Origin of the sequence: Actinoplanes sp. M2I2, assembly GCF_023544445.1 — a bacterium.
In the GTDB taxonomy this organism is placed as follows: Bacteria; Actinomycetota; Actinomycetes; order Mycobacteriales; family Micromonosporaceae; genus Actinoplanes.
In genome coordinates this window covers 281,385-338,379 of the sequence record NZ_JALPVJ010000010.1, presented here as the reverse complement: position 1 = coordinate 338,379, position 56,995 = coordinate 281,385, and the positions used below count along the sequence as shown (strand labels likewise).

The following is a 56,995-nucleotide window of genomic DNA, read 5'->3' as shown; positions in this document are numbered from 1 at the left end:
GTCTCGGGTTCGGCCGCAGCCGGATCGGACTTCTAAGGCAGGATGCGTCTCGGGTTCGGGCCGTAGGCCGTTCGGAATTCGGTGATGGGCCGACGCGCCGCCGACGATCAGACGCTGGAGCAGGACGTGTCGAGGGTCGGGCCGCAGCCGCGTCGGATTCCTGGAACAGAGGGCGTCGCGGGCCGGTCGGAATTCGGTGATGGTCTGGCGCTCCGCCGACGATCACATGCTGGAACAGGACGCGCCGAAGGCCGGTCGGACTTCTGGGGCACGGTAAGCGTTCCGGTCTGGTGGAGGTCAGCTCACGTCGGCGGTGGTGGTGGCGGTCTCGGCGCGGATGGCCGCCACCCGCCGTTCGCGCGGGGGTCCGGCCAGCAGGTGCAGGGCCGCGGCGACAGCCCCCAGGACGCCGATGACGAGCCAGTGCGCGTTCCCCAGGTATTGCAACCCAGCTCCGCCCAGCGAGGGCGCCAGGAACGACGCGGCCGGGAAGGTCAGGAAGAACACCGCCTGGTAGCGGCCGCGCAGAGCCAGCGGCGCCAGTTCGGAGTTGATCTCGGCGTTCGGCGGTGCGGCGAGCATGCTGCCGATGGTCCAGATCGCCGCGGCGGCCAGGTAGAGGGCGACGTGGTCGGCCACCGCCAGCAGGGCGAAGCCCACGCCGTCGACCAGCAGGGCCAGCGCCAGCACGCGGGCCTTGCGGTGGCCGTCGATCAGGCGGGGCACGAAGAGCTGCCCGAGCACGATCAGGGCGCCGCCCAGGGCGACCACCGAGCCGTACGCGGCCGGGCTCAACCCGTCCGCGTCCATCGCCAGCGGGACGATCGTGCTGGACTGCGTGTAGATCAGGGCCTGGATCAGGGTGAGGCCGACGAAGACCAGGAAGATCCGGTCGGTCAGCACGGTGCCGAGTCCGCCGCGGGTCGCGCCCCGGGACACCGGGTGCCGCAGGGTCTCCGGGACCTTCCACGCGATCAGCAGGCCGGTGATCAGCGTGCAGGCCGCGTCGATCAGGAACAGGCCCTGGTAGCTCCACTGGGCCAGCAGACCGGCCAGCAGCGAGGCTCCGGCCAGGCCGAGGTTGAGCGCCCAGAACTGGAGGTTGAAGGCGCGTGACCGTTTGTCGGCCGGTGTCACGTCGATGATCGCGGCGACGAAGGCGGGGGCGGACATCGACTGGGCCACGCCGAGCAGGGCGCACAGCACGGCGATCAGCACGAGGTCGGTGGTGAAGGCCAGAACGGCCAGCGCGGCGACGGTGGCGAAGTGCGACACCAGCAGGGTGCGGCGGCGGCCCCAGCGGTCGGTGAGGACGCCGCCGGCCAGGGTTCCGGCCAGACCGCCGATCCCGTACGTGCCGACGATGAGCCCGGCCTGGGCGGTGCCGGCCTCGCGCTGGGAAGTCAGGTACAGCGACAGGAAGAGCACCGCGAAACCGCCGACCCGGTTGATCAGCAGGCCGGTCCAGAGGTACCAGTATGTGGCGGAGAGCCCGCCGGCCGTGTCCCGAAGCCATGCCCGCACGGGCCGCTCCCCCTATTGGGTAACCGTCTTAACAGATGCCGACGTTACCTCGTGGGCAACTTCGCCGGGCTGTCGGCCACGGGTTCGGTGACCGCGGGGACAGGGACCTCGGCGGGCTCGGTGGAGGCGACCGTCGGGGCGATCTGCTCGATCCGCCGTTGCCGGCTAGGCCCGGAGACCAGGTGGCCGACAGCGACCAGCGCGCAGACGGCGAAACACCCGATCCACAGGACCGAGTCGCCGAAGTGTTCCTGGGTGAAGCCGCCGGCGATCGGGGCCAGGGCCGTTCCGGCCGACCATGACAGGGAGTTGAGGCCCTGGTAGCGGCCGCGCATGGCCGCGGGGGACAGGGCCGCCACCGTGGTCGCGTAGCTCGGCGACTGGATCATCTCGCCGAGCGTCCAGATCACCACGCTGAGCGCGAAGAACCAGGACGCGTCGGCGAAGGCGTTGAGCCCGAAGCCCACCCCGATGACCAGTGAGCCGAGAGCCAGCACCCGGGACGGCTCGCGCCCGCCGATCAGCTTGGGCACGAACAACTGCCCCAGGACGATGAGCACGCCGTTGACCGCGATCACCCAGCCGTACGTCGCCGCGGACAAGCCGTCGGCGGTCATCGCGATCGGCAGCGTCGACATGTGCTGCATCATCACGACGATGCCGCCCAGCGAAACCAGCAGATACGTGACGAAGACCCGGTCGCGCAGCACGGTGATCAGACCGCCACCGGCACCACCGGTGCCGGCGGCCGGGCGGGCCGCCGTACGGGAAGGACGGGTCTCCCGCACGAGAGTCAGCAGGATCAGCGCGGTGATCAGCGTGGTGCCCGCGTCGACCACGAAGAGCAGCAGGTAGTCGACCTTGGCGGCGAGGCCGGCGCCGATCGCGGCCAGCGCGAAGCCCAGGTTGATGGCCCAGTAGTTGAGCGAGAACGCCCGGACACGGTCGCGTTCGGGCACGACGTCGACCATCATCGCCGAGAAGGCCGGTCGCACCGCCTCGCTGAAGAAGCCGAGCAGGAACGTGACCGTGATGATCTGGCTGTAGTGGTGCGCGAAGCCGAGCGTCAGCATCAGTGCGGCCGCGCCGAACTGGGCGGTCACCATCGTCGGCTTGCGACCCCAGCGGTCGGCCAGCACGCCGCCGACCGTGGTGCCGAGCGCGCCACCGACGCCGTAGAGGCCGATGACCAGGCCGGCCTGGCTCTGCGAGAAGTGCCGGTCACTGGTCAGGTAGATGGCCAGGAAGATCACCACGAACGAGCCGAGCCGGTTGATCAGCGTCCCGGTCCAGAGCAGCCAGAACTGCCGCGGCAGGCCACCGATGGCCTGGTCGAACCAACCCCGCACGTCGCCCCCGTAAGTAGTGGTAGAGCTTCATTCCCTTACAACTTAGGAGACGGCGCAAATCGGTTTCCACGTGGTGGTCCCCACGTGAGGGTCCCCGCCCGGCGAACAGGCGGCTGCGGCAGGATGGAGGTCATGACAGGGACTTTGGTGCTGCTGCGACACGGCAACAGCGAGTGGAACGCCAAGAACCTCTTCACCGGCTGGGTCGACGTCGACCTCGACGCCAAGGGTGAGGGCGAGGCCCGCCGCGGCGGTGAGCTGCTGAAGGAGAGCGGTGTGCTGCCGGACGTGGTGCACACCAGCGTCCTGCGCCGGGCGATCCGGACGAGCGAGATCGCGCTGCACATCGCCGACCGGCACTGGATTCCGGTGAAGCGGTCGTGGCGGCTCAACGAGCGTCACTACGGCGCCCTGCAGGGCAAGGACAAGAAGCAGACCCTCGAGACGTACGGCGAGGAGCAGTTCATGCTCTGGCGCCGTTCCTACGACGTGCCGCCGCCGCCCATCGAGCCCGGCTCGGAGTACGCGCAGTTCGACGACCCGCGGTACGCGCTGCTGCCGTCCGAGGCCAAGCCGGCCGCCGAGTGCCTCAAGGACGTGCTGGTCCGCGCCCTGCCCTACTGGTACGACGAGATCGTGCCGGACCTGCGCGCCGGCCGCACCACGCTGGTGGCCGCGCACGGCAACTCGCTGCGCGCGATCGTCAAGCACCTCGACCAGATCTCCGACGAGGCGATCGCCAAGCTCAACATCCCGACCGGCATTCCGCTGCGCTACGACCTCGACGACGACCTGCGCCCGCTCAAGCCGGGCGGCGAATACCTCGACCCGGCGGCGGCCAAGGAAGCCGCCGCAGCGGTGGCCAACCAGGGCCGATAGCACGGAAGCCGGGACGCCCCCGTGGCGTCCCGGCTCCCGGCCGGCCAGGCGAGCGTGCGCTCAGCTCTGGTCGCCCACCGGCTCTCCGGTGATCAGGTAAACCAGCTGCTCGCCGACGTTGACGGCGTGGTCGGCGTACCGCTCGTAGAAACGGCCCAGCAGCGCGCCGTCGATCGCGGTCTCCGCGCCGTACGGCCAATCGTCGTTCAGCATGATCTTGAAGAGCTCACGCTCCAGCTCGTCGATGTCGTCGTCCTGGTGCTCGAGCTTGGCCGCCAGCTCGGCGTCGGGCTTGGCCAGCAGCCCCGCGATGCTCTCGGCCATCCGGTCGGCCACGTCGGCCATCTGCTTGAAGACCGGCCGCAGCTCGGCGGGCACGGCCGGCGACGGGTGCCGCCGCTGCGCCGTCTTGGCCACGTGCTCGGCCAGGTCGCCCATCCGCTCGAGGTCGGCCGAGATGTGCAGGGCGGTGATGACCATCCGCAGGTCGGAGGCGACCGGCGCCTGGCGGGCGATCGTGTCGGCGACCTTGGCCTCGACCTGGCTGTAGAGGGCGTCGACCTCGTGGTCGCGCTCGATCACGGCCTGAGCTGACTTCAGGTCGGCGGTGAGCAGGGCGGTCGTAGCCTTGCGCAGCGCCTCCCGTACGGCCTCGGCCATCGTCACCATCAGGCGACTGACCTCGTTGAGGTCGGCCTGGAACTCCTCGCGCATGTTTTTCGTCCCGGGGTTCGGTGGGGCCGTCCCAGGTCAGGGCACGACCGTGATTTGCACTTCAAACTATGCGGGCCCGGCAGCGGTCGCGTGAACAGCGATGAACGACGCCGGGCGCAGTGGTGAACATTATTCGACGCGCGTCTGATTTGTCCGTCTCGTGGTAGTAGCCAGGTTAACAATGACCCTACGATCGCTGCGTGGACCTGGTGTACGGCATCCCTCTGATCCTCGTCGCGCTCGCTGTCGGCGCGCTCGCGGGAGTGCTGGTCGTCCGGGGTCGCAAGCCACCGGAGCAGCCGGCCGGTGACGGGCCGAAAAAGAGGGGACGCGCCATCGACACCGACGAGCAGCCGCACGGCAAGAACGGCATGAAGGGGCTGGGTCGCAAGAGCCTCGACTCGCTGCGCGTCGGCGTGGTGGTGCTCGACGCCGAGGACCACCCCGTGCTGGTCAACCCGGCTGCCCGGGCGATGGGCCTGCTGCGTTCGGGCGGGGCGCCGGGCACGATCGCCGCGCACCCCATTCTCCGTACGCTGGCCGGTCAGGTCCGCCGCACCGGAGTGCGCCGCGAGGTCGAGCTGGATCTGCCCCGGGGCCGGGCCGGCGCCGCCGCCGCCCCGCTGGGCCTGCACCTGCGCGCGGTCGCCCTCAACTCCTCGCACGTCGCGATCGAGGCCGCCGACGTCACCGAGTCGCACCGGCTGGCCCGGGTGCGGCGTGACTTCGTGGCGAACGTCAGCCATGAGCTCAAGACGCCCATCGGCGCACTCCAACTGCTGGCCGAGGCCCTGCTCGACGCGACCGAGCTGCAGGTGGCCGACGCCGACGAGGACCCGTCCGAAGACCTGCTGGCCGCCCGCCGGTTCGCCGAACGGATCCACCACGAGTCGGCGCGCATGGGCCGGCTGGTGAGCGAGCTGCTCGAGCTGACCCGCCTGCAGGGCGCCGAGCCGCTGCCCACCCCCGAGCCCGTCGCGGCCGACTGGGTGATCGCCGAGGTCATCGACCGCACCCGCACCACGGCGTCGGCCAAGAGCATCGAGGTCGTCTACAGCGGCCCCAAGGGCGCCATGGTCTACGGCAGCGACAGCCAGGTCGCCACCGCGGTGACCAACCTGGTCGAGAACGCGATCGCCTACTCCGGTGACGACACCAAGGTCGAGATCACCCTGCGGCAGGGGGACGACTGGGTCGAGATCGACGTGGCCGACCAGGGCATCGGCATCGCGCCGCACGACGTCGACCGCATCTTCGAGCGTTTCTACCGCGCCGACCAGGCCCGGTCGCGGTCGACCGGCGGCACGGGCCTGGGCCTGGCCATCGTCAAGCACATCGCGACCAACCACGGCGGCCGGGTCGACGTGACCAGCAGCCTGGGCGACGGTTCGACATTCACCCTGCGCCTACCGGCGCGTCCCCCCGAAGCCCCCTTGCCGTTACCGACGGCAATTGAGATCGAGTCCGGTGCGACCGGGCGTTAGCCCGGGCGACCGGAAGATGGAAGGAACCACATTGGCCCGCGTGCTCGTGGTCGAGGATGAGGAGTCGTTCTCCGACGCCCTGTCGTACATGCTGCGCAAGGAGGGCTTCGAGGTGTCGGTCGCCCCGACCGGGACCTCGGCGCTGACGCAGTTCGACCGGACCGGTGCCGACATCGTGCTGCTCGACCTCATGCTTCCCGAGATGTCCGGCACCGAGGTCTGCCGCCAGCTGCGGCAGCGCTCCGCCGTTCCGATCATCATGGTGACCGCCCGGGACAGCGAGATCGACAAGGTCGTCGGACTCGAGATCGGCGCCGACGACTATGTGACCAAGCCGTACTCGCCGCGGGAGCTGGTCGCCCGCATCCGCGCCGTGCTGCGCCGCCAGGGCACCGAGGCCGCCGAGGTCTCCACGCCGACGCTGGCCGCCGGTCCCGTGCGGATGGACGTCGAGCGCCACGTCGTCACGGTCGACGGCGCCGGCGTGCAGCTCCCGCTCAAGGAGTTCGAACTGCTCGAGCTGCTGCTGCGCAACGCCGGCCGGGTGCTCACCCGCGGTCAGCTGATCGACCGCGTCTGGGGCGCCGACTACGTCGGTGACACCAAGACCCTCGACGTGCACGTCAAGCGCCTGCGGTCCAAGGTGGAGCCGGAGCCGTCGGCACCGCGCTATATCGTCACGGTCCGGGGCCTGGGCTACAAGTTCGAGCCCTGAGCCGTACGGGTCACGAGTTCGGTGGCGCGGCGGGCTCACGTCCGCCGCGCTTCCTCGGCGCCGCGGCTGCCGCTGCGGCGGCGGTCGCCGGGTGCACCGCGACCAGACCCGACTTGACCCGGGCGTCGCACAGCTCGGCCAGTCTGGTGTAGGCGGCCTCGCCGATCAGCGCCGTCAGCTCGGGCCCGTACGAGACGTACATCGGGTCGCTGCCCACGTGGGCCTCGGGCGACGACGTGCACCACCAGTCGAGGTCGTGCCCGCCCGGACCCCAGCCGCGCCGGTCGAACTCGGTCAGCGTCGACTGGAGCAGCTTGGTCCCGTCCGGCCGCTTGATCCAGTCCTGCTCGCGCCGCACCGGCAGCTGCCAGCACACGTCGGGCTTGTACTTCAGCGGGTGGACGCCGTCGCGCAGCGCCTGGGCGTGCAGCGCGCACCCGCCCCCACCGGCGAAGTCGGCCTCGTTGAGGAAGACGCAGGGCCCGTCCTCGGACCGGGTCGCCGTGCGCCGGGCCGGCTTGGCGCCGTCGATGGTGTCCATGTCGGTGTAGTTCTTGAAGCCCCGCCGGTAGTGCTGCCACGTCTCCGGGGTCAGCTTCGCGGCGGCGGCCTTCACCCTGTTCTCGTCGTCGGCGTCGGTGAAGAACGCCCCGTGCGAGCAGCAGCCGTCCTGCGCGCGACCGGCGACGATGCCGTGGCAGGCCGAGCCGAAGACGCAGGTCCACCGGGACAGCAACCAGGTCAGGTCGGCTCGCACCAGATGCTTCTCGTCATCGGGATCAAGGAACTCGATCCACTCACGAGGGAAATCGAGGTCGACCTCGGCGGCGCGGGCGGCTGCCGCGGGGCCCAGGGTGATGCGGATCTGGTCACGGCGGCTCACCTGCGACAGCGTACGCGCGCGGCCCGCCGATGCCCGAGTCGACGCCCGGTATGACGGCATATACCCGGTCGAGGACGAGGCGTACGCGACAATCGGGTCTACGCTTGAGCACGTGAGTTCCCGTGTCCCCGTGCTTCTGTCCAGCTCGTCGGTCTTCCCCGAGCCGACGGCCGCCGCGTTCGAACTGGCCGCCACGACCGGTTACGACGGCATCGAGGTCATGGTGTGGACCGATGCCGTCAGCCAGGACGCCGGCGCGCTCAAAGGTCTGTCCGATCACTACGACATGCCGGTCCTCTCGGTGCACGCGCCCTGCCTGCTGGTCACCCAGCGGGTGTGGAGCCCCGACCCGTGGGAGAGGCTCAGCCGGGCCGCCCAACTGGCCGAGACGCTCGGCGCCCCCACGGTGGTGGTGCACCCGCCGTTCAGCTGGCAACGTGACTACGCCAAGAACTTCTCGGCCGGCCTGGCCAAGATCCAGGCACGTCATCCCGACCTGTCGTTCGCGATCGAGAACATGTTCCCGGTCAAGATGGCCGGCCGCTGGTTCGTGCCCTACACGCCCGGCTGGGACCCGACCGAGACCGGCTTCGACGCCTACACGCTCGACCTGTCGCACTGCGCGGCGTCGCGCATCAACGCGCTCGGCATGGCCGACAAGATGGGTGCCGGCCTCAAGCACGTGCACCTGGGCGACGGCACCGGCGAGGGCCGCGACGAGCACCTGGTGCCCGGCCGCGGCAACCAGCCCTGTGCCGAGCTGCTCCGCTCGCTCTCGGCCCGCGGCTTCACCGGTTCGGTCGCGCTCGAGGTCTCCACCCGCAAGGCCGCCAGCCGCGCCGTCCGCGAGGCCGACCTACGCGAGTCCCTCGAGTTCGCCCGCAAACACCTCGCCCCAGCCTCATCAGCCACCCCCGCCATCACCCGCGCCTGAACCCCGCCGCCGTTCGCCGGCACTCACCCGCGCCTGAACCCCGCCGCCGTTCGCCGGCACTCACCCGGGCGTGAACCCCGTCGATCGCCATCGCCCTTACACAGACACTCGTGTGATCGCCCTTGCCGTTACTCAGACACACATGTGAGCGGCCACCCAGGCAATCGCCGTCGTTGAGATGGCAGCCGTTTTCCCGCCGGCCGCGGGGTTTGCGGACGGCGGGAAAACGACTGCCATCTCAACGACCTAAAGGGCGATTGCCTCGCGGAGCGAAGCGGAGCCAGCAAGCTCAGAGCCGGCAAGCTCAGCTCGTTTTCTGGCTCTGTGGGCGGCCACGTGGGAGCGAGTGGCGCAGCGCTCTGAGCAGAAGCGGCGGCAGTTGTTCGACGACGTGTCCAGATAGACGTTGCCGCAGCGGTCGTCGGCGCAGATGCCGAAGCGGGCGCTGCCGAACTCGCACAGCCACACCGAGAGGCCCCAGGCCGCGCCGGCCAGATATTCCGAGCTGACCGACGAGCCGCGGCTGGTCACGTGCATGTGCCAGTCGGCGGCGTCGTGCCCGGAGATGCGGGGCTGCACCGGGAACACCTCGAGCAGCGCGTTGAGCTCCTTGACCGCGTCACCGTCGCGCCCGGACGTTCCGTACTCGAAGACGTCGCGCAACCGGCGCTGAGCGCGGCGGAACACGGCCACGTCCTTGTCGACGACCTCGTCGCGCATCCAGGCCTGCTCGTCGCCGAACAGGGCCCGCAGCCCGGCGAGATCGCTCAGCTCCGCGTTGACGAGGTCGACCGCGGTACGGGCGTACGCATCGAAGTTCACCCGACAAAGGTAGCCGCACCAGGCCCGCGCGAACATAAGCGTTGTGGCTGACTACGCCCGCGGGGCGGTCGCCGGCCCACCGGTGGCATCCCGCGATAGCGGGTGTTCCGGACGATACGCTCGGGTCATGCTCCGTCACCTGCTCCTGACCGCCGCCGGTTCGGACCGTCTCGGGCGGCTCGCCTCCTCCGCGCCCTTCAGCAAGAACGCCGTCCGCGGGCTGGTCGCGGGTGACGCCGACGAGGCGCTGCGGGCCGGCCGCGCCCTGGCCGACGACGGTCTGGCCCTCAGCTTCGAGCACCTGTCGGCCGAGACCCGCAGCGCGGAGCAGGCGGTGGCGGTCCGCGACGAGTACCGGGCGTTGCTCGGCCGGCTCAAGGGCGCCGGTCTGGCGCCGGCCGCCGAGGTCAGCATCAAGCTCTCGGCTCTGGGTCAGCGGCTCGACGAGAAGCTCGCTTACGAGCACGCTCGGGCCGTCTGTGCGGCCGCGGCCGAGGCCGGCACGACGGTGACGCTGGACGCCGAGGACCACACCCTCACCGACTCCACGCTGGAGATCCTGGCCGAGCTGCGCAAGGACCACCCGGGTACGGGGGCGGTGCTGCAGGCCTATCTGCGCCGCACCGAGGGCGACTGCCGGGAGCTGGCCGTGACCGGTTCCCGGGTGCGGCTCTGCAAGGGGGCGTACGCCGAACCGGAGTCGGTCGCCTTCCAGTCGGGGCTCGACATCGACAAGTCGTTCGTGCGCTGCCTCAACATCCTGATGTCGGGCGCGGGCTATCCGATGATCGCCACCCACGACCCCCGGCTGATCGCGATCGCGGAGGACCGGGCCCGCTGGTTCGACCGCACCGCCGAGGAGTACGAGTTCCAGATGCTGCACGGGGTGCGCACCGACGAGCAGGCCCGGCTGGCGGCCGGCGGCAACGTCGTACGCGTCTACCTGCCGTACGGCGATCACTGGTACGGCTATCTGATGCGCCGTCTGGCCGAGCGTCCCCGCACCGTGGCCGTCCTCGGACGCGCCCTCCTGGGCCGGTAGACGCCCCACCCGCAACAATTCGGGCTATAACCCACCAGAACCGGCGTGTCGGCCTTGACTTTTTCCAGCCATTTTCACGGAACGTATCGCGTTGGTCACAGACGTATCGATACCGTTCTGATGACACGCACGTTCTCCTCCGCGTCGCTGGCCCGCCCGGGTCGCCGCGGCTGTGCCTCCGAAAGGATCGGTGCGACGACATGACGGGTCCAGCCCAGACCGAGGAACGGCTCTCGGAGGTGCGGTTCCTGACCGTGGCCGAGGTGGCCGCGCTGATGAGGGTTTCCAAGATGACGGTCTACCGGCTGGTGCACGGGGGTGACCTCACGGCCGTCCGGGTCGGGCGGTCCTTCCGGGTGCCCGAGCACGCCGTCCACGAGTACTTGCGCGGCGCGTTCTCGCAGACCGCCTAGGGCGGTCCCGGGGTCGTTTTGGCTCGGCCTCGGCCGGGCCGGTACGCTGGTGCGGTTGGTTCCCGGCAGCGACGAGCGCCGGGGCCGTCGACTCAGATCGGAAACGGGTCGCGCCACACCGGCACGCCCGCTCCGAGCCACCAGGTTTCGAGAGGCTTTTCGTATGGGCTCCGTGGTCAAGAAGCGCCGCAAGCGTATGGCGAAGAAGAAGCACCGCAAGCTGCTGCGCAAGACCCGCGTCCAGCGTCGCAAATTGGGCAAGTAGCCTGCGGCCGGGCGTCTTCCCCGGTCCTGTCACGGTTCGCCGTGGGACGACTCCGGGGACGACTCGGCCCGGCCGGGCAGGTTCTTGCCCTACGCACCGCACCCGCAAGCATCGGAAGGTGCGACCGACGTGACCTCTCCGCCCAGCGTCGTCGTGGTCACCGGAGTCAGCCGATATCTCGGCGCCCGGGTGGCCGCTCGTCTCGCCGCAGATTCCCGGATCGACCGTGTCGTCGGCCTGGATCCGCACGAACCGCCCACGGCTCTGCGTGAGCTGCTGGCCGACGTCGAGCTGATCCGGGCCGACGCCCGCGCGGCGTCCGGAGCGCTGGCCGATCTGGGTGCCGAGGCGGTCGTGCACCTGGCGGTCACGAGCGCACCCGACGGGCAGCACGGTCGTGCGGCCATGAAAGAGCAGAACGTCATCGGCACGATGCAGCTGCTCGCCGCCGCCCAGGCCGCTCCCCGGCTGCGCAAGATCGTGGTGCGTTCCTCCACGGCCGCCTACGGCGCGTCGTTCCGCGATCCCGGCGTCTTCACCGAGGACACCGAGCCGCGAGCCGTGCCGCGAGGCTCCTTCGCGCGCGACATCCTCGACATCGAGGGCTACGTGCGCGGATTCCGCCGCCGCCGGCCCGAGGCGTCCGCCACCGTGCTGCGCTTCGCCCCGTTCATCAGCTCGACGGCCGACACGACGCTGACGCGCTATTTCGCCCAGCCGGTCGTGCCGACCGTGCTGGGCCGGGACGCCCGGTTGCAGTTCGTCCACGTCGATGACGCCCTCGAGATCCTGCACCGCTCGGTGATCGAGGAACACCCGGGCACGTACAACGTCGCCGGCGCCGGCATCCTCACGCTCTCCCAGGCCATCCGCCGGGCCGGGCGCATCTCGGTGCCGCTGCCCGAGGGCACGCTGTCCACGCTGGCCGGGGTCGCCCGCAACGTCGGCGTCGGTCAGATCGGCCTCGACCAGATCGATCTCTTCGTGCACGGCCGGGTGGTCGACACGACCCGGCTGGTGAGCGAGTTCGGCTTCACGCCGCGCAGCACGGCCGAGGCCTTCGACGACTTCATCAAGGGCCACGCGAACGGCTCGTCGATCACCGCCGACCGCCTCGCCGCGGCCGAGGGAGCCATCCTCGACGGCATCCGCCGGGTCCGTGCCGGCGCGTCCGCCGGAGGGGAGCGGCGTTGAGCCAGGACGAATTCCGGAGCATGCTGCCGGGGCAGGCCGATTTCACCCTTCCCCGGCCACCCGAGCCGGTACGGGTCAACGGCCGACGCCCGATCCCGGAGGTGCCGTCGATGAACGGGAACGGCCACCACCCTCAGCAGCCCGCCGCCGCCGACCCTGCCGACCCGGTCGACGTGTGGGATCAGCGCGTGGCCCGCGGGCTCGCCTTCCTGCGTCGCCGGTTCGCCGGCGCCTACGAGGTCGACGAGTTCGGCTTCGACCGCGAGCTGAACGACGCCGTATTTCAGCCCATGCTGCGGGTGCTCTATCACGACTGGTTCCGCACCGAGGTGTACGGCATCGAGAACGTGCCGGCCGACGGCGGCGCCCTGGTCGTGGCCAACCACTCGGGCACGCTGGCCCTGGACGCGTTGATGCTCGGCGTCGCCATCCGCGACCAGCATCCCGGGGAACGGCACCTGCGCCTGCTCGGCGCCGACCTGGTCTTCCGCGTGCCGGTGGTGAGCGAGCTGGCCCGCAAGTCGGGCGCGACCGTGGCCTGCAACCCCGACGCCGAGCGGCTGATGAGCACGGGCGAGCTGGTCGGTGTCTTCCCCGAGGGCTTCAAGGGGATCGGCAAGCGCTTCGCCGACCGCTACAAGTTGCAGCGCTTCGGGCGGGGCGGGTTCGTCTCGGCCGCGCTGCGCACGGGCACCCCGATCGTCCCGGTGGCGATCGTCGGCGCCGAGGAGATCTATCCGATCCTCGCCGACATCAAGCCGCTGGCCCGCCTGCTCGGCATGCCGTACTTCCCGATCACGCCGACGTTCCCGTGGCTCGGCCCGCTGGGTCTGGTGCCGCTACCGAGCAAGTGGCTGATCCAGTTCTGCCCGCCGATCCCGACCGAGCACCTGACCGACCTCGCCGACGACCCGATGGTCGTCTACAACCTGGCCGACCAGGTGCGGGAGACGATCCAGGCCACGCTGCTGGAGCTCCTCGAGAAGCGTCCCGACCCGTTCGGGCTTTGAGGCGTTTGTCGCCCAGTGACGGCTTGTGTGCCTATAGTGACAAGTGAGGGGCGGCCCCGGGGAAACCCGGCACCGCCCCTCGCCATGTTCGGCTGTTTCTCGGGCCGCTAGTCGCGTCCCAGAAGTCCCCCGAGCAGCCCGTCCAGCGGGGCCTCGTCCTCAGGCACTTCCTGCTGCTGATCCTGCTGCTGTTGCTGTGTCATGTCGTCGTCGGCCGACGGGCTCGTCCGCAGCGGCGTGCCGCCGAGGGGCAGGTCGGGCGCCTGCGAGGGCGCCCGCTTGCGCGACGGCACCTTGGCGTCGGCGGAGGCGGTCGGCGCGATGGCCGGATCGCTGCGCCGCGGCGTCTTCACGTCCCCATGGCCACCCGGCCGGGGCGCGTGCTTGCTGTTCTGCCCGGACGGGCGGGACGGCGTGGCGTGGTTGTCCTGGCCGGCGTCCGTCGCGCAGTTCTTCAGCTTGGGACCGAGCACGTCGGCGCCCGCCGGGACCGCGTTGTCACAGGACAGGCCCGTACGCAGATTCTCCGCGCGCTTGCTCACCGAGTCGAGCAGGCCGATCGACGCCTGCGCCCGCTCCTGGTTGGCCTCCGACAGCCGGCCGAGCGCCGGGGACAGCGTCTGACGCTGCTGCTCGACGAACGTGTCGATGGTGGACAGCGGCTTGCGGTCCTTGCGGGCCACCGCCGAGGTCGTGAGCAGCTTGACGCCCTTGCGGGTGTCCGCGTCCATGTCGTCGAGCACGCCACCGAAGCTGGTGTCGTTGCCCGGCATGGAGGCCGCCTCGGCCAGCCTCGTGCTGGCGAAGTCCAGGGACAACTGCCCCCGGGTGACGTCCGAGCCGGCCATGGCCAGCTGGGCGCGTTCGGTGGAGCGCTTGACCCCGTACAGGGCGTCCCCCGGCGATGCGTTCTCGCTGGCCGCGGAGATTCCGGAGACTGCCAGCGCGCCGGCGGCGACGCCGATGACGATGGCGCCCCGGGCCCGGATGCGGCCGCCGTGACCGAGAAGTCCGTGACGCAACCGTCCGGCGCGGGCCGCGGGCTCCTCGGGCGCTGCCGCGGCGGCGGTCGCGGTGCGGCCGATGCCGTCCCGCTCGGCGGTGGCGACCAGCATCGCCCGCAGGCCGGTGCGGAACTCGGGCTCGACCCGGGCTCCCGGACGCGCCGCGGACAGGCTGCTGCCGATGGCGACCAGCTCGGCGAGCTGCTCGTCGGCCGGGCCGCGGCTGTGGTGCCGGCGGCCGCCGGTGCTCTCGTCGAGAAGCTCCGCGAAGCGCTCGGCGCTCCGGCGGTCCAGGAAGTCGAAGTTCACCGCGGGCACCTCCCCTCGCTCGTGAATGTCTCGCCGGCAACATCGCCGGCGGTCGCGACGAAGCGGGTGGCCGACAGGGCCGCCCGGGGTCGCACTCGGACAAACGCGCGACACGCGTCCCCGGTTACGGGGACCGACGGCCGGCATCGGGTAATAGGCATAACGAACATCACGCTGAGCCCCCCTGCCGTCACGCTGAGCTGGCAGGTGGCATGCCCTTCTGGCCCTCGCGTTCGAGGCCGTTCGGAGGCTGCGGCTGGTTGCCGCTCGGTGCAGGCGGTCATGCCTGGAAGCCATCCGGTAGGAGGCGAGCGAGAGCTCGTACCGCTCGGTATTGCAGGGCCTTGATCGCTCCTTCGTTCTTGCCCATGGTCTGCGCGGTCTCGGCCACCGAGAAGCCCTGGAGGAACCGCAGCACGATGCACTCCTGCTGCTCGGGGTTGAGCTGCTTGACCGCGGTGAGCAGGGCGACGTTGGTGATGTGGTCGACCACCGAGGATTCCGGACTGCCCTCGGGCCCGCGGGCCTCGCGGTCGGCGTCGAGCACGTCGCCGGTGGTCACCTCGAGCCGGTACCGGCCCGACTTGAAGTGGTCGGCGACCAGGTTGCGGGCGATCGTGACCAGCCAGGCCCCCAGGTCACGACCCTGCCAGGTGAAGCTGCCGATGCGCTTGAGCGCCCGCAGGAACGTGTCCGAGGTGAGGTCCTCGGCGAGCTGGCGGTTGCCGACGCGGAAATAGACGAAGCGGAAGACCGTGTCGACGTACCGGTCGTAGATCAGGCCGAACGCCTCGGCCTCGCCGGCCTGGGCCCGCTCGACCAGCCCCCACACCTCGGCCGCGGCGTCGCCCGGGTCGGGGCGGGCCGGATACTTGGGTGGCTCGGAGTCGCGCTGCGGGCCGGTGGTGCTCTGCGCCGGCACGACGACGGTCTGCTCGCCCACCGCCGTCGCTTCGGGCAGGTTGCTGCGCTGGCCCGCGGTGGGCTGCGCGGGCATCGGCGGACGACCGGGCACGGCCACCCGGCCACCCGGAGTCATCGGCTTGGCATTACCCGTCGGTGGCAGCCGTTGACCCGGCGACTCGTTGATGTGCGGACGGTTACGGGTCCGCTTGGGCCCGTCGCCGCGGATGGTGTTGACGATCAGATCGTCGACCGACCGGCGCAGGCCCGTCAGTCCGTCGGCGAGGGAGCGGTCGGGGTCCCCGGCGTAAACATGACTCACTGCGCCTCCTCGACCCGGCGGCTCTGCTCCGACTGCCGATCCGTCCCGCCAGACTGGGATAGGCAGTTATTTCGTGCTTGTGGCACAGCGGCCTCCTCGGGATGAGGGGTGATCACTCATAGCAAAAGGGGTGAAGTGGCCCGCGTTGCTGCCGACCGACCTCACCCAGGGTTTTGGAGTCCGTTACTCAGACGCGAAGTATCACGGACTCCGAACACACGGAGTCGCACTCCGTGTGCGCTGCGCAAAAAGTGTACGAAGTGGCGCAGACACGACACAAGGAACGTGTGCCACGATGACCGACATGGGGGTCTGTGCGACGGACAGGATGTGCGCCGTCCCCTTCCGTGGATGTCTGTGCCAGACTCGTGCCTCGTGGACGAAGCAGCCCGCGATCCGGTCGCCGCGGCCGCCGCACGCCGGCCCTCCGGTCCGGCGCTCATCACCGGCGAAACTTCCCTGACCTGGTCCGATGTCGATCGGCGGGTGACCGCTGCGGCCCATCGGATCGCGGCTCTCGTGCCCCCGGGCGAACGGGTCGCGATCGTGCTGGGCACGTCGGCCGACTTCGCCGTGACCTATTTCGGTGTTCTCCGGGCCGGGCGGGTGGCCGTACCGCTCAATCCGGGCTACACGCCCGCCGAGCTGGATTTCGCGATCACCGATTCCGGTGCGGCCCTGGTCGTCGCCGAGGAGCCGGGCCCCGGTCGCGTACGCCCGCTCGACCTCGACCTTGACGGCGAGCCACCGGCGGCGGGGTTGCCGGACGTGCGGGCCCGCGACCTCGCCGTGCTGCTGTACACCTCGGGCACCAGCGGGCGGCCGAAGGGCGCGATGCTCACCCATGGCGCCCTGGCCGCCAACCACGAACAGCTGGACGCGATCGACCCGCCCGTGGTCGGCCCCGAGGATGTCGTGCTGCTCGGGGTGCCGCTGTTCCACGCGTACGGGTTGAACACCGGGCTCGGCTCCGTGGCCCATCACGCGGCGACCGGGGTGCAGATCGACCGGTTCGACCCGGCCGCCTCGCTGGCCGTGATCGTCGAGCACGGGGTGACCGTGGTCGTCGGCGTACCGGGGATGTATGCGGCTTGGTCACGACAGCCCGGAGTGGAGATCGCCCTCCGCAGCGTGCGGTCGGCCGTGTGTGGCGCGGCCCCGTTGGCGCCGGACGAGATGGCCCGCTTCGGGGCGGCGACCGGGCGCGGCATCCTGGTCGGCTACGGGCTGACCGAGACCGCCCCGGTGCTCACCACGACCGCCGTCAGCGACCGGGGCAAACCCGGCTCGATCGGGCGGCCCCTCCCGGGGGTCGCGCTGCGGCTGCGTTCGGCGGCCGGTCAGGTGCTCTGGGAGGACGGCACCGCCACCCCGGAGGAGGACCTGGCCGAGCTCGATCTCTCCGTCGAGGACGTGGCCGGCACCGATCCGGGCGAGATCGAGGTGCGCGGGGCCAACCTCTTCTCCGGTTACTGGCCCGACCGGCGCGGTGGTCCGGACGCGGCGGGCTGGTGGGCCACCGGCGACGTCGCGTACGCGGACGGCGACGGCGACCTGCACCTGGTCGACCGGGTCGACGACCTGATCCTGGTGCACGGCTTCAACGTCTATCCGGCCGAGATCGAGCGGGTGCTCGGCTCGCATCCGGGGGTTGCCGAGTCGGCTGTGGTCGGCGTGCCCGACGACGGGTCCGGGCAGCGGCCGCACGCCTTCGTGGTGGCCGCCATCGACCCGCCGCCCACCCCGGCCGAGCTGCAGGTCTACTGCGCCGCCCACCTGGCGCGCTTCAAGCTGCCGACGGTCGAGCTGGTGCGTGAGCTTCCCCACTCGGCGACCGGCAAGGTCCGCAAGAGGGAGTTGAGGTCGTGAGCCGAGTGACCCTGATCAGCCGGGACGGCTGTCACCTGTGCGAGGAGGCCGAGGCCGTCCTCGACCGGATCCTTCCGGGCCAGTGGGTGCGGGTCGACGTGGATTCGTCGATCGACCTGGAACGCGACTACGGCGACCGGGTTCCGGTGGTGCTTCTCGACGGCGCCGAGCACGGCTACTGGCGGGTCGAGGAGTCCCGGCTGCTCAGTGATCTGGCCCGCCGGCCCGGTGAGCCCCGCCTGTAAATTGTTCGCCGTGGCGCGCACTCATCTTGTCTGGGACTGGAACGGCACTCTCCTCGACGACCTGAGCCTGGTGGTCTCGTCGACCAACGTGGCGTTCGCGGCGGTGGGCGGCCGGGCCGTCGAGGCCGACGAGCACCGCAGCCGGTTCCGCCGGCCGGTGGCCGAGTTCTACGCCGAGGTGCTCGAGCGCGCGGTCGACGAGGAGGAGTTCGGCCGGCTCGACCGCATCTTCCACGACGCGTACCGGCTGGGTCTGACCAGCATGACGCTGGCCGCGGACGCCTCGGCGGCGCTCAAGGAGTGGCCGGGTTCGCAGTCGCTGCTGTCCATGTGGTTCCACAGCGAGCTGGTGCCGGCCATCGAGTCGTACGGTCTGGCCGGTGTCTTCACCCGGGTGGACGGGTTGCGCGCCGAGCTGGGCGGGCACCTCAAGGCCGCGCACCTGGCCGAGCATCTGGCCGGGCTGGGCCTGACCGGTGATCAGGTGGTGCTGATCGGCGACTCCCTCGACGACGCCGCGGCGGCCGACTCGGTGGGTGGCGCGATCGTGCTCTACACCGGTGGCTTCACCGATCCGTCGCGTTTGCGGGCTTCGGGTCGTCCGGTGGCGGACACTCTGGTCGAAGCGGTCGCGATCGCTCGTACGCTGTAGCAGTGTGGTCGGTGGTGGGAAACCGGGCATACTTGAACCGTTGGGGTCATTAACACGCCCGATGATCTTTGTCCAGCCGCACCACCAAGATCGCGATTTGTGCACGCCTTCACAAGCGCCTACTCTTTGATTCCGGAGCCCCGGTAGCACAGCCGGTTCAGCCAGGCGCCCGAGGGCTCGCAGGTTCGCCACCTCGTCGGCACGGAGTCAGATGAGTCAGCAGCGTCACGGAAACACGCCCGGCAACGCCGACGGCGGCCGCGCCGGTTCCGTCACCGCCTTTCCGGATCTTCCGGAGGCGACCATCGCGCGACTGCCCGAATACCTGCGCGCCCTGCACAACCTGGGCGAGGCCGGTGCGGACACCGTCTCGAGCGAGGGTCTGGCCGCCGCGGCCGGGGTCAACTCGGCCAAGCTCCGCAAGGATCTCTCCCACCTGGGGTCGTACGGGACCCGGGGCGTCGGCTACGACGTGGCCTTGCTGATCGACCAGATCGAGTACGTCCTCGGTCTCGATCAGCGCCGGGCGGTCTGCCTGGTCGGCCTGGGTAACCTCGGTCACGCGCTGGCCGGCTACGACGGGTTCGCCAGCCGCGGGTTCAAGATCGTCGCGCTCTTCGACGCCGATCCGTCCAAGGTCGGCGAAGAGATACAGGGTCTGATCGTCCGCCACATCGAAGAACTGGGCCGGGTCGCCGTCGAGGAGAACATCGCGATCGGCGTGATCGCCACCCCGGCCGGCGCCGCCCAGGCGGTCGCCGACGTGCTGGTCGACGCGGGGGTCACCAGCATTCTCAACTTCGCTCCGTGCGTGCTGTCGGTGCCCAGCGGCGTCGACGTGCGCAAGGTCGACCTCGCCATCGAGCTGCAGATTCTCTCATTCCACGAACACCGCAAGGCATCGCTGACCGCGCTGCCGGGCGGCCGGTCCGCCACCGCGGCGGGCAATCAGGAGGCGGTCGGGTCGTGAATCTCCTCAGCGTCGGTGCGTCCTATCGCACCGCCGACGTCGCCACGCTCGAACGGCTCACGATCACCGATCAGGCGGTGCCCGGGCTGCTGGAAAAGCTCGTCGCCCAGCCGTTCGTCGGTGAGGCGGTCGTCCTCTCCACCTGCAACCGGGTGGAGATCTTCGCGGCGGTCAACTCGTTCCACGGTGGTCTCGGCGACATCTGCAACGTGCTCTCCGAGGTCTCCGGCATCCCCGCCACCGAGCTGGCCGGGCACCTCTATGTCCACTACGACGAGGCGGCCGTACTGCACTCGTTCAAGGTCTCCAGCGGCCTCGACTCGATGGTGGTCGGCGAGTCGCAGATCCTGGGCCAGCTGCGCGACGCCTATCACGCGGCGACCGAGGCCGACTCGGCCGGCCGGCTGCTGCACGAGCTGATGCAGCAGGCCCTGCGGGTCGGCAAGCGGGCGCACAGCGAGACCGGCATCGACCGGGCCGGGCAGAGCGTGGTGACCGCCGCGCTCGACGTGGCCGAGGCCACGCTGGGCGACCTGACCGGACGACGCGCGCTGGTGATCGGGGCCGGTGCGATGGGCGCGCTCTCGGTGGCCACGCTCACCCGGGCCGGGGTCGGTCCGCTGAGCATCACCAACCGCAGCGCCGCCCGGGCCGACCGGCTCGCCGAGGCGTACGGCGCGGTCGCCGTGTCCTACGACGAGCTGGACGCCGCCCTGAGCGAGGCCGACCTGGTCGTCTCGGCCACCGCGTCGACCGTGCCGGTGCTCACCCGCGAACGGCTCGAGGCCGCCGCGCCGCTGGTCGTGCTCGACCTGGCCGTCCCGCGCGACGTGGCCCCGGACGCGACCGGCCTGCCCGGCGTCACCGTGATCGACATCGACACGCTGGCGGCGACCCGCCGCTCGATGCCGGCCGCCGCCGAGACGGCCGCGGTCGAGCAGATCGTCACCAGCGAGGTCGACCACTTCCTGGCCTGGCTGCGCGGCGCCGACATCGCGCCGACCGTGGCCGCGCTGCGCACCCGCGCCGAGGATGTGGTCACCGCCGAGCTGCGCAAGCTCTACTCCCGCCGGTCGGAATTCACCGAGGAGCAGCGGGCCGACGTTTCCCGTACTCTGCATCGCGTCGTCCAGCAGTTGCTGCACTCGCCGACCGTACGGGTGCGTCAGCTGGCCGCCGAGCCCGGCGGCGACCAGTACGCCGCGCTGCTGCGCGAGCTGTTCGACCTGGACGTGCCGCACGCCACATCGGCGAACGCGGTTCCTGAGATCGGAGGACACGGGTGAGTACCCCCCTATCCGGCCCGGGTTCTCCACGCCGCCCGGAGAGCCAGGCGTCGGGCAAGGCGCTGCGCCTCGGCACGCGAGGCAGCGCGCTGGCGCTGGCCCAGTCACAGCAGACGGCCGACGCGCTGACCGCGGTCACCGGCCGCCCGGTCGAGCTGGTGCGCATCGTCACCAAGGGCGATCGCTCCTCGGCCCCGGTCGCCCAGCTCGGCGTGGGGGTCTTCGTGTCGGCGCTGCGCGACGCGCTGCTCGCCGGCGAGATCGACTTCGCCGTGCATTCGTACAAGGACCTGCCCACCGGCGCCTTCCCGCGACTGCACATCGCGGCCATCCCGCCCCGCGAGGACCCGCGTGACGTCCTGATCACCAAGGGCGACCGCGCGCTCGCGGAGCTGCCGCCGGGCGCCATGATCGGCACGGGCGCGGTGCGCCGAATCGCGCAACTGCATGCTTTGGGCCTAGAGTTGCAGGTCACGCCGATCCGCGGGAATGTCGACAGCCGGATCGCCCGGGTTCACGGACCCGAGGCCGATCTGGACGGAGTCGTTCTCGCCCGGGCCGGTGTGGTGCGTCTCGGCAGGGCCGCCGAGATCACCGAAACACTCGACCCGATGCTCATGCTGCCCGCCCCGGCCCAGGGAGCGCTGGCGGTGGAGTGCCGGGCCGACGACACAGACCTGGTCGAATTGCTGGCCGCGCTCGACCACGCACCGTCCCGGGCCGCCGTCACGGCGGAACGGGCGATGCTGGCCACGCTCGAGGCCGGGTGCTCCGCCCCGGTTGCGGCCCACGCCGAGCTCGCCGAGGGCGAGGACGGTGACGAGATTTACCTGCGCGGTGCGGTGATCAGCCCGGATGGGGTTCGAGCCATCCGGCTGTCGCGTACCGGAACGCCCGCCGACGCGGCGGAGATCGGCAAGGCGCTCGCCGCCGATCTCCTCGACGCCGGCGCCGACACCCTGATCGGGAGCACAGAATGACCACCCGCACCGCCCGCAAGCCAGCAGGACGCATCGCGTTCGTCGGCGCCGGTCCCGGCGACCCTGAGCTGCTGACCCGTCGCGCGCACGCCGCGCTCACCGAGGCCGACCAGGTGGTCTACGACCGGGGCGTCCCCGAGTCCCTGCTGACCGCGATCCGGTCCGAAGCCAAGCAGGACGCCCAGTTCAGCCCGGCCGAGGGGGCGCCCGGCGATGTCGCCAAGGTGCTGCTCTCCGCGGCCAGGTCCGGCCTCTCCGCCGTGCACCTGGTGGCCGGTGACCCCTTCGGTCACGAGTCCGTGGTCAAGGAGGTGCAGGCCATCGCCCGCACCGCCGTGCACTTCGAGGTCGTGCCCGGCCTCGGCCAGGCCGAGGGTGTCGCCACCTACGCCGGTGTGCCGCTGCCCGGCGTACGGGTCACGGCCGACGTCGGCGACGTCACCGCCGTCGACTTCGACGCGCTGGCCAGCGCCGCCCTCAAGGGCTCGTTCGCGGTCGCGGTGGACGCCGGCGACCTTGCCGCGGTGCGCGACGGCCTGCTGGCCGCGGGCGTCGAGCCCGGCACCCCGGTCGCCGTGACCGGCGACGGCACCGGCGAGACGCAGTACACGACGACCTCCACGGTCGACAGTTTCGTCGCCGCCGCCCTCGGCTTCACCGGCCGGGTGGTGCTGACCGTCGGCACCGAGGTCTCCGAGCGCGACACGATGAGCTGGTGGGAGAACCGCCCGCTGTACGGCTGGAAGGTCCTGGTCCCGCGGACCAAGGAGCAGGCCGGCGCCATGAGCGCGCGGCTGCGGGCCTACGGCGCCATCCCGTGCGAGGTGCCGACCATCGCGGTCGAGCCCCCGCGCACCCCGGCGCAGATGGAACGCGCGGTCAAGGGCCTGGTCGACGGCCGGTACGCCTGGGTCGTCTTCACCTCGGTCAACGCGGTCCGCGCGGTCTGGGAGAAGTTCGACGAGCACGGCCTGGACGCGCGCCACTTCGGCGGCGTGAAGATCGCCTGCATCGGTGAGGCCACCGCCGAGGCGGTCCGTTCGTTCGGCATCCAGCCCGAGCTGCTGCCCAAGGGCGAACAGTCCAGCGAGGGCCTGCTGGCCGAGTTCTCCCCGCACGACGAGATCCTCGACCCGGTCGGCCGGGTGCTGCTGCCGCGGGCCGACATCGCCACCGAGACGCTGGCCGCCGGCCTGGTCGAGCGGGGCTGGGAGGTCGACGACGTGACCGCGTACCGCACCGTGCGGGCCGCGCCGCCGCCGGCCGAGATCCGCGACGCCATCAAGTCCGGTGGCTTCGACGCGGTGCTCTTCACCTCGTCCTCCACCGTCCGCAACCTGGTCGGCATCGCCGGCAAGCCGCACGCCCGCACGGTCGTCGCGGTGATCGGTCCCAAGACCGCCGAGACGGCCACCGAGTTCGGCCTGCGCGTCGACGTCCAGCCCCAGCACGCGTCCGTGCCGGATCTGGTCGAGGCGCTGGCGTCGTACGCGGTGGAACTGCGCGAGAAGCTGGCCGCCATGCCGGCCAAGCAGCGTCGCGGCTCCAAGGTCCAGGGACCCACGGCCCTTCGATTCCGTTAAGAGGAGCGCCATGTCGTTTCCGGATGTCCGTCCCCGCCGCCTCCGGCGTTCCCCGGCGATCCGCCGGCTCGTCGAGGAGACCCGGGTCGCCCCGGCCGAGCTCGTCCTGCCCCTCTTCCTCAAGGAGGGGCTGACCGAGCCACGCCAGATCAGCTCCCTGCCCGGTGTTGTGCAGCACTCCCGGGAGTCGCTGCGCAAGGCCGCGCACGAGGCGGTGACCGCCGGGGTCGGCGGCCTGATGCTCTTCGGCGTGCCGGAGAGCGCGAACAAGGACGAGACCGGCTCGTGCGGCCTCGACCCGGACGGCATCCTGAATGTCGGCCTCCGCGACCTGATCGCGGAGGTGGGCGACTCCACGGTCGTGATGAGCGACCTGTGCCTCGACGAGTTCACCTCGCACGGGCACTGCGGCGTCCTGGCCGAGGACGGCTCGGTGGACAACGACGCCACCCTGGCGGTCTACGCCGAGATGGCGGTCGCCCAGGCTGCCGCGGGCGCCCACATGGTCGGGCCGTCGGGCATGATGGACGGTCAGATCGGCGTGGTGCGGCGAGCGCTCGACAAGGCGGGCTACCAGGACGTGTCGGTGCTCGCCTACTCGGCGAAGTACGCGGGCGCGTTCTACGGCCCGTTCCGCGAGGCCGTCGAGTCGACCCTGCAGGGCGACCGCCGGCAGTACCAGCAGGACCCACCCAACCTGCGCGAGGCCCTGCGCGAGGTCGACCTCGACGTGGCCGAGGGCGCCGACATCGTCATGGTCAAGCCGGCCCTGCCCTACCTGGACGTCATCGCGGCGATCCGTGAGCGGGTCACCGTGCCCGTCGCCGCCTACCAGGTCTCCGGCGAGTACGCGATGGTCGAGGCGGCCGCCCGGAACGGCTGGATCGACCGCGAGCGGGTCATGCTGGAGTCGCTGACCTCGATCAAGCGGGCCGGCGCCCAGATCACCCTGACCTACTGGGCCACCGAGGCCGCCCAGCTCCTGCGCGACCGCTACTGAGCGGCTTTCGCCGAGCTCGTCAGTCGTCGTTGCGGATCGTTCCGGTGCCGGTGCTGTCCAGGACGCGTACGGGATAGAGCGCGGCCACGTCGAGCCTGAGTTGCTCGTCGCGCTCGCGCAGGCGGTCTCCGCGCACCTGGATCGGGAAGTCGACGGCGGTCGCGCCGGCCGGGATGGTCAGGCAGCCCAGGTAGGGGTCGAAGTCGGCGTAGGGCAGCGTCGCCGGCCCCGGCACGGTGGCCGCGCAAACCGTCAGCGCCCGGCTCAGGGGCCGGCTCAGCGTCACCGGGAAGATCATCGGCGTACGACCGGTGTGACCCTCGACGACGCTCGCGTCCCCGACCGTGAGCCCGGCCCGCGACTGGAACCGGGCCACCTGGGGGTCGTGGTCGCTCAGCCCGCGCGTGGCCGACTCGGGGTGGTCGGCGTTCACGTGCGCCGACCGCATCTCGATCAGGTCGCCGTGCAGCCCGTCGTTGACGAAGAGCTGGTCGAGCGTCTGGGCCTGGCCCTCGAAGACGTACGAGTAGGCGGACGACGGCGCGTCGGCGACCAGGTCGTCCCAGAGATTGTGCAGGCCGGTCGCGTAGAGCGGGCCCAGCTGATCGCCCGGCTCGGCCGGGGTGGGATCGTCGGGCCGCGGGAAGACGTTCAGATCGCCGCCGAGGACCACGCGCGCGTTCGGGTGGGCCACCTCGATCGCGTCGGTGATCGCCGCACCGTACGCCGCCTGCTCCCGGCGCTGGCCGACCCGGGTCTCCGGTCCGGACGAGAAATGGTTGCCGATCGCCCAGAGCTGATAGCTGTCGGCCGAGCCCGGCGCCGAGCGCACGTCGAAGAGGCCGACCTGCGGGGCCCGGGTGTAGACGTTGCCGCCGTCCACCCCGGTCGAGCGGTCGACGTCAGCCGGGAGCACCGCGTTCAGCGTCTTCGGGTTCGCGACGTCGGTGTTGCCCGGCAGGGCCGTGCCGCGGTAGGTCACCCGCGGCGACGAGCCCAGCACCGGGTCGGTCGGCCCGGCCGCGGCGAGCGACAGCCGGTCGGTGCGGTAGAGGAACGCCGACACGATGCCGCGGGCGTCGGCGCCGCCGCGGTCGGCTGCCGCCTCGTACGCCGGACCGCCGGTCGCGGCGATGGTGAGGGCGAGCTCCTGCAGGGTGTCGGGGCGGCCGTCGGCGTTGTCGGCCGTGCCGCAGGTCAGGGCCCGGCTCACGACGCGGCAGATGTCCTGGTCTTCGGCCTCCTGCACCAGGATCAGGTCGGGGCTGTGCAGGTCGGTGGTCACTTGGCGGGCCAGCCGGGCGAGCCGGGTGTCGTACGCGGTCTGATCGGCCGGCACGTAGTCGAACGGCGGGGCCACCCCCGGGCAGCCACTGTTGCCGGTGAAGTCGCAGCCGTCGTGGGGGTCGTCCCGGAAGTCGTACAGGTTCTCGACGTTGAAGGTGGAGATCGCCAGCTCGCGCTGCCGGTCGGCGGGACGCGGCGGCTGGTTGGCGGCCGGGTCGGCGCCGGGCCGGAACGCGACGCTCGCAACCTGGATGCCGTACTTGCCGAACGCGTAGGAGAGGCCGCCGACCGCGTCACCGGTCGTGGTGTCGAACGTGCGCGCGGGCGGCAGCGACCGGCCGGTGGCCTTGACGCCCATCGGGCCGAGCATGATGCGGTTGCCGTTGCCATTGTCGGCCACCCCGGAGACGTCGTCGAGCGGATGGGCGTCACGGAAGACCCGCCGGGAGTACGGGTCGCTCCGCTTCAGCAGCGGATCGCCCCGGTCGACCAGCCACACCTCGGCGTCCCGGGTGGAGGCGTACGTCTTGGTGTTGGAGACGACGCCCGCGCCGGCGCGCACCCTGAGCTGGGCGCCCTCGCGCTGCTCCCAGAACAGGCCGGCGGCCTCTCGGGCGGCCGGCGGAACGGCGTCGTCGACCTGCACCTCGGCCGCCACGTCGAGGCCCGTGGCCAGGGTCGTCACCCACTCGGCACTGGTCAGCTGGGTCAGGTCGAAGTACTCGGCGACCCGCGCGTTCACCACGATCTCGTCGCCCACCCGGGGGGCGTAGCCGCCGATCAGCGTGGTGAAGGCGCCGAGGAAGACGAAGACGCCATCGGAGGTGGCCGGATCGCCGTCGGTGAGGGCCTTGCGGCTCTGCAGGAAGAACCCGTGCTGCTCTGCGCCGGCGCTGGTGTGCGCGAGGGTGAGCTGGGTGACGACCCCGCGCACCTGGTGTCTCGCGCTGCTCGGGCCGTTGCCGGTGGCCGGGGCGTAGGGGGAGCGGGCAGTCGGGCCCTGGACGGCGCCCACGGTGAGCGGGTCGGCCGGCTCGGCGGCGTGCGCAGTGCCGGGGATGAGAAGGGCAGCCACAGCGAGCAGCGGCAACATCCGGTGACCCAGCACGGCGCCTCCACGGCGGACCGGCGGTCGGGCGTCCGGTCGCAGAGGTTGAGCCTAGTCGATGGGCTCCAAGCTTTGAACCAGTTGCGCGACGTCGGCGCCGTACTCGTACCAGTCGCGGTCGGCCTGATAGCCCAGCTCGGCGTTGACCTTGAGCATGGACTCGTTGTGCTGCGCGTTCCAGGTCTGCACCTCGCGCAGCCCGGGCTCGGCCGACCGCAGCTCGAACAGCATGCGCGCCTTGATCGCCCGGTCGATGCCGTAGCCGCGGTGGTCACGGACGACGATCGTGTCGTACTGGTCGGCGCGCTCGGGATGGTGGGCCGGGACGACGACCTCGGTGAGGCCGGCGACGACCTGGCTGGCGTCGTGGACGGCGAGCACGATGTACGGCTTCAGGCCCCGCTTGTGCAGGGTGTCGAGCGAGTCACGCAGCCGCTGCGGGTCGGAGGAGCGGGGCGCGAGGTCGAGGTCGTCCTCTTCCTCGGGCGCCTCGAGCTTGGCCTGCGCATAGGCCTCGAGCAGGTGGTCGGGCGGGCCGCCGGGGTGGAACTCGACCCGGTAGCCGGCGCCGATGCTGTTGGACATGACGGTCAGCGCGGGCCAGTCCACACCGGACAGGGTGAGGACGCTGCGGGTCTCGACATACTCCCGCTCGAAGCCGAGCGCCTCGTAGAACGCGATCGCCGGGGTGCCGCCGATGGCCTCGACGCCGATCGTGGAGAAGCCCTCCAGGTACGCCCGGCGGGCCGCGACCGCGATGAGCTGGCGTCCCAGGCCGCGCCGTCGCAGGCGGGGCTGCACGATGACCTCGAGCACGCCGATGTCGCCGAGCAGCAGCATGCTGATGTGCGCGAAGATCTCGCTCTCACCCTCGGGGAGCCGGTCGTCCTCGGCCACCCAGCTGATCCGCCGCTCGCCCGGCATGGTCTCGGCGAGGTAGTCGCGGACCTGACCGTCAACCCACGGGGGATCGTCGGGGAGATCGGTGGCGAGTACCGCGTTCACCGTCCCCACGAGCGACCGGATCTCCGCCGCCGAAGCGGTCCGGGGATCCCATTCACGCACCCTCACCCGTACAGCTTGCCGGTAAGCGCAGCGTCTGGGAAGTGCTCCGACCGTAAATGTGTAGGTACCGTCACGCTGCGTGCATGTTTCCGTATCACGTCCGCGACCGGCGTCCGTAGTCGTTGGCCGCGTCGAACACCTTCTGTGCATAAGGCCGGACCGCGTTGTACGACAGGATCGCGTCCCACCACGCCTCGGGCCGGGTCAGGTTGCGCCCGCCCTGGCACAGGTAGGTCGCCGCGGTCAGGGACGCGTCGTCGATGTCGTTGGGGTCGGCCACGCCGTTGTTGTCGGCGTCCACCTTGTAGGAGTTCCAGGTCGCCGGGATGAACTGCAGCGGCCCGACCGCCCGGTCATAGGTGGTGTCCTGGTCGAGGGCGCCCCGATCGGTGTCCGGGATGAGCTGCCGCCCACCCTTGCCGTCGAGCGGCAGCCCGAAGATCGGCGGAAGCGCGGTGCCGTCGGTGGACAGTACGGCCCCGTTGGCCGCCCCGTGCGAAGACTCGATCTTGGCCAGCGCCGCGATGGTCGTCCAGCTCAGGCGGCACGACGGGGTGGTGCGCTGAAGCACCAGCTCGGCATAGCCGTAAGCCTGCGCCGCGACGACCGGGATGCCCAGCCGGGTGCCCATCTGACCCGCCCAGCCGGCCAGCGTGTCGGCCGGGCGCACGCCCGACTGCGCCCCGGCCGTGGGTCCGGCGGTCGCGCCCGCCGCTCCGGTCGGCACGGTGGCGCCGGGCAGCCCACCCGGAACGCCCGGCAGCCCACCCGTAGCGCCCGGCACTCCACCCGTGGCGCCCGGCAGCCCGCCCGTAGCGCCGGGAAGTCCGCCCGTGGCGCCGGGAAGTCCACCTGTGGCGCCCGGCCCGCCTGGCAGGTCGCCCTGGCCGCCGCCCGGGAAACCGCTCGGGACGCCGCCCGGCAGTCCGCTCGGGCCGACGGGCTGACCGGCTGAGGGAAGAGCTCCCGTGGCCCCGAGGGGGAAACCGGGAGTGGCACTCGGCGATGACGCCGACTCGAGAGCCTGGGGCACGAGATAGGCGCCCGCCGTTCCCGCCGCGCCCAGCAACAGGACGGCGATGACCGCGGGCACGATGAGCCGGCCGCTGGGCCTTTTCGCCCAGGCCGCGGTGCCGCGCCCGACCCGTTCCACCACCCGCACGGGCGCCGCCCGCCGCAGTCGGCCCGACCGCCGAACGGCCGTAGCGGCAACCGGCGAAGGCGCTGCCTGACCCGCCGCCGCTGTGGCGCCTGGAGTTGCCGCTCCGCCACCGTTGGTGGCCGCTTCGGTGCTGGCGCTCGGGTCTGCGGCCGGGATGCCGCTCGAGGCGCTCGCCTGCTCGCTGCCCGTCGCCGCCTGCCCGGCCGGGGTTTCGGGCGGTGAGCCACCGCCGGCCCGGTCGGTGGGTGTCCTTTGTGCTGGGATGGCGGGCGGCGAACCGCTGCTCTTCTGCGCCGCCGGGTCCTTTGCCGGCGTGGAGCCGCCGACCGCAGTGCCGGGTGTCTCCGAGTCGGGCGCCGTGACCGGTGATCCCTGCGAGGGGACGACGGGAGACGAACCCGGGCGCTCGGCACTCGGCTCGGCGTCGGTCGGTGCGGGTGCCGGGCTTTCGAGAGGCGCCGCGCCGGAGCTCGCCAGCGGGCCGCCCTGATGCGGAGCCGCGGCTCTCAGCTCGGGCTCTGCTCCTGGTTTCTCCTGCCGCTCCACCACGCGGACGACACTACCCAACCGGGGCCCGCTGCGAAGTGTCCCGTCGATGCCTGTGGACAACTCGCGCGCGACGGACGGGCTGGCTGTCCGGCCGGCGGTCGGAGGCCATACGCTTCTTCCATGCCGCGTTACGAGTTCCGCTGCCGCGCCTGTGGCGACACCTTCGAGGTCAACCGGCCGATGAGCGAGGCGTCCGATCCTTCGGACTGCCCGCAGGGCCACGCCGACACGGTGAAGCTGCTGTCGACCGTCGCTGTGACCGGTCGCGGTGGCGGTGCGTCGTCCGGCCCGGCCGTCCCGGCCGGCGGCGGCTGTTGCGGCGGCGCCTGCGGCTGCTGATCGCCCAGCTCGGGCGGTCATCTCGGCGCGCTGGATGCCATCGCGCCGCCCTTCGGGCCCTCACCCGGCCGGCACCGAAGGCTCGCCATCTGCCGAGCTCAGAATCGTCCGGTCGCGGCCGTAACCGGCACTCGCTCCCTGGGTGACATCACATCGCCTGGGGCAGGTTGCCTGCCCGTCTGGCGACCGCCTGATTGTTCTTCGCCGACGGCGCCGACCGCGCCGGCCAACGGAAGCCGCGGCCCGCATGTGTCTGCTGTTGGCCGGTGGCCAGCGACTTGCGAGCTGCTATTGCTGTCCGCGAGCGGCGAACTGCTGTCCGCAGCCGCTGTCCGCGAGCCGCGAGCCGCTATCCGCCTCCTGTGACCCGCGAGCGGCAGTCGACCGAGTTCGCATCGGCGCTCAGCCAAGCGACCCACCGCCTTCCAGATGGTGGGACGGAACCACTTCCGGCTCCGCCCGGCTGATCTTTTCTCCTTTGGCGGACCCCTGGTGCGACCCGCCACGAAGCCGCCGGAAATATGATGATCTAGCTGCGCGAAACGGCTAGTCCGGCGACCCGTCCGGAGCCTCCGGGACGTCGCGCAGCCTGCCTCGTGCCGGCACCCGCCGAACGAGCGACCGGATCGGGCCGACCACGCCGTGACTCAGCTCGATCCATTTCGTTACGTCACGCGTAGTGCTGTGCGAAGCCGACGATGTCCTCCGTCCGGGGTCGGCCGTGGCGGGTGGACCGTCACCGTCCGTTTCTACGATGGTCGGTGACGCTGCGATACGTCAGCATGAGACGTGACTTCCCAAAGGGGGCGGAGGTTCAACCGTGTCGGGACGCACCGAGCTGCCGAGCGGCATGGTGACCTTTGTGTTCACCGACATCGAGGGCTCCACGCGGTTGGCCCGCCTGCTCGGCGACGACTACGGCAAGATCCTTAATGATCACCGCTCCGTGATGCGAACTGCTCTCGGTGACTTCTCCGGTGTCGAGCTCTTCACCGAGGGTGACAGTTTCTTCGTCGCTTTCCAGGATCCGGCGGACGCCATCGCGGCCTGTGTGGAGGCTCAACGGCAACTGTCCGCACATGACTGGCCGAGCGCGGAGGTCACGCCGAAGGTCCGGATGGGCATGCACACCGGCCCGGCCCGGCCGGTCGCCGGCGAGTACACCAGTGCCGAGGTCCACCGTGCCTCCCGGGTCGCCTCGGCCGCGCATGGTGGCCAGATCCTCTGTTCCGGGGCGACGATGCTGGCCGTCCTCACCTCCGGCGCCGCCGTGCCTTTTGCGCTGACCCTGCCGCGTCCACGCCCCGGTGAGCCCGGGCGGCCGATCGGCGCCGACGTCGACCTGCTGGACCTCGGCCCGCATCGCCTGCGCGGCTTCGACGACGACGAGCGGCTGTTCCAAATTCTTGCGCCCGGCCTCGAACGCGATTTCCCGCCGCCGCGTACGCCGGGCGCCGCCACCCATAACCTTCCGGCGCCGTTCACCGCCTTCCTGGGCCGCCGGGCCGAACTGGCCGAGCTCCTCACCCTCATCCAGAACCGGCGCATCGTCACCGTGACCGGGGCGGGCGGGTCGGGCAAGACGCGCCTCGCGCTGGCCGCGGCCGAGCAGCTCCTGGACGCGTACCCGGAAGGGGTCTGGAACGTCGACGTGGCGGGCGGTCCGGCCGACGTCAGCGCGGCGACGGCGACGGCGGTGGGAGTGCGCACCGAGCCGGGCCGTCCCGTGTTCGAGACGCTTCTCGAGCACTGCGCCGAGCGGCGGATGCTGCTGGTCCTGCAGACCGCGGAGGCCGCGCCGGCCGCCTGCGCCACGGTCGTCCGCCGTCTGCTGGCTCGTTGCCCCCGTCTCGACGTGCTGGTGACCAGCCGGGTGCCGCTCAACGTTCCGGGCGAGGTCGTCTGGACCATTCCGCCGCTGTCGCCCGGCGACGTCTTCGCGCTGCTTTCCGAGCGCACCGCCGAGGCCCGCGGCGGCCGGTCGGCCCCGGTCGAGGACCACGCCGATCTGGCCGAGGTCGCCGCCCGGCTGGAAGGTTCCCCGCTCGCGGTCGAGCTGGCCGCGATCCGGCTGCGATCGCTCTCGGCCGCTCAGCTGGCCGCCCGCCTCGACGACCCGCTCACGGCGCTCGACCCGGTCGGCGCCGGCCCGGGCGATCGGCAGGACAGCCTGACCGCGAGCCTGGACTGGTCCTATCGGACGCTCAGCACGCCGGCGGCCGGCCTGCTCCGTCGCCTCGCGGTCTTCGCCGGCACGGTCGATCTCGGCACGGTCGAGTGGTGCGGCGTCGAAGCGCTCGGCGCGCTCTCCGAGCTCACCGACAAATCCCTGATCGAGCTGGTGCCGGGCCCGCGCTACCGGCTTTCCGGCCAGGTGCGGGCGTACGCCTCCCGGCGCCTAACCGCGGCCGGTGACGAGCGTGCCGCGCGGGACCGGCACGTCGCCTGGTCGCTGCACACGCTGAACTCCGTCGTGACGGACACCGACGGCCAGCCCCGTACGACCTCGCTGACCGAGCTGGCGCCGTTCGTGCCCGAGTGGGAGACCGCGCTGCGCTGGGCCGCCGACCGGGGCAGCGTCCGCTCCGGCCTGCGCCTGGCTCTGGCCCTGGACCCGTGGTGGCGCGAGCACGGCGGCGCCGGGCACGGACGTGACCTGCTCTCCCGTCTCTACCAGCGGCTGGACGGGGTCGATGTCGAGCCGGCCGTGCTGGCGTCCACCCATCTCGTACACGCGGGCCTGGCCACCGACCGCAGCGAGCGCACCCGGTTCCTGGACCGCGCCGAACAGATCGCCCGCACCGAGAAGAACCACGCGCTGCTGGTGCGCGCGCTGGCCGGGCACCGGAGCACGTTGATCGAGGCGGGCCGCTTCGACGAGGCCGAGCAGCTGTGCCGCGACGTGATCGCCGAGGCCGAGCGGTGCGGCGTGGCCGAGGCGGCGCTGCCGGCCGTGATCGCGCTGGCCGAGCTGCTCTGGCGCCGTGACGAGTTGACCGCCGCGGCCGAGCTGCTGGGCGCCGCCCGCCCGGCCGAGGCCGCCTGCCCCGAGCATCGCGGCAAGCGGACGGTCGACTGGCTGCTCGGGATGGTCGCGCTGCGCCGCGGTGACCTGGTCGCCGCGCATGATCACCTGGTGGTGGCCCTGCGCTCGAGGTTGCGGCACGGGTTCAGCGGGGCGGCTGCCGACGCGGTGGCGGCCCTGGCCGTGCGCTGTGCGATGGGTGGCGACCCGGCCACCGCCGCGGTGCTGTTCGGCGGGGCCGAGGCAGCGCGCGGGGCCCGGCGTACGGAGATGTTCGGGCGCTTCTGGTCGGGCCGGCAGCTCTCCCTGCGGACGACTCTGGGCGACGCCGCCTTCGACGGGGCGTACGCCGACGGGGTCGGTCTCGGGTTCGACCGGATCGTCGCGATGGCGCTCGCCGTCGAGCACCCCGACCTCGAGGACGGCGCCGCCCGTTTCGCTCAGACCTTGCGCGGTTGAGCCCGGTCGCGTCGTTGACGTCCCGGAACGATGGCGAGTGTGACGTCCGGGGCAGTTGCTCCGGACCCGCTCGCTATGGTGTCACCGTGCGGGGCATCACATGATCCATCTGCCGAGGGTCCGGAAGGGCCCTCTTCGCGCGCTGGGCATCCGCCTCGCGCTGGCTATCGTGCTCGTGCTGGTCACGGTCACCGCCATCTACCTCGACCGGGACGGCTACCGGGACGTCAACGAGGACGGGCTGACCCTGCTCGACTGCTTCTACTACGCGGTCGTGTCGCTCTCCACCACCGGTTACGGCGACATCACGCCGGTCACGCCGCAGGCCCGGCTGGTGAACGTCCTGTTCATCACCCCGGCCCGCGTGCTCTTCCTGATCATCCTGGTCGGCACCACCCTCGAGGTGCTCACCGACCAATATCGCAACAGCCTGCTTGTCAGCCGGTGGAGGCGACAGTTGAAGGACCACATCATCATCTGCGGCTACGGCACCAAGGGCCGGGCCGCGGTCGCCGCGCTGCTGGAGACCGGCTACACCAAGGCGCGGATCGTCGTCGTCGAGAGCCGGCCCGAGGGCGTGCGCCAGGCCCAGGCCAACGGTCTGGTGACGATCGAGGGCAACGCGACCCGGTCGGCGGTGCTGCACGAGGCCGACGTCAAGAACTGCAAGGCGGTGATCATCGCGACCGACACCGACGAGGCCTCGGTGCTGATCTCGCTGACCGTACGCCAGCTCACCGCCGGTCAGGTGCGGATCATCGCCTCGGTGCGTGAGCAGGAGAACGCCGCCCTGCTCAAGCAGAGCGGCGCGCACCACGTCATCGTCTCGTCGGCCACCGCCGGTCGCCTGCTCGGCCTCACGACCACCGCTCCGCCGCTCATCGACGTGGTCGAGGATCTGCTCACGCCCGGACAGGGCATGGCGCTGGCGATGCGCAGCGCCGAGCGTTCCGAGGTGGGCCAGAACCCGCGCCAGTTGAAGACGCTGGTCGTCGCCCTGATCCGCCGGGGCAAGGTGCTGCCGCTCGGCGGCGAGCAGATCGTCACCATCGAGACCGGCGACATGATCGTCTACATCCGCGACGAGACCAGCGACGCCAACGTCGCCGTCTGAGCTCAGCCCGGTTTGCGGGCCACCCCGGCAAACTCGGAGACCTTGTCGGTGATGCCGGGGTACGCGGGGTCGGGGCGCCAGGCCGAGCACGTCACCACGCCGGGTTCGAGCAGGTCGAGCCCGGTGAAGAAGGCGGCGATCCCGTCGCGGGTGCGCGCGGTGATCGGGGCGGCGCCGCTCTCGTTCCACTGCCGCATGGACTCTTCCACCGCCGGGCCGTTGACCTCGGTCGTCGGGTGCGAGACGACCAGATAGCTGCCGGCCGGCACGGCCTCGACCAGCCGCCGGACCACCGCGTACGCCTCGGCGTCGTCGACCACGAAGTTGACGATGCCCAGGAGCATGATCGCGATCGGTTTCCGGAAATCGAGCGTCCGGGCCGCACCGTCCAGGATGGTCGCGGTGTCTCGCAGGTCGGCGTCGAGGTAGTCGGTGGCGCCCTGCGGTGAGCTGGTCAGCAGGGCCCGGGCGTGCACGAGCACCATCGGGTCGTTGTCGACGTAGACGACGCGGCTGCCGGGCGCGACCGTCTGGGCCACCTCGTGGGTGTTGCCCGCGGTGGGCAGGCCGGTGCCGATGTCGAGGAACTGGCGGATGCCGCCCGACCCGGCCAGGTGCCGGACCGCGCGGCCGAGGAACTCCCGGTTGGCCCGGGCCGACTGGACCAGCTCGGGCATCAGGGCGAGGGCGTACTCGGCGGCCTCGCGGTCGGCGGCGAAGTTGTCCTTTCCGCCGAGCAGGTAGTTCCACAGTCGCGCGGAATGGGCGACCTCGGTGTTCAGCGCCTGGTGGAGCTCAGGATCGGTCACGGCAGGACCCCCGGCATCGATGAGGATGCCCATCGTACCGAGGGTCGTGCCGAGCCGGGAGCCCTAGAGGATCGTCCAGGTGTCGGCCTTGCCGAGCAGTCCGTCGAGCATCTGCTCGGGAGTGCCGTCGGCCTGGGCCTTGGCGTCGACCAGCTGCTTGGTGATCAGCTCGTCGTAGGACGGGCGCTGCACGTTGCGGAACACCCCGATCGGCGTGGTGCCGAGATCGGAGCCGGAGAGGCGGCTCAGCGCGAACGCGTAGGCCGGGTCGTCCACCGTGGCGTCGTGGACGAGCGGCTCGCCGCCCTCCTCGACCTTGAGACCGAAGCTGCCGGCCGGGTGGGTCACCGAGAACTGGTTGTCGGTGCCGAAGGTGATCGGCTGACCCTGCTCGAGCCGGATCAGGTGGTCCTCGCGGGTGGTCGAGTCCTTGATCAGCTCGAACGCGCCATCGTTGAAGATGTTGCAGTTCTGGTAGATCTCGACGAACGCCGAACCCTCGTGCTCGGCCGCCGCGCGCAGCACCGACTGCAGGTGCTTGCGGTCCGAGTCGATCGTCCGGGCGACGAACGTGGCCTCGGCGCCCAGCGCCAGCGAGATCGGGTTGAACGGCGAGTCGGCCGAGCCCGCCGGGGTCGACTTCGTGATCTTGCCCAGTTCCGAGGTCGGCGAGTACTGACCCTTGGTCAGGCCGTAGATCCGGTTGTTGAACAGCAGGATCTTGAGGTTGACGTTGCGGCGCAGCGCGTGGATCAGGTGGTTGCCGCCGATCGACAGCGCGTCGCCGTCACCGGTGACGACCCAGACCGACAGGTCGGGGCGCGAGACCGACAGCCCGGTGGCGATCGCCGGCGCCCGCCCGTGGATCGAGTGCATCCCGTACGTGTTCATGTAGTACGGGAAGCGGGACGAGCACCCGATGCCCGAGACGAAGACGATGTTCTCGCGCGGGATGCCGAGCTCGGGCATGAAGCCCTGCACGGCGGCCAGGATCGCGTAGTCGCCGCAGCCGGGGCACCAGCGGACCTCTTGATCGCTCTTGAAGTCCTTGGCGGTCAGCTTGACCGGAGTCAGGGGCAGATTGCGGGAACCCAGTGTTGAGCTAGCCATTCTTGACCACGTCCTCGAGCATGTTCTCCAGCGTCGCGGCGGTGAAGGGCAGGCCGCTGACCTGGTTGAAGGGGACCGCGTCGATCAGGTACCGCGCGCGGATCACGTGGGCCAGCTGGCCCAGGTTCATTTCCGGGATGACCACCTTGTCGTACGCCGCGAGCACCTCGCCGAGGTTGGCCGGCAGCGGCGCCAGGTGACGCAGGTGGGCCTGGGCGATCGGCAGACCGCGCTGCCGCAGGGCCCGGCAGGCCGCCCCGATCGGCCCGTACGTCGAGCCCCAGCCCAGCACCAGCACGCGCGCGCTCTCGTCGGCGTCCTCGACCTCGACGTCGGGCACCTCGATGGCCTCGATGCGGGCGGCCCGGGTGCGCACCATGTGTTCGTGGTTGGCCGGGTCGTACGAGATGTCGCCGGTCTTGTCGGCCTTCTCCAGACCGCCGATGCGGTGCTCGAGGCCGGGCGTGCCGGGGATCGCCCACGGCCGGGCCAGCGTCTCGGGGTCGCGCAGGTAGGGCAGGAAGCGGCCGTCCTCACCGTTGGGCTCGGTGGTGAAGCCGACGGAGATGTCCGGGAGCTCGTCGGCCGACGGCAGCAGCCACGGCTCGGAACCGTTGGCGACGTAGTTGTCCGAGAGCAGGATGACCGGCGTGCGGTATTTCAGCGCGATCCGGGCCGCCTCGATCGCCGCGTGGAAGCAGTCCGACGGCGATTTGGGCGCGATCACCGCGAGCGGGGCCTCCCCGTGCCGCCCGTACAGAGCCATGTTGAGGTCGGCCTGCTCGGTCTTGGTCGGCATGCCGGTGGACGGGCCGGCCCGCTGCACGTCGACGATGACCAGCGGCAGCTCGAGCGCGATGGCCAGCGAGATGGTCTCGCCCTTGAGCGCCACCCCGGGGCCGGACGTCGTCGTCACGCCCAAAGCGCCACCGTACGAGGCGCCGACCGCCGCGCCGATGGCGGCGATCTCGTCCTCGGCCTGCACCGTGGTGATGCCGAACTTCTTGTGCTTGGACAGCTCGTGCAGGATGTCCGAGGCCGGGGTGATCGGGTAGGCGCCCAGGAAGAGCGGCAACTTGGACCGGACGCTGGCCGCCACCAGGCCCAGCGCGAGCGCCTGGTTGCCGGTGATGTTGCGGTAGGTGCCCGGCTTCATGCGGGCCGGCTTGACCTCGTACCGGACGGTGAAGCTCTCGGTCGTCTCGCCGAAGTTCCAACCGGCCTGGAAGGCCGCCTTGTTGGCCGCGACGAGGTCGGGCCGCTTGGCGAACTTGGTCTCGAGGAAGCGCAGCGTCGACTCGAACGGGCGCGAGTACATCCAGCTGAGCAGGCCCAGGGCGAACATGTTCTTGGCCCGCTCGCCGTCCTTCTTGGCCACGCCGAGCTCGGCCAGCGCGCCCACCGTCATCGAGGTGAGGGCAACCGGGTGCACCGCGAAGTCGGCCAGCGAGCCGTCCTCGAGCGGGCTCACCGTGTAGCCGACCTTGGCCAGGTTGCGCTTGGTGAACTCGTCGGTGTTGACGATGATGTCGGCTCCGGACGGCAGGTCGGCCACGTTGGCCTTGAGCGCGGCCGGGTTCATCGCGACCAGCACGTTGGGCGAGTCGCCCGGCGTCAGGATGTCGTAGTCGGCGAAATGCACCTGGAAGCTCGACACACCGGGCAGGGTGCCGGCAGGGGCGCGGATCTCGGCCGGGAAGTTCGGCAGGGTGGAGATGTCGTTGCCCAGCTGAGCGGTTTCCGAGGTGAATCGGTCACCGGTGAGCTGCATGCCGTCGCCCGAGTCACCGGCGAACCGGATGACCACCCGGTCCAGCTGTTCGACTCGCTTCGCTCCAGCGGACACGTTCACAACCTCCCAAGGGCGCCGGCCGGCGGGAATGAGCACATCGATGGGCCGGCCCGCTGTCGTCACTTCCAGCCTACGTCGCCGCTCCTTACGAACCGGGACAGGCCGTTGACCACAGTAGCCAGGTGAGGCTTGCCTGAACCACAGGAGTCCACTATCCGGCTAGGCTGACCGGTCGTGGACGGCTATCTGGGTTCGTACGCCACGCTGGGCCTGGTGGCGGTGGCCGGCGTGCTCGTCTTCGTGGGGGCGTTCGGCGCCAACAAGCTGCTGCGCCCGGCCGCTCCGGCTCAACCCCCGGGCAAGTACGTGTCGTACGAGAGCGGCATCGACCCGGTCGGCGGCGACTGGGCGCAGGCGCAGATCCGCTACTACGTCTACGCGTACCTCTATGTGCTCTTCGCCGTGGAAGCCGTTTTTCTCTTTCCGTGGGCGGTCGTCTTCGATCTTCCGGGGTTCGGCTGGGCCACCGTGACCGAGATGGGCGTGTTCGTGGCGGTCCTCGCGCTCGGCATTCTCTACGCCTGGCGCAAAAAGATCCTGACCTGGACCTGAGCCCGCGGCGCCGGGAGTGTCGGGGTGGCGGGCTCGCCACGCGCTGTCCGACATGCCAACATTCAGCGCATGGGCCAGCTTCTCCTCTTCATCGTCGTGGCATTGGTCGTGGCCGCGATCGTGTTCGGCGTGACCGTCATGATCGGTGGCGGCGACAACGCCTTGACGCCCGTCGAGCCGGACGGGGCCGCCGTGCCGCTGCCCAGCGACCGGCCGCTCGGTGAGGAGGACATCTCCCACGCGAAGTTCGACACGGCCTGGCGCGGTTACCGCATGTCCCAGGTCGACCAGGCGCTGCAGCGGGCGGCCTACGACATCGGTTACAAGGGCGAGCTGATCGGCGTGCTCGAGGCCGAGGTCATCGCCCTGCGCGAGGGGCGTACGGCGGACGCCGACGTGCTCCGCAAGGCCCGCGAGGCGGCCATCGCCCCGGCCGAACCCCTCAACGAGCTGCAGATCGAGCTCAACGCACAGCCGGCCGACGTCCTCGCCTCGGACGACCCCGCCCAGCGCAGTGGGGAGCCCGTCCAGCGCGGTGCGGAGCCGGCCCAGCGAGGTGGGGAGCCCGTTCAGCGTGGTGGGGAGCCCGTCCAGCGTGGTGGGGAGCCGGGCCAGCGTGGTGGGGAGCCGGCCGGGCGCGGTGCGGAGCCGGCCGGGCGCGGTGCGGAGCCGGCCCAGCGCAGCGAGCCGGTGGAGCCGCGATGAGCGCGACCGGACCCGGCGACGGACTGGGCGACGCCGTCCGGCCCGGCTCCGGCGAGGTCACCGCCACGGTGATCGTCAACGCGCCCGCCGCCCGGGTCTTCGCCGCCTTTCTGACCTGGGAGAAGCAGGGCGAGTGGATCCCGTTCACCAAGGTCCGCGTCGTCGAGGGCGACGGCGGTGAGGGCAGCCTGGTCGAGGCGGTCACCGCGCTCGGCCCCGCGACGCTCCGCGACGAGCTGCGGGTAGTCAAGATCAATCCGCCGTACGAGGTCCGCGTCGTGCACTGCGGCAAGGTGCTGCGGGGGCCCGGCACGATGCGGTGCACCCCGATGTCGGGCGACCGCACCCAGGTGGTGCTGCACGAGTGGTTCCACCTGCCGGCCGGCCCGGTCGGCAAACTGGCCTGGCCGGTGCTCTGGCCCGGGTCCAAGGTGAGCTTCACCGCCGCCCTGAAGAAGTTCGGCCGGCTGATCGAGGACGGCCGCCTGCCTTAAGCGCCTGTTTCGTGGTCTGAGCCAAGCCGATCCGGGCCCAGCCACGCTGAGCCGAGCCAAGTCGCGCCAAGCCAAGCCGCGCCGCGCCGAGCGGCGGCGTGGCTCGGCGACGCCGCCGCGGCCGGGGTGCCCGCGTTCTTGTGCGGCGGTCGACTCGGTTCTGTCAGACCTCGGCTCTACGGTGGTCGCCATGACAGACACCTCGGCGTTCGGCGCGCCGCAGCCTGGTGTGGCCCCGGCCGGCCTGCTCGAGGCCGGTCTCGTGCTGGGCGAGGACGGCAAGGCGCGCTGCTTCTGGGGCGGTGGCAGCCCCGACTACGTGGCCTATCACGACGACGAGTGGGGCCGTCCGGTGCACGGCGACGACCGGCTCTTCGAGCGGATGTGCCTCGAGGCGTTCCAGTCCGGCCTGGCCTGGATCACCATCCTGCGCAAACGGCCGGCGTTCCGGGCCGCGTTCGCCGGGTTCTCGATCGACAAGGTGGCCGCCTTCTCCGAAAGCGACGCCTCCCGGCTGATGACCGACGCCGGCATCGTCCGCAACCGGATGAAGATCGACGCTGCGCTGCACAACGCCCGTGTCGCCGCCGACCTGCCCGACGGTCTCTCCGCCCTGCTCTGGTCGTATGCGCCCGTCCCACGCCCGCCCCGCCCGGCCACCCGGGCCGAGGTGCCGGCCACCACCGCCGAGTCCAAGGCCATGGCCAAAGACCTGAAGAAACGCGGCTTCCGCTTCGTCGGTCCCACCACGGCGTACGCGTTGATGCAGGCCACCGGCATGGTCGACGATCACCTGGCCGGTTGCTGGGTCCCGCCCCCGCCGGCCGACCCGGCCCCGTGATGAGATGGACGGCATGGCGCACTGGGCGGTGATCATTCCGGCGGATCGATGGGCGACCGAGCGGCTGTTCCACCACGACACGGTGACGGTGTCGGGTGGCGCGGGTCCGGTCGAGCCCGACGACGAGGTGCTTCTCGTGGTCGGCGGCGAGGTGGTGGCGCTCGCCCACGCGGCCAAAGCGGACGGTGACGATCTGGTGCTGGCTTACCTGCGGCGTGCCTTCGACGAGCCGGTGTCTGCCGCTGAGCTGGCCCTTGATGAGGATGATCTGCGTATCGCGCCGGTCGATCCTGAGGTGTTCCGGCGGCTTGCGGGTGGTCTTGGGGGGTCGGGGCGCGCTGGGGGGAAGAAGACTTGGCTGGTCAGTGTGGCGCTGCCGATCGAGGCTGCGACTCCGGCTGAGGCGGTTCGGCAGTTCTGGTCTCATGTCGAGGAGTTGGGGCCGGGGGAGCTGCCTACTTATGTGTGGCCTTCGGGGGATGAGTTGGCTATGCAGGCCTTTGTGCTCGGGCAGGAAGCCAATCAGGATCCTGAGGAAGAGGACTGAGCTGGGGTTGCTCGGCGGTCGTGGCGCGCGCCCGTCGACGTGACGAAACGGGCCCTCCGCCTACCCGTCGAATCGGCCCGTCCGCCTACGCGTTGAAACGGCCCGTCCGCCTACGCGTTGAAACGGCCCGTCCGCCTACGCGTTGAAACGGCCCGTCCGCCTACGCGTTGAAACGGCCCGTCCGCCTACGCGTTGAAACGGCCCGTCCGCCTACGCGTTGAAACGGCCCGTCCGCCTACGCGTTGAAACGGCCCGTCCGCCTACGCGTTGAAACGGCCCGTCCGCCTACGCATTGAAACGGCCCGTCCGCCTACGCATTGAAACGGCCCGTCCGCCTACGCATTGAAACGGCCCGTCCGCCTACGCGTCGAAACGGCCCCTCCGCCCACGCTTCGAAACGGCCCCTCCGCCTCACCACGGTTGGCTTGATGGTGGCTGAGCTTGCTGGTGGCTGGGCTTTGGTGGCTTGGTTTTGAGGTGGCTGGGCTGGGTGGGCAACGCTGCTGAGCTTGCTGGTCGCCGCTTCGCGACTCCGGGGGCGCTCACCTTTTAGGTCAATGAGTTGGGCTCGGTTTTCCAACGCCGCAAACCCCGCGACGTCGGAAAACCGAGCCCAACTCATTGACGGCGAGCGCCCAGGCCGCTCAGTAGGAAGGGGCGCACGGAGGAGAAGTGGTGCTTTCGCGCAGTAGGAAGGGGCGCACAGAGGAGAAGTGGTGCTTTCGCGCAGTAAGGAAGGGGCGCACGGAGACGAGGTGGTTTTGCGCTCAGTAGGAGGGGGCGCACGGAGGGGAAGTGGTGCCTGCGCTCAGTGGAGGCCGTGATCACTGGACCCGCGGGGGGTGAGCGGTCAGCCGCCTAGGGAGGTGGCTGCGGTGCGGATGGCTGTAGAGAAGTAGCTGACCTGGGTGTAGACGCCGGGCTTGTTGGGGCGGGCGCAGCCGTCGCCCCAGCTCACGATGCCTACCTGGATCCAGGCGTTGGTGGCGTCGCGGCGGAACATCGGGCCGCCTGAGTCGCCCTGGCAGGTGTCGACGCCGCCTGCGGTGTAGCCGGCGCAGATCTCTTCGGCGGGGATCACGCCGCCGCCGTACATGGTCGACGAGTTGCAGGTGGTGTCGCTGACGAACGGCACTGTGGCCTTCAGCAGGTAGCGCTGCTGGGAGCCGTTCTCGCGGTTGGCGCCCCAGCCCGAGATGGTGAACGTGCCCGAGTCGTACGCGGTGGTCGTCGCGATCGGCAGTGTGGCCAGCGTCGTCACGGGGCTGGCCAGGCGGATGAAGGCCCAGTCGTCGCCGTTGCCGTTGTAGCCGGGCGCCCGGTAGACGTAGTTCGACTTGCGGGTGATCCGGGTGCTCGACTGCAGGTCGACCGAGCCCATCGTGGCGGTGATCGACGTGTTGGCGCCGGTGCGGCTCACGCAGTGCGCGGCCGTCAGCACGAGGGTGGGGCTGTAGAGGGCGCCGCCGCAGCCCATCGACAGCCGCACCATGAACGGGAACTCGCCCTGCGCGGCTCGGCTGCCGCCGACCACCGACGGGCCGGCCACCCCGTCACCCGGCCCGGCCGGCGCTGCCGCGGCCGGTGACGCGGTCGCGCCCCACGCCGCCATGGTGACCGTGGCCAGCGCCGTGCCCACGAAGATCCGCCAATTGACCATTCGGTCCTCCCACCAACGAGCGCGCCCGGTAGGACGCGTAGGGGAGGAGCGTAGGCATCGAGATCCGTAAATGAGGCGATCCCGAAACGGTCATACCGCGGGAGGTGCCCCCCGGGTTTCGCGCCCTTCGGCGGAACGGGTCGGCTACCTGCCCTCGAAGACCGGCTTCTGCTTGGCCACGAACGCCGAGACCGCGGCCTTGTGGTCGGCCGTGGCGCCGCAGATGGCCTGGGCCTGGGCCTCGGCCGCGAGCGCGTCCGAGAGCGTCCCGGCGTCGCCGATGGAGAGCTCCCGCTTGATCGCCCCGTAGGCCACCGTCGGCCCGGCCGCGAGCCGCTCGGCCAGCGCGTGAGCCGCCGGGAGCACCTGCTCGTCGTCCTCGGTCACCTGCGAGAGCAGACCCATCTCGTACGCCCGCTCGGCCCGCACCGGCTCGGCCAGCAGCAGCAGCTCGAGCGCCCGGGCGTGCCCGACGATCCGCGGCAACGACCACGAGACCCCGCTGTCGCCGGCCAGCCCGACATTGGCGAACGCCATCAGGAACGAGGTCGTGGGGCCGCCGATGCGGAAGTCGGCCAGCAGCGCGAACGACGCGCCCGCCCCGGCCGCCGGGCCGCGCACCGCCGCCACCACCGGCTTGGGCATGCTGGCCAGCCGCTGGGCGATCGGGTTGTAGTGCACCCGCACGGTGTCGAGGTCGGTGCGGCCCGAGGCCAGCTGCGCCTCGTGCTCGCGCAGATCCTGACCGACGCAGAACGCCTTGCCCGCCCCGGCCAGCACGATCGCCCGGCACGACCGGTCGGACTCGAGCGAGGCCAGCGTGTCGCGCAGCGCCTCCTTGAGGCCGACGTCGAGGGCGTTCATGGCCTCGGGCCGGTTGAGGGTGAGCGTGACGACAGCACCGGTGCGGTCGACGAGGAGCGACTCGGTCAGGGGCGGTTGGACGGCGGTCATGGCTCTGAGAATCCCACACGGTTGCGAGTCACGGACTGCAGGCATCGCTCGACGTAGCGGTCGGCGGCGGGCCGCAGACGGGTCGCGTGCCGGTCGAAGAAGCCGGCCGCGCCGGTGCCGGGCCAGCGTGGTGGGAGCAGCGACGCGGGCAGCTGCGGATCGCGGAACAGGAACGAACGCCAGGCGTGGACCAGCTGGAAGCGGGCCGCGTAGGCCTGCTCGTCGGTGCTGCGGGCGTTGACCGACGTGACCACCGGGCGCAGGTCGGCGACGAACTGCTCGTACGACCGGGCCAGCCCGGGCAGATCCCATGCCCGGCCGACGACCTCGGCCGCCCCCGGCGACCCGGCCGCGTGGCCGGCGCTGAACCGTTCGTACCCGATCCCGGCCTCGCGCAGCACGGCGTCGGTGTCCTCGGCCGGGCGGGGCGCGACCCACGCGTGGTCGCCCAGGGGCCCGTAGCCGAGGAACGCGAGCCGGCCGGCCTCGCGCTTGCCCAGCGGGGCGTTCAGCAGCACCAGATCGAAGCGCCCGTCCCACCCGGACCGGCCGGTGCGGTAGATCCGGGCCGCTGCCTCGTCGAGCCGGCGCGCCGCCTTGGGGGTGAGCAGATAGCCCGGTCCGGAGACCAGTCGCAGGGGATGCAGCCAGCCTTGTCGCACCATGCGGGAGATCGCCGTGCGGACCGCGGGCGGCGCTATGCCGAGCGGCGCAAGCAGTCTGACCAGGGCGGCGACGGGTGCGCGGCCGCCTCGGGGACGGAGGTAGTCGCCGTACAGGTCGAAGAGTGCCGACCGCGCCTGCATGACCGCACATTGTGACAGCCGGAAAGGCGATATGCTAGACGCTGTCACATCCGCCCGGGCTGGGTTTGGGTTCGCCGGTGTTCATCAGGGAAAATGTTTGATCGGCACGGTGGGCCGGGTCGCGTCAGCACGCGCAATGGCCCTCGGCCGCCGGTCGGATACGAGGTACGGCGTCGTGTGGGGCTGAGCACACGACGTAAGAAGTGGCTGTGGGATCAACCCACCGACACCCTGATGTAGGTCTGAGGGGAGACAAGATGGCGGCGATGAAGCCGCGGACGGGCGATGGTCCGCTGGAGGTCACCAAGGAGGGTCGGGGCATCGTCATGCGGGTCCCGCTGGAAGGTGGTGGCCGTCTCGTCGTTGAGATGACTCCGGACGAGGCCAGCGCGCTGGGTGACGCGTTGAAGTCGATCGCCGGCTGACGTTTCACGCGAGCCCGCCGGTACGGTACCGCCCGGACCGGCGGGCTTTCCACGTCTTCGAGAAAGGTCACGCTCTCGTGTATCCGATTCGCCTGACCGACCGCCTCGACGACGACCGGACCCGCATCGTGCCGATCGGCGCGCCGGGTCCACTTTCGCATGCCGAGGGCGACCTTGGTGCCGAGATCGCAGCTCTGGCCCCCGGGGGCCAGCCGGCCGGCACGGTACGGGAGTTCCCGCGCCCGTTGCGGCGCCCGGCCACGGTGCTGCTGGCCGAGGTCGGGGCGGGCGACGAGGCGGGCTGGCGCGCGGCCGGCGCCGCGGCCGCCCGAGCAATTCCCGGCGACGTACCGGCGCAGGTCCACCTGGGCCGAGCCGCCACCGACGAGGCCGTGCGCGGGGTGGCCGAAGGTCTCTGGCTGGGTGGCTACCACTACCGCGACGGCCGTACGGAACCCCGGACGGCCGAGGTCGAGCTGGTCACCGGCAACCCCGAGGCGTACGCCGGGAGCCTGGCCCAGGCCCAGGCCACCGCCCGCGCCACCTGGCTGGCCCGGGATCTGACCAACACACCGCCCTCGATCAAGAACCCGGACTGGATGGCCGAGGAGATCAGCGGCGCCGCGGCCAAGCGGGCCGGGACGGGCGTACGCGTCCTGTCCGGCGAAGCCCTGGCCCGTTTCGGCGGCCTGCGCGCGGTCGGCGGCGGCTCGAGGTTCCGCCCCTGCCTGGTCGAGCTGACCTGGTCCCCGCCCGGCGCGACCGCCCACGTGGTGCTGGTCGGCAAGGGCATCACCTTCGACAGCGGCGGCATCTCGATCAAGACCCGCGAGGGCATGAAGCGGATGAAGAACGACATGGCCGGCGCGGCCGCGGTCGCCGCCGCCACGCTGGGCGCGGCCGATCTCGGCCTGCCCGTCCGCGTCACCGCGCTGCTGCCGCTGGCCGAGAACGCGGTCAGCGGGTCCGCCTACCGCCCCGGCGACGTGATCACCCACTACGACGGCAGCACCAGCGAGTCGACCAACTCGGACGCCGAGGGACGTCTCGTGCTGGCCGACGCGCTGGGCTACGCCGCCGAGCTCGACCCGGACGTCGTGATCGACCTGGCCACGCTCACCGGCGCCGCCCCGGTCGCTCTCGGGCCGGGCATCGCCGCTCTCTACAGCGACAGCGACGACCTGGCCGGGGCGCTCGAGCGGGCCGGCGCGGCGGCCGGCGAGCGGATGTGGCGGATGCCGCTCAACGGCGACTACCGCGAACTGCTGCGCAGCGACCTGGCCGACCGGCACAGCTCGCCGACCCACGGCGGTGGCATGGCCGCGCTCTTCCTGCGCGAGTTCACCGGGGCGTACGCGGACCGCTGGGCCCATCTCGACATCGCCGGACCGGCCTGGACCGACACCACCGAGCTCGAACTCACCCGCGGCGGCACCGGGTGGGGCGTGCGGATGCTGCTGCGCTATCTCTCATCGTTTGACGGCGCTCTCATCGTTTGACGGCGCTCTCATCGTTTGACGGCGCTCTCATCGTTTGACGGCGCTCTCATCGTTTGACGGCGGCCAGTAACCCGGCCCCGGACGGCACCATCGCCGGGATCCACTCCTCGGACTCCCGCACCGCCCGCAGCGTTTCGCGGACGGTCAGCGTGTCGACGTCGCGCGCGGCCGGGTCGCTGATCCGGCCGCCGGCCATCGCCCCGTTCACCAGCAGCACCCCACCCGGGCGCAGCAGCCGGAGCGCGGCCTCGGCGCAGGCGCCGAACTCGGTCACGTCGGCGTCGACGAAGACCAGGTCGTAGACGCCGTCGGCCAGCCGGGGCAGCACGTCCAGCGCGCGGCCGGTGATGATGCGGGTGCGCGACGGGGCGAAGCCGGCCTCGACGAAGATGCGCCGGGCGACCCGCTGGTGCTCGTTCTCGACGTCGATCGTGGTCAGGACGCCGTCCGGGCGCATGCCGCGCAGCAGCCAGATGCCGCTCACCCCGGCGCCCGTGCCGATCTCGACCACCGCCTTGGCGCTGCCGGCCGCCGCCAGCAGGCGCAGCACCGAGCCGGCGGCCGGGCTGACGCTGTCGAGTCCGAGCTCGTGCGCGAGGCTGCGCGCCGTCTGCAGGACGATGTCCTCGCTCGCGTAGGCCTCGGCGAACTGCATGGCCTGGCCCGTCGACGGGCCGATCGGACGGGCTGGCGGGGCGATGACGACCTCCGGGGCGATGGACGGACGCACGTGGATTCACCCGCGCACATCGGATAAGAGAGTAGAGCGATGCTCTTCGTGGCCGCACCGGGCCGTCGATGCATAAACAGCCCGCGGCAGGGCGTCGTCCGGGATCCGTGTCATCCTGGAGAGGGAGCTCGGCGAGGATTGAGTGGAGGCACCGACGTGACCGACGGCTGGAACGCGCGACCCGCTCCGCCGCCCGCCAACGGTCAGCCCGTTCCACCAGGCTCGCCGTGGTGGTCCGACGCCCTCGCTGACCCGTGGCGCGACCCCTACGCGCCCACCGCGGTGGTGCTGCAGAACGCGCAGTCGACCGGTGGCCCGCCACCCGAGCCGGTCGTCGATCCCGACGCGCCTCGTCGGTCGTACACCCCGATTTTGCTCATCTGCCTGGTCACGGCCCTGCTGGCCGGTGGTCTGGGCGGCACGCTGGGCTATGTCTTCGCTGTCCGGGGCGGGGTCGCGACCGGTGGCGGCGCCCTGGGCGCGACCGCCGAGGACCCGCCCGCGTCGGCCAACCGGGCGCCCGAGTCGCTGGCCGGCGTGGCCGACAAGGTGCTCCCGAGCGTGGTGACCGTCCGGGTGACCGGCGCCATCGGCTCCGGCTTCGTGGTCTCCGAGAACGGCTACGTGATCACCAACGACCACGTCGTGGAGGGCGCGGACGAGACGCTGTCGGTGTCGTTCGCCGACGGCTCCACCGCACGGGCCGAGTTGGTCGGCCGGGACCACGACTCCGACATCGCTGTGATCAAAGTCGCCAAGAGCGGTCTCACCCCGGTCGACTTCGGCAACTCCGACTCGATCGCGGTCGGCGACCCGGTGCTCGCCTTCGGGTCACCGCTGGCCCTGGTCAACACCGTGACCGCGGGGATCGTCAGCGCGCTCGACCGCACCATCGAGGCCGGTGAGTCGGGATCGCCCCGCTACTACGCGGCGATCCAGACCGACGCCGCGGTCAACCAGGGCAACTCCGGCGGCCCGCTGGTCGACGTGGGCGGCAAGGTGATCGGCGTCAACTCGGTGATCCGCTCGGTCGGCGGCACCGAGACCGAGGCCGGCAACATCGGCCTGGCCTTCGCCATCCCGATCAACCAGGCCCGCCGGGTGGCCGGCGACATCATCGACCGCGGCAAGGCCCGGCGTACGGTGATCGGCGCCGAGGTGGCCACCGGGGGGACCAGCACGGCGGGCGCCCGGTTGCGTTCCGTCGAGCCGTCCGGCCCGGCCGGCGCCGGTGGCTTGAAAGCCGGCGACGTCATCACCAAGCTCGACGGGCACGTGCTCGAGGACGGCACCGACCTGATCGCGCTGGTGCGCAAGTACGCGCCCGCAACCACTGTCGCGGTGGAGTACCGTCGCGGGACGAAGACGCAGAACGCCTCGGTGAGGTTGGCCGCGGACTCCAACTGATCGCCGTCCGGACTGCCATCGGCCACCTTGCGTGCGTACGCTTGGCGCGGGAACTTGGGAGGCCACGTGTTCGAGAATCTGAACTGGTGGGAGATCGGCGCACTGCTCATGCTGGCGCTGCTGATCTTCGGGGAACGCTTGCCCAAGGTCATCGGTGACGGCCTGCGCATGCTGCGGGGCCTGCGGGCCATGGCGCAGAACGCGACCACCGACCTCAACCGTGAGCTCGGCACCGACCTTCAGCTGCAAGATCTGCACCCCAAGGCGTTCATCCGCAAGCACCTGCTGAGCGAGGAGGACGAGGCGGCCATCCGGAAACCGCTGCAGGGCCTCCTGGACGACGTGAAGCAGGATCTGAACGGTGTGCGTACCGACCTGAACGACGTCGCCGTGGCGGCGGACATCAAGAACAACCGCTCGAGCGTCTCGGAGCCCGGCTCGGTCCCGGCCCGGCCGGCGCTCGACCTCGACGCAACCTGACCAGGACGTCGCCGGACACACCTCGGCCCCCGCTTCAATGGAAGCGGGGGCCGAGTTTCGTTCCTAACGGCGCGCGTTGACCGTGAGGCCGAGCGGCTTGCCGATCAGCGACTCACGGCGGACGGCCAGCTTGTCGGCCACGGCGTCGAGCGCCCGGGCGGCCGGCGCGTCCGGGGCGACCAGCACGATCGGGTCACCGGCGTCGCCCGCCTCCCGTACCCGGGTGTCGAGCGGGATCTGCCCCAGCAGCGGCACCGAGGCGCCCACTGTGGTGGTCAGCGAATCGGCGACCTTCTGCCCGCCACCCTGCCCGAAGACCTCCATGCGCGAGCCGTCCGGCAGCTCCAGCCAGGACATGTTCTCCACCACGCCGACCAGGCGCTGATGGGTCTGCATCGCGATCGCGCCGGCCCGCTCGGCCACCTCGGCCGCGGCCGTCTGCGGCGTGGTCACGACCAGGATCTCGGCGTTGGGCAGGAGCTGGGCCAGCGAGATGGCCACGTCGCCGGTGCCCGGGGGCAGGTCGAGCAGCAGCACGTCGAGGTCGCCCCAATAGACGTCGGCCAGGAACTGCTGCAGCGCGCGGTGCAGCATCGGACCCCGCCAGACCACCGCGGCGTTGCCGGCGGTGAACATGCCGATCGAGATGACCTTCACGCCGTGCGACTGCGGCGGCATGATCATGTCTTCGACCCGGGTCGGGCGGCCCTCGACGCCGAGCATGCGGGGCACCGAGTGGCCGTAGATGTCGGCGTCGACGACGCCGACCGACAGCCCCCGCTTGGCCAGGGCCGCGGCCAGGTTGACGGTCACGCTGGACTTGCCCACGCCGCCCTTGCCGCTAGCCACCGCGTAGACCCGCGTACGCGAGCCGGGCTGGGCGAACGGGATGACCGGCTCCGCCGCCGCGCCGGCGCCGCCCCGCAGGCTGACCTGCAGAGCCTTGCGCTGCTCCTCGTCCATCACCCCGAAGTCGACGGTCACCGCGGTGATGCCCGGGATCTTGGTGAGTGCGGCGGTGATGTCGTTGTTGAGCTTGTCGCGCAGCGGGCAGCCGGCCACGGTCAGCAGCAGCTCGACCCGGACCGTGCTCTGGGCGACGGTGAAGCCCTTGACCATGCCGAGGTCGGTGATCGGACGGCGGATCTCGGGGTCGTCGACCGTGGCCAGGGCGGCCTGGATCGCGTCCTCGATGGTGGAGACGGGAGCGGACATGAGGCCCATGCTACGTCGGGGCGGTCAATGATCCTCTTCCCAGTCCTTACGATCCTCCTCCCAATCCGAGCGGGCTCTTTTCTCCCGTCGGTGGGCGGCTTCGTCCAGCTCGTCGGCGAGCCGGGACAGCTCGGAACGCAAGAAGTCGCGGGTGGCGACCTCGCCCATCGCGATGCGCAGCGAGGCGATCTCGCGGGCCAGGAACTCGGTGTCGGCCTTCTGCATGGCGGCCCGCCGGCGATCCTCCTCCATGGCCAGACGGTCGCGATCGGTCTGCCTGTTCTGGGCGAGCAGGATGAGTGGCGCCGCGTAAGACGCCTGCAACGACAGGATCAACGTCAGGAACGTGAACGTGTACGGGTCGAAGCGCAGCTGAGCCGGAGCCAGAGTGTTCCACGCGAACCAGGCGGCGATGACCAGCGTCATCCACACGATGAACTGGGCCGTGCCCATGTAGCGCGCGATGCTCTCGGACCAGCGGCCGAACGACTCGGGGTCGAAGCGGGGCAGCCGCACCCGGCCCGGCTCGACGGGCTGGTCGAGCCGGTCCACCCGGTCGCGGCGGGGATCAGTCACAGCGTGACCTCGTCGTTCTCCTGAAGGTCACGGTCACGCCAGTCGCGCGGCAGCGAGTGGTCGAGCACGTCGTCGACCGTCACCGCGCCCACCAGGCGGTGCGTGTTGTCGACCACCGGGATGGCGACCAGGTCGTACGTCGCCATCCGCTTGGTGATCTCGGTCAGCGTGGTCTCGGGTCGCAGCGGCTCGAGGTCGGCGTCGACGAGTCCGCCGAGGATGGCCGACGGGGGCTCCCGCAGCAGTCGCTGGAAGTGCACCATGCCCAGGTATTTCCCGGTGGGCGTGGCCGAGGGCGCGCGAGCGACGAAGACCTGGGCCGCGACCACCGGGGACAGCTCCGGCTCGCGGATGCGGGCCAGCGCCTCGGCCACCGTGGCGTCCGGCGTGAGGATCACCGGTTCCGAGGTCATCACGCTGCCGGCCGTGCCCGGGCGGTAGTCGAGCAGCTGGCGGACCGGGTCGGCCTCGTCCGGCTCCATCAGGTCGAGCAGCACCGCCTGCTCGGCCTTGGGCAGCTCACCGAGCAGGTCGGCGGCGTCGTCCGGGTCCATCCGCTCGAGCACGTCGGCCGCGCGCTCCCGGTCGAGACGGACGAGGATCTCGACCTGGTCGTGCTCGGGCAGCTCCTCGAGGACGTCGGCCAGGGTGCGGTCGCTCAGCGCGGCGGCGACCTCGTTACGGCGGGCGTCGGGCAGATCCTGCAGGGCGTTCGCCATGTCGGCCGGTTTCATCTGCTCGAGCAGGGCCAGCAGGTTGGACGTGCCCTGGGTGTCGGTCGGCCCGACCAGCCCGCGGACCCGGTCGTAGTCGGCCTGGAAGACGTGCCCGCGGCGGGCCAGCCGCCCGGTCTGCCCGCGGACGGCGACCCGGGTCACCAGCCACTCGTTGTTGCGGTTCAGCTCCATGCCGATGTCGACGACCGTGCTCGGCATCGGGGGCCCGTCACCGGTCTCGGGCGCCACGGTCACCCGGCGGTCGAGCAGGTCCTCGACCACGAGCAGCTCGTTGGGCCGCTTCTCGAAACGGCGCAGGTTGAGCACGCCGCTGGCCAGCACCACGGCCTCGGCGTCCATCGACGTCACCCGGCCGATCGGCAGGAAGATGCGCCGGCGCAAGGCCATCTCGGCGACCAGCCCGACCACCTGGGGCGGCCGGTTCGTCGTCCGCAGGCGCACGACAGCGTCCCGCACCCGCCCGACCCGGTCGCCGTTGGGGTCGAACACGGGCAGCCCGGCTAGCCGGGCCAGATAAACCCTCGTCCCCATGGTCACGGCTCCAGCCTAGGTTAGGGTCCGGACATGTCAGGAGTGGCGTACGAGATCGTCGACGTGTTCACCGACCGGCCGTTCGCGGGCAACCCGCTCGCGGTGGTCTACGGCGGCGACGATCTGGCCACCGATCAGATGCACGCGCTGGCCCGCGAGTTCAACCTGGCCGAGACGGTTTTCGTCCTCCCGCCGACCGATCCCGCGGCGACCTACCGGGCGCGCATCTTCACGCCCGAGGTGGAGCTGCCGTTCGCCGGCCACCCGAGCGTCGGCGCGGCGGTCACCTCGATGCGGCGGGGCCTTTTTCCACCGGGAGAGGTGGTGCAGGAGTGCGGCGCCGGTCTGCTCCCGATCACCGTGGAGTCCGGCCGGGCGACGGTCACCAGCGGAGCGCCGCGGCTGGGCCCTCCGCTGGACCCCGCGCCGCTGCTCGAGCTGGCCGGCCTGACCGCCGACGACCACGCCGAGGGTGCACCGCGGTCGGCCGGCGGCGGTCTCGACTGGGTTTTCCTTCCGGTACGCCGGCAGGCGCTCGCCGGCGTGCGGATCGACGGGCCGGCCGCCGAGCGCGCCGGGATCACGGACCTGTGCGTGTTCTCGTGGTCGGCCACGGCCGGCGAAGCGCACTCCCGCGTCTTCGTGCCCGGCACGGCCGTACCGGAGGACCCGGCGACCGGTTCGGCGGCGCTCGGCCTCGGCCTGTGGCTGGTCGCCACCGGCCTGCTGCCCGGTGAGGGGACGTCGGCCTACCGCGTGCATCAGGGCCACGAGATGAAGCGTCCCTCGCTGCTGGAGTGCACCGTCACGGCCTCCGGCGGGGTGGCGACCCGGGCCACCGTGGGCGGTCACGTCTGTCCCGTCGCCCGCGGCGAGATCATCGTGCCGCCGTTCATCGGCTGAGCCACCTGCCGGCTGGTCAGCGCCGCCGGACGCGGTGGAGGCGGAACGGGCGACGGGTCTCGACGCGGGCCGGCGTCTCGCGGGGCTCGGCGGCGCCCGAGTCGGCCGGCAGGTCGGGCGCCGACACCGGCGAGTCCTCCACCGGCGTCAGCCGGACGACGGCGCAGCCCGCCCCGGCCCAGCGCGCCACGACCTCCTCGGCCGTGCCCGACGCGTTCAGCCGCTTGGCCGCCAGCTGCGGAGCGACCTCGGCCCACTCCTCACCGCCCGGCGACAGCCGCGACACGGCGGCCTCGGTGATCACGATGAGCCCGCCGTTGTCGCCGCGCAGCCGCACGGTCGCCCGGGACGCCTCGGCCAGCCCCGGCGCGTACTGCTCGCCGGGCCCGCTGACGACGATCAGCGTGCCGTCGAGCGGCATCACCCACAGGGCCAGGGCCGGGCCGTCGCCGACCGAGATCCAGGCCAGCGCGGCCTTCTTGAGCGCCTCTTCGAGCACCGCGGACGTCACCGCGCCATCCTCCCACGTCGAGGCGGTCAGGCCGCCGCGCGCTGCCGGGTGCCGGCGATGCGGGAACGGTCGACCAGCCCGACGACTTCGGTGAGCGACCGCACCGTACGCCCGGCGAAGTTGGTGTCGGCGTCGAAGACCAGGTGGTTGGCCAGGTCGGGGGCGGCCAGCCGGACCGGGGTCATGCCGACCGAGGCCGCGCCGGTCAGCTCGTGGCTGCCGCCGTCCCCGACATAGAGGCATTCGGCGGGCAGCACGCCGAGCTGCTCGCACGCGGCCAGATAGATGCGGGCGTCGGGCTTGCAGACGCCGAGGCGTACGGAATAGACCGTTGCGTCGAGCAGCGGGGCGACCGGCAGGCTGGGGAGGAACGCCGGCAGCTCGTGGGTGCAGTCGCTGATCAGGGCGGTCGACAGGCCCCGGCGCTTGATCGCGTCGAGCACGCTGACCGCGTCGTCGCGCAGCCGGGTGTCGGCCTTGAGAGCGTCGACCCGGGCCGGCACGCCGGCCCGCAGCTGGTCGCTGCGGGGGCGGCCACCAGCCTGTTCGATCACCCATCGTAGGGTGGCTTCGGCGGAGCCGTAGCGTCCGCGGGCGCGGGCCCGGAACGTGCGGTCGAGCACCCCGTTGACCGCCTCGGGGTCGGCCCCGAGAGATCGTGCGATCTCCGCGTGCTGGGGACCCCGTTGGACAGATCGGGTCAAGGTGCCGAAGAAGTCAAACACGACCGCACGGTATGCGGGCATGGCGAAACGCCTCCTGGAGCATCGAGGGGGGTAAAAGGGGCGAGAAACCTCGGTGAGAGTAGCGACAGCATCACTTTCCGTTCAATAGGGGACCGCAAACTGTGGTGCACCAGTCCGCAAGAAGCGACTGCCGGGGATGAATGAGCGCTCATCGGCTCGATTGCCGACTGTTCTGGCTCTGGTCGTCGCGGTGCTCGCCGTGTCCTCGTCGGCGCCGCTGATCGCCTTCGCGGCCGCCCCGGCCCTGGCCATCGCGTTCTGGCGCAACGCGCTGGCGACCGTGGTCCTCACCCCCATCACGTACGGGCCCCGGCGCGCAGAACTCTTCGGCGCCTCACCGCGGGCGAAAGTTTTCGGCGTGCTCGCCGGCGTCGCGCTCGCGGCCCACTTCGCCACCTGGATGCCCAGCGTCCAGCTCGGCTCGGTGGCGACGGCCACGGCGCTGGTCGCGACCCAGCCGGTGTGGCAGGGCGTGATCGCCGCCGTCCAGGGCCGCCGCCCGTCGACCGCCGGCTGGATCGGCATCGGCCTGGCCGTGGCCGGCGCCGCGTGGGCCACCGGCGCCGACGTGGGCGTCTCGACCCAGGCCGTGCTGGCCGACGTTCTCGCGCTGCTCGGTGGGGTCTTCGCCGCCGTCTACACGGCCCTGGGCGAACGGGCCCGGACAGAGCTGCGCACGACCACGTACACCTGGATCTGCTACGGCGTCTGCGCGGCGATCCTGCTGGTGGTCTGCCTGGCCGCCGGCCTCGATCTCGGTGGCTACGACAACCGCACGTGGGCCGCGATCCTGGCTCTGGTCGTGGGCGCCCAGCTGCTGGGCCACTCGATGTTCAACTACGCGCTCGAGCACACGACGGCGACCACGGTCAGTGTGCTGATCCTCCTCGAGGTGCCGGGCGCTTCGCTGCTGGCCTGGCTGTGGCTAGATCAACAGCCGCGGGTGGCTGCCCTGCCCGGTCTGGCCCTGTTGTTGTCCGGCGTGGCCGTCTTCATCCTGGGGGCGGCCCGATCCGCCCGCCCGGTCGTCGATCCCGCTCTTCCCGACTGACCCGCCGCTTCAGTGCCCGGTCTGCCCGGCTCCACTGTCCCTGACCGCATGTCGGTCCCGTCTTCCTTCCCGCTTTCCATCGGCTCGCTCGGTCCGGGCGGCGATCGCCGGCCTGTCCCTTCCCATTTGTTCTTTTGGCGGCTTTCAGTCGTTGAGCCGGGGAGGCCCACGTCTGGCGGCCCGGGCCCGTGCCGGGTAGAGAGGGGGAATGCGATGTACAGGTCTCGATTCCGGATCGGCTGCCTCGCCGTGCTGGCGGCGATCCTCGTGATCGGCGGCTGCGCCGACTCGGCCGACGACCAGCCGGCCGACGGCCCCGGCCTGACCGGCGGCTGGAGCACGGCCGGCTGCGAATTCCTGCGCCTGCCCGAGCAGATGGCCGTCGCCGGCGTGGCGATGCCGGTCACCCCGGCCAAACTCCAGGCCGCCATGGACCGCATCGACCGGGCCGGCCACGACCGGTTCGGCGACAGCTACGCGGGCCTGGAGATCGACCAGGAGAACACCCGGGCCATCGTGCACCGGGTGCCGTCCGCAGCTTTCGACGAGTTCATCCGCCAGGCCGCCGAGGACACGTGCATCGTCGTGCGCGACGCCGCCCACACCGCGGCCGACCTCACCGTCTGGCACGACCGGGTGCTGGCCGACCTCGACTACTGGAGGCACACCGGCGTCCGGATCGTCTCGGTCGGCGCCCGCCACGACGGCGCAGGCGTGGAGATCGGCACCCAGGATCTGACCAAGGCCCGCGACGAACTGCCCGCCCGCTACGGCCCCGAGGCCCCGCTGCTCCTCGTCCAGGAGGCCCCGGTTCGCCCCCTGACCAACCCCACCGCCACCCCCCGCAACGACTGACCTCCTGGTTCCGGCCGCCCCTCAGTGTTCGTGTCAGGCCGGACCACGCACCTGTCTCACCCTGGCGGCGACGAGGCGACTCCGGCCGGGGTCCGCCCTTCGGTGGGAAACCGTGAGTGAAGGAGGGAATGGCGTCCCTGGGGCTGCCTCGGTGGAAGCGGGCTGAGAGGATGGCCCGGGATGCGCCCCGTCGGCTGCGGCGTCCGTCCGGACGCGTCCGGCCGGCTTCGTCGCAGCGGCAGTCGGATCCGGGCCCGAGGTCGCTACAGAGGTGGAGGTCCACGTGGAGGATGCGGAGCCGCAGGAAGCGCCGGTCACATTACGGCTGGACGGCAAGGTTGCCCTGGTCACCGGGGCCGGCAGTCCGGACGGGATCGGTTACGCGACGGCGCGCCGGCTGCGCGACCTCGGCGCGCGGGTGGCGATCGTCTCGACCACCCGGCGCATTCACGAACGGGCCGCCGAGCTCGGCGTCACCGGTTTCGTCGCTGATCTCACCGACGAGGCCGAGGTGGGCGCGCTGGCCGACGCCATCACCGA

General features: G+C 71.3%; 54 protein-coding genes and 2 pseudogenes (2 of these 56 only partly in view). 34 read left to right on the top strand and 22 right to left on the bottom strand.

Annotation, left to right across the window (positions count from 1 at the left end; translation table 11 throughout):
• Positions 1-36, top strand: the 3' portion of a protein-coding gene (locus HJC40_RS22745; protein ID WP_250003365.1) for a hypothetical protein. Its footprint begins 243 nt before the window's first position; the window shows 36 of its 279 coding nt (coding positions 244-279); the start codon falls outside the window, past its left edge; it ends in the stop codon at positions 34-36.
• A gap of 261 nt (positions 37-297) precedes the next feature.
• Here HJC40_RS22745 and HJC40_RS22740 read toward each other — a convergent pair whose 3' ends face one another.
• Together HJC40_RS22740 and HJC40_RS22735 are read right to left on the bottom strand one after the other, a co-directional pair.
• Positions 298-1,524: an MFS transporter gene (locus HJC40_RS22740; protein WP_250003364.1), complete on the bottom strand. Its 1,227-nt coding sequence runs from the start codon at positions 1,522-1,524 to the stop codon at positions 298-300.
• A 44-nt stretch (positions 1,525-1,568) separates the two neighbouring features.
• Complete coding sequence (locus HJC40_RS22735) at positions 1,569-2,873, bottom strand: MFS transporter (protein WP_250003363.1); 1,305 nt, start codon at positions 2,871-2,873, stop codon at positions 1,569-1,571.
• Between the two features lie 132 nt (positions 2,874-3,005).
• Between HJC40_RS22735 and HJC40_RS22730 the strand changes: the two genes are divergently transcribed.
• Positions 3,006-3,752 (top strand): phosphoglyceromutase, encoded by a 747-nt coding sequence (locus HJC40_RS22730; protein ID WP_250003362.1) that lies wholly within the window; start codon positions 3,006-3,008, stop codon positions 3,750-3,752.
• Positions 3,753-3,812: 60 nt separating this feature from the next.
• Here the strand turns inward: HJC40_RS22730 and phoU are convergent, their stop codons facing one another.
• On the bottom strand, positions 3,813-4,466 hold the full coding sequence (gene phoU / locus HJC40_RS22725) for a phosphate signaling complex protein PhoU (RefSeq protein WP_250003361.1): 654 nt from the start codon (positions 4,464-4,466) through the stop codon (positions 3,813-3,815).
• 224 nt (positions 4,467-4,690) lie between these two features.
• On the opposite strand from phoU, the gene HJC40_RS22720 reads away from it, so the two are divergent.
• Positions 4,691-5,950: a cell wall metabolism sensor histidine kinase WalK gene (locus HJC40_RS22720; protein ID WP_250003462.1), complete on the top strand. Its 1,260-nt coding sequence runs from the start codon at positions 4,691-4,693 to the stop codon at positions 5,948-5,950.
• 31 nt (positions 5,951-5,981) lie between these two features.
• A complete protein-coding gene (locus HJC40_RS22715; protein ID WP_020512993.1) occupies positions 5,982-6,665 on the top strand; it encodes a response regulator transcription factor in 684 nt (227 codons plus the stop codon).
• 10 nt (positions 6,666-6,675) lie between these two features.
• Here HJC40_RS22715 and HJC40_RS22710 read toward each other — a convergent pair whose 3' ends face one another.
• Positions 6,676-7,548 (bottom strand): hypothetical protein, encoded by an 873-nt coding sequence (locus HJC40_RS22710; RefSeq protein ID WP_250003360.1) that lies wholly within the window; start codon positions 7,546-7,548, stop codon positions 6,676-6,678.
• Between the two features lie 112 nt (positions 7,549-7,660).
• Here HJC40_RS22710 and HJC40_RS22705 point away from each other — a divergent pair, with 112 nt between their 5' ends.
• Complete coding sequence (locus tag HJC40_RS22705) at positions 7,661-8,482, top strand: sugar phosphate isomerase/epimerase (RefSeq protein WP_250003358.1); 822 nt, start codon at positions 7,661-7,663, stop codon at positions 8,480-8,482.
• A 246-nt stretch (positions 8,483-8,728) separates the two neighbouring features.
• On the opposite strand, the gene HJC40_RS22700 is transcribed toward HJC40_RS22705, so the two are convergent.
• Positions 8,729-9,304 (bottom strand): CGNR zinc finger domain-containing protein, encoded by a 576-nt coding sequence (locus HJC40_RS22700; RefSeq protein ID WP_250003357.1) that lies wholly within the window; start codon positions 9,302-9,304, stop codon positions 8,729-8,731.
• Between the two features lie 127 nt (positions 9,305-9,431).
• On the opposite strand from HJC40_RS22700, the gene HJC40_RS22695 reads away from it, so the two are divergent.
• The 5 genes from HJC40_RS22695 (at position 9,432) to HJC40_RS22675 (ending at position 13,228) form a co-directional block, all read left to right on the top strand.
• The gene (locus HJC40_RS22695; RefSeq protein WP_250003356.1) at positions 9,432-10,346 is read left to right on the top strand and encodes a proline dehydrogenase family protein; all 915 of its coding nucleotides are present in this window, start codon (positions 9,432-9,434) and stop codon (positions 10,344-10,346) included.
• Positions 10,347-10,546: 200 nt separating this feature from the next.
• The gene (locus HJC40_RS22690; protein ID WP_203784881.1) at positions 10,547-10,759 is read left to right on the top strand and encodes a helix-turn-helix domain-containing protein; all 213 of its coding nucleotides are present in this window, start codon (positions 10,547-10,549) and stop codon (positions 10,757-10,759) included.
• A gap of 163 nt (positions 10,760-10,922) precedes the next feature.
• A complete protein-coding gene (locus HJC40_RS22685) occupies positions 10,923-11,024 on the top strand; it encodes a 30S ribosomal protein bS22 (RefSeq protein ID WP_020520584.1) in 102 nt (33 codons plus the stop codon).
• A 129-nt stretch (positions 11,025-11,153) separates the two neighbouring features.
• On the top strand, positions 11,154-12,218 hold the full coding sequence (locus HJC40_RS22680; protein WP_250003354.1) for an NAD-dependent epimerase/dehydratase family protein: 1,065 nt from the start codon (positions 11,154-11,156) through the stop codon (positions 12,216-12,218).
• Positions 12,215-13,228 carry a lysophospholipid acyltransferase family protein gene (locus HJC40_RS22675; protein ID WP_250003352.1) on the top strand — a complete coding sequence of 338 codons (1,014 nt, stop codon included), beginning with the start codon at positions 12,215-12,217 and terminating at the stop codon, positions 13,226-13,228. The genes HJC40_RS22680 and HJC40_RS22675 overlap by 4 nt, the downstream gene beginning before the upstream one ends.
• Before the next feature lie 434 nt (positions 13,229-13,662).
• On the opposite strand, the pseudogene HJC40_RS22670 reads toward HJC40_RS22675, so the two are convergent.
• A pseudogene (locus HJC40_RS22670) lies at positions 13,663-14,541 on the bottom strand (DUF5667 domain-containing protein); the annotation flags it as partial.
• A gap of 280 nt (positions 14,542-14,821) precedes the next feature.
• Positions 14,822-15,766: an ECF subfamily RNA polymerase sigma factor, BldN family gene (locus HJC40_RS22665; protein WP_374272454.1), complete on the bottom strand. Its 945-nt coding sequence runs from the start codon at positions 15,764-15,766 to the stop codon at positions 14,822-14,824.
• A 375-nt stretch (positions 15,767-16,141) separates the two neighbouring features.
• On the opposite strand from HJC40_RS22665, the gene HJC40_RS22660 reads away from it, so the two are divergent.
• The 8 genes from HJC40_RS22660 to hemB all read left to right on the top strand — a co-directional run bounded on the left by HJC40_RS22660 (position 16,142) and on the right by hemB (position 24,351).
• Positions 16,142-17,635, top strand: a complete 1,494-nt coding sequence (locus HJC40_RS22660) for an AMP-binding protein (protein WP_250003348.1) — start codon at positions 16,142-16,144, stop codon at positions 17,633-17,635.
• Positions 17,632-17,880: a glutaredoxin family protein gene (locus HJC40_RS22655; protein WP_250003346.1), complete on the top strand. Its 249-nt coding sequence runs from the start codon at positions 17,632-17,634 to the stop codon at positions 17,878-17,880. Before HJC40_RS22660 ends, HJC40_RS22655 begins: the two co-directional genes overlap by 4 nt.
• 10 nt (positions 17,881-17,890) lie before the next feature.
• A complete protein-coding gene (locus HJC40_RS22650; RefSeq protein WP_250003344.1) occupies positions 17,891-18,532 on the top strand; it encodes an HAD hydrolase-like protein in 642 nt (213 codons plus the stop codon).
• 211 nt (positions 18,533-18,743) lie between these two features.
• Complete coding sequence (locus HJC40_RS22645) at positions 18,744-19,502, top strand: redox-sensing transcriptional repressor Rex (protein ID WP_250003343.1); 759 nt, start codon at positions 18,744-18,746, stop codon at positions 19,500-19,502.
• Positions 19,499-20,788, top strand: a complete 1,290-nt coding sequence (locus tag HJC40_RS22640) for a glutamyl-tRNA reductase (RefSeq protein ID WP_250003341.1) — start codon at positions 19,499-19,501, stop codon at positions 20,786-20,788. Before HJC40_RS22645 ends, HJC40_RS22640 begins: the two co-directional genes overlap by 4 nt.
• Before the next feature lie 62 nt (positions 20,789-20,850).
• Positions 20,851-21,768 (top strand): hydroxymethylbilane synthase, encoded by a 918-nt coding sequence (gene hemC / locus HJC40_RS22635; RefSeq protein ID WP_250003460.1) that lies wholly within the window; start codon positions 20,851-20,853, stop codon positions 21,766-21,768.
• On the top strand, positions 21,765-23,351 hold the full coding sequence (locus tag HJC40_RS22630; protein WP_250003339.1) for a uroporphyrinogen-III synthase: 1,587 nt from the start codon (positions 21,765-21,767) through the stop codon (positions 23,349-23,351). Before hemC ends, HJC40_RS22630 begins: the two co-directional genes overlap by 4 nt.
• A 10-nt stretch (positions 23,352-23,361) precedes the next feature.
• Positions 23,362-24,351 carry a porphobilinogen synthase gene (gene hemB, locus HJC40_RS22625; RefSeq protein ID WP_250003337.1) on the top strand — a complete coding sequence of 330 codons (990 nt, stop codon included), beginning with the start codon at positions 23,362-23,364 and terminating at the stop codon, positions 24,349-24,351.
• A gap of 19 nt (positions 24,352-24,370) precedes the next feature.
• Here the strand turns inward: hemB and HJC40_RS22620 are convergent.
• The 3 genes and pseudogenes from HJC40_RS22620 to HJC40_RS46190 form a co-directional block, all read right to left on the bottom strand.
• Positions 24,371-26,659 (bottom strand): annotated as a pseudogene (locus HJC40_RS22620) (endonuclease); the annotation flags it as partial.
• Positions 26,660-26,797: 138 nt separating this feature from the next.
• Positions 26,798-27,817 (bottom strand): GNAT family N-acetyltransferase, encoded by a 1,020-nt coding sequence (locus tag HJC40_RS22615; RefSeq protein ID WP_250003335.1) that lies wholly within the window; start codon positions 27,815-27,817, stop codon positions 26,798-26,800.
• 88 nt (positions 27,818-27,905) lie between these two features.
• Positions 27,906-28,973, bottom strand: coding sequence for a lytic murein transglycosylase (locus HJC40_RS46190; protein ID WP_250003333.1), 1,068 nt, complete (start codon positions 28,971-28,973; stop codon positions 27,906-27,908).
• 669 nt (positions 28,974-29,642) lie between these two features.
• Here HJC40_RS46190 and HJC40_RS22605 point away from each other — a divergent pair.
• The 3 genes from HJC40_RS22605 to HJC40_RS22595 all read left to right on the top strand — a co-directional run bounded on the left by HJC40_RS22605 (position 29,643) and on the right by HJC40_RS22595 (position 34,459).
• Positions 29,643-29,861, top strand: coding sequence for a zinc ribbon domain-containing protein (locus HJC40_RS22605; RefSeq protein ID WP_250003332.1), 219 nt, complete (start codon positions 29,643-29,645; stop codon positions 29,859-29,861).
• 820 nt (positions 29,862-30,681) lie between these two features.
• Positions 30,682-33,345, top strand: coding sequence for an adenylate/guanylate cyclase domain-containing protein (locus HJC40_RS22600; RefSeq protein WP_250003331.1), 2,664 nt, complete (start codon positions 30,682-30,684; stop codon positions 33,343-33,345).
• A 100-nt stretch (positions 33,346-33,445) separates the two neighbouring features.
• Positions 33,446-34,459 (top strand): TrkA family potassium uptake protein, encoded by a 1,014-nt coding sequence (locus HJC40_RS22595; RefSeq protein ID WP_250003330.1) that lies wholly within the window; start codon positions 33,446-33,448, stop codon positions 34,457-34,459.
• A 2-nt stretch (positions 34,460-34,461) separates the two neighbouring features.
• On the opposite strand, the gene HJC40_RS22590 is transcribed toward HJC40_RS22595, so the two are convergent.
• The 3 genes from HJC40_RS22590 to HJC40_RS22580 are packed head-to-tail and all read right to left on the bottom strand — an operon-like array spanning position 34,462 to position 38,224.
• Positions 34,462-35,301, bottom strand: a complete 840-nt coding sequence (locus HJC40_RS22590) for an SAM-dependent methyltransferase (protein WP_374272448.1) — start codon at positions 35,299-35,301, stop codon at positions 34,462-34,464.
• A gap of 30 nt (positions 35,302-35,331) precedes the next feature.
• Positions 35,332-36,378: a 2-oxoacid:ferredoxin oxidoreductase subunit beta gene (locus tag HJC40_RS22585; protein WP_250003328.1), complete on the bottom strand. Its 1,047-nt coding sequence runs from the start codon at positions 36,376-36,378 to the stop codon at positions 35,332-35,334.
• Positions 36,371-38,224: a 2-oxoacid:acceptor oxidoreductase subunit alpha gene (locus tag HJC40_RS22580; RefSeq protein WP_308200931.1), complete on the bottom strand. Its 1,854-nt coding sequence runs from the start codon at positions 38,222-38,224 to the stop codon at positions 36,371-36,373. The genes HJC40_RS22585 and HJC40_RS22580 overlap by 8 nt, the downstream gene beginning before the upstream one ends.
• Positions 38,225-38,404: 180 nt before the next feature.
• Here HJC40_RS22580 and ndhC point away from each other — a divergent pair, with 180 nt between their 5' ends.
• From ndhC to HJC40_RS22555, 5 genes are all read left to right on the top strand, one after another.
• The gene (gene ndhC / locus HJC40_RS22575) at positions 38,405-38,782 is read left to right on the top strand and encodes an NADH-quinone oxidoreductase subunit A (RefSeq protein WP_250003327.1); all 378 of its coding nucleotides are present in this window, start codon (positions 38,405-38,407) and stop codon (positions 38,780-38,782) included.
• 69 nt (positions 38,783-38,851) lie between these two features.
• Positions 38,852-39,487: a DivIVA domain-containing protein gene (locus HJC40_RS22570; RefSeq protein WP_250003326.1), complete on the top strand. Its 636-nt coding sequence runs from the start codon at positions 38,852-38,854 to the stop codon at positions 39,485-39,487.
• Complete coding sequence (locus tag HJC40_RS22565; RefSeq protein WP_250003324.1) at positions 39,484-39,981, top strand: SRPBCC family protein; 498 nt, start codon at positions 39,484-39,486, stop codon at positions 39,979-39,981. The genes HJC40_RS22570 and HJC40_RS22565 overlap by 4 nt, the downstream gene beginning before the upstream one ends.
• 262 nt (positions 39,982-40,243) lie before the next feature.
• Complete coding sequence (locus HJC40_RS22560) at positions 40,244-40,822, top strand: DNA-3-methyladenine glycosylase I (RefSeq protein WP_250003458.1); 579 nt, start codon at positions 40,244-40,246, stop codon at positions 40,820-40,822.
• Between the two features lie 13 nt (positions 40,823-40,835).
• A complete protein-coding gene (locus HJC40_RS22555; RefSeq protein WP_250003457.1) occupies positions 40,836-41,369 on the top strand; it encodes a hypothetical protein in 534 nt (177 codons plus the stop codon).
• A gap of 850 nt (positions 41,370-42,219) precedes the next feature.
• On the opposite strand, the gene HJC40_RS22550 is transcribed toward HJC40_RS22555, so the two are convergent.
• From HJC40_RS22550 to HJC40_RS22540, 3 genes are all read right to left on the bottom strand, one after another.
• Positions 42,220-43,029 (bottom strand): trypsin-like serine protease, encoded by an 810-nt coding sequence (locus tag HJC40_RS22550; protein ID WP_250003322.1) that lies wholly within the window; start codon positions 43,027-43,029, stop codon positions 42,220-42,222.
• A gap of 144 nt (positions 43,030-43,173) precedes the next feature.
• Positions 43,174-43,962: an enoyl-CoA hydratase-related protein gene (locus tag HJC40_RS22545; RefSeq protein ID WP_250003456.1), complete on the bottom strand. Its 789-nt coding sequence runs from the start codon at positions 43,960-43,962 to the stop codon at positions 43,174-43,176.
• Between the two features lie 17 nt (positions 43,963-43,979).
• Entirely contained in the window at positions 43,980-44,789 is an 810-nt protein-coding gene (locus HJC40_RS22540) for a PaaX family transcriptional regulator C-terminal domain-containing protein (protein ID WP_250003320.1), read from the bottom strand.
• Positions 44,790-45,046: 257 nt separating this feature from the next.
• On the opposite strand from HJC40_RS22540, the gene HJC40_RS22535 reads away from it, so the two are divergent.
• A complete protein-coding gene (locus tag HJC40_RS22535) occupies positions 45,047-45,214 on the top strand; it encodes a DUF3117 domain-containing protein (protein WP_014694782.1) in 168 nt (55 codons plus the stop codon).
• A 77-nt stretch (positions 45,215-45,291) separates the two neighbouring features.
• Positions 45,292-46,713 carry a leucyl aminopeptidase family protein gene (locus HJC40_RS22530; protein ID WP_250003319.1) on the top strand — a complete coding sequence of 474 codons (1,422 nt, stop codon included), beginning with the start codon at positions 45,292-45,294 and terminating at the stop codon, positions 46,711-46,713.
• A gap of 46 nt (positions 46,714-46,759) precedes the next feature.
• Here HJC40_RS22530 and HJC40_RS22525 read toward each other — a convergent pair whose 3' ends face one another.
• The gene (locus HJC40_RS22525) at positions 46,760-47,368 is read right to left on the bottom strand and encodes an O-methyltransferase (RefSeq protein WP_250003455.1); all 609 of its coding nucleotides are present in this window, start codon (positions 47,366-47,368) and stop codon (positions 46,760-46,762) included.
• Between the two features lie 231 nt (positions 47,369-47,599).
• On the opposite strand from HJC40_RS22525, the gene HJC40_RS22520 reads away from it, so the two are divergent.
• Together HJC40_RS22520 and HJC40_RS22515 are read left to right on the top strand one after the other, a co-directional pair.
• Positions 47,600-48,850 (top strand): S1C family serine protease, encoded by a 1,251-nt coding sequence (locus tag HJC40_RS22520; RefSeq protein WP_250003454.1) that lies wholly within the window; start codon positions 47,600-47,602, stop codon positions 48,848-48,850.
• A 66-nt stretch (positions 48,851-48,916) separates the two neighbouring features.
• Entirely contained in the window at positions 48,917-49,330 is a 414-nt protein-coding gene (locus tag HJC40_RS22515) for a preprotein translocase subunit TatB (RefSeq protein ID WP_250003317.1), read from the top strand.
• Positions 49,331-49,393: 63 nt separating this feature from the next.
• On the opposite strand, the gene HJC40_RS22510 is transcribed toward HJC40_RS22515, so the two are convergent.
• Genes HJC40_RS22510 through HJC40_RS22500 form a run of 3 tightly spaced genes read right to left on the bottom strand, consistent with a single transcriptional unit; the run spans position 49,394 to position 52,395 of the window.
• Positions 49,394-50,545, bottom strand: a complete 1,152-nt coding sequence (locus HJC40_RS22510) for an Mrp/NBP35 family ATP-binding protein (RefSeq protein WP_250003316.1) — start codon at positions 50,543-50,545, stop codon at positions 49,394-49,396.
• A 24-nt stretch (positions 50,546-50,569) separates the two neighbouring features.
• Entirely contained in the window at positions 50,570-51,121 is a 552-nt protein-coding gene (locus HJC40_RS22505; protein WP_250003315.1) for a DUF1003 domain-containing protein, read from the bottom strand.
• Positions 51,118-52,395: a magnesium transporter MgtE N-terminal domain-containing protein gene (locus tag HJC40_RS22500; RefSeq protein ID WP_250003314.1), complete on the bottom strand. Its 1,278-nt coding sequence runs from the start codon at positions 52,393-52,395 to the stop codon at positions 51,118-51,120. The genes HJC40_RS22505 and HJC40_RS22500 overlap by 4 nt, the downstream gene beginning before the upstream one ends.
• Before the next feature lie 27 nt (positions 52,396-52,422).
• Between HJC40_RS22500 and HJC40_RS22495 the strand changes: the two genes are divergently transcribed.
• Positions 52,423-53,292 (top strand): PhzF family phenazine biosynthesis protein, encoded by an 870-nt coding sequence (locus HJC40_RS22495; RefSeq protein ID WP_250003313.1) that lies wholly within the window; start codon positions 52,423-52,425, stop codon positions 53,290-53,292.
• A 16-nt stretch (positions 53,293-53,308) separates the two neighbouring features.
• Here HJC40_RS22495 and HJC40_RS22490 read toward each other — a convergent pair whose 3' ends face one another.
• Together HJC40_RS22490 and HJC40_RS22485 are read right to left on the bottom strand one after the other, a co-directional pair.
• Positions 53,309-53,803, bottom strand: coding sequence for a hypothetical protein (locus HJC40_RS22490; RefSeq protein ID WP_250003312.1), 495 nt, complete (start codon positions 53,801-53,803; stop codon positions 53,309-53,311).
• A 26-nt stretch (positions 53,804-53,829) separates the two neighbouring features.
• The gene (locus tag HJC40_RS22485; protein ID WP_250003311.1) at positions 53,830-54,549 is read right to left on the bottom strand and encodes an HAD family hydrolase; all 720 of its coding nucleotides are present in this window, start codon (positions 54,547-54,549) and stop codon (positions 53,830-53,832) included.
• A 136-nt stretch (positions 54,550-54,685) separates the two neighbouring features.
• Here HJC40_RS22485 and HJC40_RS22480 point away from each other — a divergent pair, with 136 nt between their 5' ends.
• The 3 genes from HJC40_RS22480 to HJC40_RS22470 form a co-directional block, all read left to right on the top strand.
• Positions 54,686-55,600, top strand: a complete 915-nt coding sequence (locus HJC40_RS22480; protein ID WP_250003310.1) for a DMT family transporter — start codon at positions 54,686-54,688, stop codon at positions 55,598-55,600.
• Positions 55,601-55,813: 213 nt separating this feature from the next.
• Complete coding sequence (locus tag HJC40_RS22475; protein ID WP_250003308.1) at positions 55,814-56,455, top strand: hypothetical protein; 642 nt, start codon at positions 55,814-55,816, stop codon at positions 56,453-56,455.
• Positions 56,456-56,726: 271 nt separating this feature from the next.
• Positions 56,727-56,995, top strand: the start of a protein-coding gene (locus tag HJC40_RS22470) for an SDR family NAD(P)-dependent oxidoreductase (protein ID WP_374272441.1). It continues 535 nt past the right edge of the window; 269 of the gene's 804 nt are visible here — the first part of the coding sequence; the start codon lies at positions 56,727-56,729; its stop codon lies off the right edge, out of view.

Coding starts and splice junctions, on each gene's coding strand:
- HJC40_RS22585 (WP_250003328.1), bottom strand. CDS start 36,378: ATGGCTAGCTCAACACTGGGTTCCCGCAATCTGCCCCTGACTCCGGTC.
- phoU (WP_250003361.1), bottom strand. CDS start 4,466: ATGCGCGAGGAGTTCCAGGCCGACCTCAACGAGGTCAGTCGCCTGATG.
- HJC40_RS22570 (WP_250003326.1), top strand. CDS start 38,852: ATGGGCCAGCTTCTCCTCTTCATCGTCGTGGCATTGGTCGTGGCCGCG.
- HJC40_RS22525 (WP_250003455.1), bottom strand. CDS start 47,368: ATGCAGTTCGCCGAGGCCTACGCGAGCGAGGACATCGTCCTGCAGACG.
- HJC40_RS22730 (WP_250003362.1), top strand. CDS start 3,006: ATGACAGGGACTTTGGTGCTGCTGCGACACGGCAACAGCGAGTGGAAC.
- HJC40_RS22555 (WP_250003457.1), top strand. CDS start 40,836: ATGGCGCACTGGGCGGTGATCATTCCGGCGGATCGATGGGCGACCGAG.
- HJC40_RS22535 (WP_014694782.1), top strand. CDS start 45,047: ATGGCGGCGATGAAGCCGCGGACGGGCGATGGTCCGCTGGAGGTCACC.
- HJC40_RS22565 (WP_250003324.1), top strand. CDS start 39,484: ATGAGCGCGACCGGACCCGGCGACGGACTGGGCGACGCCGTCCGGCCC.
- HJC40_RS22645 (WP_250003343.1), top strand. CDS start 18,744: ATGAGTCAGCAGCGTCACGGAAACACGCCCGGCAACGCCGACGGCGGC.
- HJC40_RS22480 (WP_250003310.1), top strand. CDS start 54,686: ATGAATGAGCGCTCATCGGCTCGATTGCCGACTGTTCTGGCTCTGGTC.
- HJC40_RS22590 (WP_374272448.1), bottom strand. CDS start 35,301: ATGGGCATCCTCATCGATGCCGGGGGTCCTGCCGTGACCGATCCTGAG.
- HJC40_RS22605 (WP_250003332.1), top strand. CDS start 29,643: ATGCCGCGTTACGAGTTCCGCTGCCGCGCCTGTGGCGACACCTTCGAG.
- HJC40_RS22595 (WP_250003330.1), top strand. CDS start 33,446: ATGATCCATCTGCCGAGGGTCCGGAAGGGCCCTCTTCGCGCGCTGGGC.
- HJC40_RS22690 (WP_203784881.1), top strand. CDS start 10,547: ATGACGGGTCCAGCCCAGACCGAGGAACGGCTCTCGGAGGTGCGGTTC.
- HJC40_RS22485 (WP_250003311.1), bottom strand. CDS start 54,549: ATGCCCGCATACCGTGCGGTCGTGTTTGACTTCTTCGGCACCTTGACC.
- hemB (WP_250003337.1), top strand. CDS start 23,362: ATGTCGTTTCCGGATGTCCGTCCCCGCCGCCTCCGGCGTTCCCCGGCG.
- HJC40_RS22685 (WP_020520584.1), top strand. CDS start 10,923: ATGGGCTCCGTGGTCAAGAAGCGCCGCAAGCGTATGGCGAAGAAGAAG.
- HJC40_RS22550 (WP_250003322.1), bottom strand. CDS start 43,029: ATGGTCAATTGGCGGATCTTCGTGGGCACGGCGCTGGCCACGGTCACC.
- HJC40_RS22695 (WP_250003356.1), top strand. CDS start 9,432: ATGCTCCGTCACCTGCTCCTGACCGCCGCCGGTTCGGACCGTCTCGGG.
- HJC40_RS22475 (WP_250003308.1), top strand. CDS start 55,814: ATGTACAGGTCTCGATTCCGGATCGGCTGCCTCGCCGTGCTGGCGGCG.
- HJC40_RS22495 (WP_250003313.1), top strand. CDS start 52,423: ATGTCAGGAGTGGCGTACGAGATCGTCGACGTGTTCACCGACCGGCCG.
- HJC40_RS22510 (WP_250003316.1), bottom strand. CDS start 50,545: ATGTCCGCTCCCGTCTCCACCATCGAGGACGCGATCCAGGCCGCCCTG.
- HJC40_RS22630 (WP_250003339.1), top strand. CDS start 21,765: ATGACCACCCGCACCGCCCGCAAGCCAGCAGGACGCATCGCGTTCGTC.
- HJC40_RS22540 (WP_250003320.1), bottom strand. CDS start 44,789: ATGCAGGCGCGGTCGGCACTCTTCGACCTGTACGGCGACTACCTCCGT.